General features: G+C 41.9%; 51 protein-coding genes and 4 pseudogenes (2 of these 55 cut by a window edge). 30 read left to right on the top strand and 25 right to left on the bottom strand.

The features are described from left to right. From V7L20_RS16600 to V7L20_RS16625, 7 genes and pseudogenes are all read left to right on the top strand, one after another. On the top strand, positions 1-797 hold the 3' portion of the coding sequence (locus V7L20_RS16600; RefSeq protein ID WP_334745133.1) for a glycosyltransferase family 4 protein. 493 nt of this gene lie to the left of the window's left edge; the window shows 797 of its 1,290 coding nt (coding positions 494-1,290); the start codon falls outside the window, past its left edge; its stop codon occupies positions 795-797. A 418-nt stretch (positions 798-1,215) separates the two neighbouring features. Further along, positions 1,216-1,458 (top strand): TetR/AcrR family transcriptional regulator, encoded by a 243-nt coding sequence (locus V7L20_RS16605; protein ID WP_334745134.1) that lies wholly within the window; start codon positions 1,216-1,218, stop codon positions 1,456-1,458. A gap of 45 nt (positions 1,459-1,503) precedes the next feature. Further along, positions 1,504-1,848 carry a TetR/AcrR family transcriptional regulator C-terminal domain-containing protein gene (locus V7L20_RS16610; protein ID WP_334745135.1) on the top strand — a complete coding sequence of 115 codons (345 nt, stop codon included), beginning with the start codon at positions 1,504-1,506 and terminating at the stop codon, positions 1,846-1,848. A gap of 290 nt (positions 1,849-2,138) precedes the next feature. Then, positions 2,139-3,755 (top strand): efflux RND transporter periplasmic adaptor subunit, encoded by a 1,617-nt coding sequence (locus V7L20_RS16615; protein WP_334745136.1) that lies wholly within the window; start codon positions 2,139-2,141, stop codon positions 3,753-3,755. A 145-nt stretch (positions 3,756-3,900) separates the two neighbouring features. After that, a pseudogene (locus tag V7L20_RS32675) lies at positions 3,901-4,050 on the top strand (efflux RND transporter permease subunit); the annotation flags it as partial. 199 nt (positions 4,051-4,249) lie between these two features. Next, positions 4,250-4,582 carry a hypothetical protein gene (locus V7L20_RS16620; protein WP_334745137.1) on the top strand — a complete coding sequence of 111 codons (333 nt, stop codon included), beginning with the start codon at positions 4,250-4,252 and terminating at the stop codon, positions 4,580-4,582. Between the two features lie 49 nt (positions 4,583-4,631). Next, entirely contained in the window at positions 4,632-5,900 is a 1,269-nt protein-coding gene (locus tag V7L20_RS16625; protein ID WP_334745138.1) for a DUF7453 family protein, read from the top strand. A 246-nt stretch (positions 5,901-6,146) separates the two neighbouring features. Here the strand turns inward: V7L20_RS16625 and V7L20_RS16630 are convergent, their stop codons facing one another. Beyond that, a complete protein-coding gene (locus V7L20_RS16630) occupies positions 6,147-8,063 on the bottom strand; it encodes a heavy metal translocating P-type ATPase (protein WP_334745139.1) in 1,917 nt (638 codons plus the stop codon). Positions 8,064-8,364: 301 nt separating this feature from the next. On the opposite strand from V7L20_RS16630, the gene V7L20_RS16635 reads away from it, so the two are divergent. The 4 genes from V7L20_RS16635 (at position 8,365) to V7L20_RS16650 (ending at position 11,507) form a co-directional block, all read left to right on the top strand. Next, positions 8,365-9,054 carry a hypothetical protein gene (locus V7L20_RS16635; RefSeq protein WP_334745140.1) on the top strand — a complete coding sequence of 230 codons (690 nt, stop codon included), beginning with the start codon at positions 8,365-8,367 and terminating at the stop codon, positions 9,052-9,054. A gap of 245 nt (positions 9,055-9,299) precedes the next feature. After that, positions 9,300-9,647: an STAS-like domain-containing protein gene (locus tag V7L20_RS16640; protein WP_334745141.1), complete on the top strand. Its 348-nt coding sequence runs from the start codon at positions 9,300-9,302 to the stop codon at positions 9,645-9,647. Positions 9,648-9,650: 3 nt separating this feature from the next. Then, complete coding sequence (locus tag V7L20_RS16645) at positions 9,651-10,274, top strand: hypothetical protein (protein ID WP_334745142.1); 624 nt, start codon at positions 9,651-9,653, stop codon at positions 10,272-10,274. Positions 10,275-10,388: 114 nt separating this feature from the next. Further along, entirely contained in the window at positions 10,389-11,507 is a 1,119-nt protein-coding gene (locus V7L20_RS16650; RefSeq protein WP_334745198.1) for a precorrin-8X methylmutase, read from the top strand. Positions 11,508-11,539: 32 nt separating this feature from the next. On the opposite strand, the gene V7L20_RS16655 is transcribed toward V7L20_RS16650, so the two are convergent. Then, a complete protein-coding gene (locus V7L20_RS16655) occupies positions 11,540-13,156 on the bottom strand; it encodes a DUF6798 domain-containing protein (protein ID WP_334745143.1) in 1,617 nt (538 codons plus the stop codon). Between the two features lie 971 nt (positions 13,157-14,127). Here V7L20_RS16655 and V7L20_RS16660 point away from each other — a divergent pair. Continuing rightward, complete coding sequence (locus V7L20_RS16660) at positions 14,128-17,847, top strand: DUF4912 domain-containing protein (protein WP_334745144.1); 3,720 nt, start codon at positions 14,128-14,130, stop codon at positions 17,845-17,847. 505 nt (positions 17,848-18,352) lie between these two features. On the opposite strand, the gene V7L20_RS16665 is transcribed toward V7L20_RS16660, so the two are convergent. The 3 genes and pseudogenes from V7L20_RS16665 to V7L20_RS32680 form a co-directional block, all read right to left on the bottom strand. Then, a complete protein-coding gene (locus V7L20_RS16665; protein WP_334745145.1) occupies positions 18,353-19,063 on the bottom strand; it encodes a TonB family protein in 711 nt (236 codons plus the stop codon). A gap of 81 nt (positions 19,064-19,144) precedes the next feature. Continuing rightward, complete coding sequence (locus V7L20_RS16670; RefSeq protein WP_334745146.1) at positions 19,145-19,294, bottom strand: transposase; 150 nt, start codon at positions 19,292-19,294, stop codon at positions 19,145-19,147. 143 nt (positions 19,295-19,437) lie between these two features. Further along, positions 19,438-19,657, bottom strand: a pseudogene (locus tag V7L20_RS32680) (IS701 family transposase); the annotation flags it as partial. A 114-nt stretch (positions 19,658-19,771) separates the two neighbouring features. Here V7L20_RS32680 and V7L20_RS16675 point away from each other — a divergent pair. The 3 genes from V7L20_RS16675 (at position 19,772) to V7L20_RS16685 (ending at position 21,968) form a co-directional block, all read left to right on the top strand. Beyond that, a complete protein-coding gene (locus V7L20_RS16675) occupies positions 19,772-20,821 on the top strand; it encodes a serine hydrolase domain-containing protein (RefSeq protein WP_334745147.1) in 1,050 nt (349 codons plus the stop codon). Between the two features lie 168 nt (positions 20,822-20,989). Then, positions 20,990-21,241 (top strand): helix-turn-helix domain-containing protein, encoded by a 252-nt coding sequence (locus tag V7L20_RS16680; RefSeq protein WP_334745148.1) that lies wholly within the window; start codon positions 20,990-20,992, stop codon positions 21,239-21,241. Continuing rightward, a complete protein-coding gene (locus tag V7L20_RS16685; RefSeq protein ID WP_334745149.1) occupies positions 21,219-21,968 on the top strand; it encodes a hypothetical protein in 750 nt (249 codons plus the stop codon). The genes V7L20_RS16680 and V7L20_RS16685 overlap by 23 nt, the downstream gene beginning before the upstream one ends. Here V7L20_RS16685 and V7L20_RS16690 read toward each other — a convergent pair. Together V7L20_RS16690 and V7L20_RS16695 are read right to left on the bottom strand one after the other, a co-directional pair. Further along, complete coding sequence (locus tag V7L20_RS16690; protein WP_334745150.1) at positions 21,931-23,088, bottom strand: DNA cytosine methyltransferase; 1,158 nt, start codon at positions 23,086-23,088, stop codon at positions 21,931-21,933. The genes V7L20_RS16685 and V7L20_RS16690 overlap by 38 nt on opposite strands. Before the next feature lie 75 nt (positions 23,089-23,163). Then, a complete protein-coding gene (locus tag V7L20_RS16695) occupies positions 23,164-23,967 on the bottom strand; it encodes a M15 family metallopeptidase (protein WP_334745151.1) in 804 nt (267 codons plus the stop codon). 102 nt (positions 23,968-24,069) lie between these two features. On the opposite strand from V7L20_RS16695, the gene V7L20_RS16700 reads away from it, so the two are divergent. After that, on the top strand, positions 24,070-24,987 hold the full coding sequence (locus V7L20_RS16700; RefSeq protein WP_334745152.1) for an AEC family transporter: 918 nt from the start codon (positions 24,070-24,072) through the stop codon (positions 24,985-24,987). Between the two features lie 139 nt (positions 24,988-25,126). Here the strand turns inward: V7L20_RS16700 and V7L20_RS16705 are convergent. From V7L20_RS16705 to V7L20_RS16735, 7 genes and pseudogenes are all read right to left on the bottom strand, one after another. Further along, positions 25,127-25,459: pseudogene (locus tag V7L20_RS16705) on the bottom strand (DUF1257 domain-containing protein); the annotation flags it as partial. A 256-nt stretch (positions 25,460-25,715) separates the two neighbouring features. Continuing rightward, positions 25,716-26,030: pseudogene (locus tag V7L20_RS16710) on the bottom strand (NACHT domain-containing protein); the annotation flags it as partial. A gap of 123 nt (positions 26,031-26,153) precedes the next feature. Further along, on the bottom strand, positions 26,154-26,624 hold the full coding sequence (locus V7L20_RS16715; protein WP_334745154.1) for a hypothetical protein: 471 nt from the start codon (positions 26,622-26,624) through the stop codon (positions 26,154-26,156). A gap of 375 nt (positions 26,625-26,999) precedes the next feature. Next, positions 27,000-27,659 carry a tRNA (adenosine(37)-N6)-threonylcarbamoyltransferase complex dimerization subunit type 1 TsaB gene (tsaB, locus tag V7L20_RS16720; protein ID WP_334745155.1) on the bottom strand — a complete coding sequence of 220 codons (660 nt, stop codon included), beginning with the start codon at positions 27,657-27,659 and terminating at the stop codon, positions 27,000-27,002. A 287-nt stretch (positions 27,660-27,946) separates the two neighbouring features. Further along, on the bottom strand, positions 27,947-28,564 hold the full coding sequence (locus tag V7L20_RS16725; RefSeq protein WP_334745156.1) for a 6-aminohexanoate hydrolase: 618 nt from the start codon (positions 28,562-28,564) through the stop codon (positions 27,947-27,949). Then, complete coding sequence (locus V7L20_RS16730) at positions 28,561-28,746, bottom strand: hypothetical protein (protein WP_334745157.1); 186 nt, start codon at positions 28,744-28,746, stop codon at positions 28,561-28,563. Before V7L20_RS16730 ends, V7L20_RS16725 begins: the two co-directional genes overlap by 4 nt. Positions 28,747-28,752: 6 nt before the next feature. Further along, positions 28,753-29,001: a Ycf34 family protein gene (locus tag V7L20_RS16735; protein ID WP_334745200.1), complete on the bottom strand. Its 249-nt coding sequence runs from the start codon at positions 28,999-29,001 to the stop codon at positions 28,753-28,755. Between the two features lie 306 nt (positions 29,002-29,307). Here V7L20_RS16735 and V7L20_RS16740 point away from each other — a divergent pair, with 306 nt between their 5' ends. Next, positions 29,308-30,594, top strand: coding sequence for a CCA tRNA nucleotidyltransferase (locus V7L20_RS16740; protein WP_334745158.1), 1,287 nt, complete (start codon positions 29,308-29,310; stop codon positions 30,592-30,594). A gap of 846 nt (positions 30,595-31,440) precedes the next feature. Beyond that, positions 31,441-31,968, top strand: coding sequence for a transposase (locus tag V7L20_RS16745; RefSeq protein ID WP_334745159.1), 528 nt, complete (start codon positions 31,441-31,443; stop codon positions 31,966-31,968). Here V7L20_RS16745 and V7L20_RS16750 read toward each other — a convergent pair. The 9 genes from V7L20_RS16750 to V7L20_RS16790 form a co-directional block, all read right to left on the bottom strand. Further along, a complete protein-coding gene (locus V7L20_RS16750; RefSeq protein WP_334745160.1) occupies positions 31,943-34,348 on the bottom strand; it encodes a CHAT domain-containing protein in 2,406 nt (801 codons plus the stop codon). The genes V7L20_RS16745 and V7L20_RS16750 overlap by 26 nt on opposite strands. 1,082 nt (positions 34,349-35,430) lie before the next feature. After that, the gene (locus V7L20_RS16755) at positions 35,431-35,562 is read right to left on the bottom strand and encodes a DUF6760 family protein (RefSeq protein WP_334745161.1); all 132 of its coding nucleotides are present in this window, start codon (positions 35,560-35,562) and stop codon (positions 35,431-35,433) included. An 8-nt stretch (positions 35,563-35,570) separates the two neighbouring features. Next, positions 35,571-35,951, bottom strand: a complete 381-nt coding sequence (locus V7L20_RS16760) for a phage tail assembly protein (RefSeq protein WP_334745162.1) — start codon at positions 35,949-35,951, stop codon at positions 35,571-35,573. A gap of 30 nt (positions 35,952-35,981) precedes the next feature. Further along, the gene (locus tag V7L20_RS16765; RefSeq protein ID WP_334745163.1) at positions 35,982-36,332 is read right to left on the bottom strand and encodes a hypothetical protein; all 351 of its coding nucleotides are present in this window, start codon (positions 36,330-36,332) and stop codon (positions 35,982-35,984) included. Beyond that, positions 36,332-36,820 carry a phage tail protein gene (locus V7L20_RS16770; RefSeq protein ID WP_334745164.1) on the bottom strand — a complete coding sequence of 163 codons (489 nt, stop codon included), beginning with the start codon at positions 36,818-36,820 and terminating at the stop codon, positions 36,332-36,334. The genes V7L20_RS16765 and V7L20_RS16770 overlap by 1 nt, the downstream gene beginning before the upstream one ends. Before the next feature lie 226 nt (positions 36,821-37,046). Continuing rightward, entirely contained in the window at positions 37,047-37,520 is a 474-nt protein-coding gene (locus V7L20_RS16775; protein WP_334745165.1) for a phage tail protein, read from the bottom strand. A 78-nt stretch (positions 37,521-37,598) separates the two neighbouring features. Further along, complete coding sequence (locus tag V7L20_RS16780) at positions 37,599-38,069, bottom strand: phage tail protein (RefSeq protein WP_334745166.1); 471 nt, start codon at positions 38,067-38,069, stop codon at positions 37,599-37,601. An 86-nt stretch (positions 38,070-38,155) separates the two neighbouring features. Next, complete coding sequence (locus V7L20_RS16785) at positions 38,156-39,859, bottom strand: phage tail sheath family protein (RefSeq protein ID WP_334745167.1); 1,704 nt, start codon at positions 39,857-39,859, stop codon at positions 38,156-38,158. Positions 39,860-40,156: 297 nt separating this feature from the next. Continuing rightward, positions 40,157-40,690 (bottom strand): Pvc16 family protein, encoded by a 534-nt coding sequence (locus tag V7L20_RS16790; protein ID WP_334745168.1) that lies wholly within the window; start codon positions 40,688-40,690, stop codon positions 40,157-40,159. 609 nt (positions 40,691-41,299) lie between these two features. Here V7L20_RS16790 and V7L20_RS16795 point away from each other — a divergent pair. The 4 genes from V7L20_RS16795 to V7L20_RS16810 all read left to right on the top strand — a co-directional run bounded on the left by V7L20_RS16795 (position 41,300) and on the right by V7L20_RS16810 (position 46,252). Then, positions 41,300-42,415, top strand: a complete 1,116-nt coding sequence (locus V7L20_RS16795; RefSeq protein WP_334745169.1) for a sensor histidine kinase — start codon at positions 41,300-41,302, stop codon at positions 42,413-42,415. A gap of 138 nt (positions 42,416-42,553) precedes the next feature. Next, positions 42,554-43,225: a response regulator transcription factor gene (locus V7L20_RS16800; RefSeq protein ID WP_334745170.1), complete on the top strand. Its 672-nt coding sequence runs from the start codon at positions 42,554-42,556 to the stop codon at positions 43,223-43,225. Positions 43,226-43,576: 351 nt separating this feature from the next. Further along, positions 43,577-44,854: a DUF4255 domain-containing protein gene (locus V7L20_RS16805; RefSeq protein WP_334745171.1), complete on the top strand. Its 1,278-nt coding sequence runs from the start codon at positions 43,577-43,579 to the stop codon at positions 44,852-44,854. Positions 44,855-45,352: 498 nt separating this feature from the next. Further along, complete coding sequence (locus V7L20_RS16810; RefSeq protein WP_334745201.1) at positions 45,353-46,252, top strand: reverse transcriptase/maturase family protein; 900 nt, start codon at positions 45,353-45,355, stop codon at positions 46,250-46,252. Positions 46,253-46,473: 221 nt separating this feature from the next. On the opposite strand, the gene V7L20_RS16815 is transcribed toward V7L20_RS16810, so the two are convergent. Continuing rightward, the gene (locus V7L20_RS16815) at positions 46,474-47,673 is read right to left on the bottom strand and encodes an eCIS core domain-containing protein (RefSeq protein WP_334745172.1); all 1,200 of its coding nucleotides are present in this window, start codon (positions 47,671-47,673) and stop codon (positions 46,474-46,476) included. A 1,371-nt stretch (positions 47,674-49,044) separates the two neighbouring features. Here V7L20_RS16815 and V7L20_RS16820 point away from each other — a divergent pair. Both V7L20_RS16820 and V7L20_RS16825 read left to right on the top strand, forming a co-directional pair. Then, positions 49,045-51,009 (top strand): ATP-binding protein, encoded by a 1,965-nt coding sequence (locus V7L20_RS16820; RefSeq protein WP_334745173.1) that lies wholly within the window; start codon positions 49,045-49,047, stop codon positions 51,007-51,009. Positions 51,010-51,142: 133 nt separating this feature from the next. Beyond that, positions 51,143-51,880, top strand: a complete 738-nt coding sequence (locus V7L20_RS16825; RefSeq protein ID WP_334745174.1) for a transposase — start codon at positions 51,143-51,145, stop codon at positions 51,878-51,880. A gap of 91 nt (positions 51,881-51,971) precedes the next feature. Here the strand turns inward: V7L20_RS16825 and V7L20_RS16830 are convergent, their stop codons facing one another. Then, positions 51,972-52,181, bottom strand: a complete 210-nt coding sequence (locus V7L20_RS16830; RefSeq protein ID WP_334745175.1) for a Nif11-like leader peptide family natural product precursor — start codon at positions 52,179-52,181, stop codon at positions 51,972-51,974. 352 nt (positions 52,182-52,533) lie between these two features. Here V7L20_RS16830 and V7L20_RS16835 point away from each other — a divergent pair, with 352 nt between their 5' ends. From V7L20_RS16835 to V7L20_RS16860, 6 genes are all read left to right on the top strand, one after another. Next, positions 52,534-54,876 (top strand): substrate-binding domain-containing protein, encoded by a 2,343-nt coding sequence (locus V7L20_RS16835; protein ID WP_334745176.1) that lies wholly within the window; start codon positions 52,534-52,536, stop codon positions 54,874-54,876. A 162-nt stretch (positions 54,877-55,038) separates the two neighbouring features. Beyond that, positions 55,039-55,224, top strand: coding sequence for a hypothetical protein (locus V7L20_RS16840; RefSeq protein WP_334745177.1), 186 nt, complete (start codon positions 55,039-55,041; stop codon positions 55,222-55,224). Between the two features lie 24 nt (positions 55,225-55,248). Further along, positions 55,249-55,824, top strand: a complete 576-nt coding sequence (locus V7L20_RS16845; protein ID WP_334745178.1) for a phage tail protein — start codon at positions 55,249-55,251, stop codon at positions 55,822-55,824. 3 nt (positions 55,825-55,827) lie between these two features. Further along, the gene (locus V7L20_RS16850) at positions 55,828-56,637 is read left to right on the top strand and encodes a hypothetical protein (protein WP_334745179.1); all 810 of its coding nucleotides are present in this window, start codon (positions 55,828-55,830) and stop codon (positions 56,635-56,637) included. A gap of 45 nt (positions 56,638-56,682) precedes the next feature. Beyond that, the gene (locus tag V7L20_RS16855) at positions 56,683-57,195 is read left to right on the top strand and encodes a CIS tube protein (protein ID WP_334745180.1); all 513 of its coding nucleotides are present in this window, start codon (positions 56,683-56,685) and stop codon (positions 57,193-57,195) included. Between the two features lie 53 nt (positions 57,196-57,248). Then, positions 57,249-57,671, top strand: partial view of a VgrG-related protein gene (locus V7L20_RS16860; protein WP_334745181.1) — the 5' portion only. 1,653 nt of this gene lie beyond the right edge of the window; only the first 423 of its 2,076 coding nucleotides appear in the window; the start codon lies at positions 57,249-57,251; its stop codon lies beyond the right edge, outside the window.

The raw sequence follows: 57,671 nt of genomic DNA on the forward strand, positions 1-57,671 counted from the left end.
TTGCATATCGAGCTGCACACAGTATTAGTGTGATTGCTGATGGGTTTCGTGATAATTTAGTGAATAAAGGAGTACCTGTTAATAAAATCGTTTGTATTCCCAATTGGGTGAATGAAAATTTCATCTACCCCTTACCAAAACAAAACAACTCCTGGATATCTAGCCATCAACTTGATGGAAAGTTTGTAGTACTTTATTCGGGCAACATTGCTCTAACACAAGGTTTAGAAACAGTAATAGAAGCAGCAGTTTGCTTGCGTCATATCAAGGAGATTGTCTTTGTCATCGTTGGTGAATCAATAGCATTGCAAAGGTTGCAGAAATATTGTCTTTTAAATGGAGCAGATAATGTTTTGCTGCTACCATTGCAGCCGCGAGAAAAACTACCTGAAATGCTAGCAGCATCTGATGTCGGGTTGATTGTGCAAAAACGCAATGTGATTTCGTTCAATATGCCTTCAAAAATACCGTTATTGTTGGCAAGTGGTCGCCCGATTGTGGGTTCAGTTCCCGCCACTGGTACTGCTGCAAAAGCGATTAAACTCAGTGGTGGTGGGATAATTGTTGAGCCAGAATCACCCGATGCAATGGCTGCTGCGGTGCATGATTTATATACTAATCCTACTCTTGGGGCGAGTCTAGGTAATGCAGGAAGACAGTTTGCTGAAGAAAACTATTCTTTAGAGCAAGCACTTAATCGATATGAAGGGCTGCTTTCTCATATTGTTGCTAACCGAAAATCAATTCTAGGTATCTTGCCTAAATTAAATTCTAAGAAATCAGTTGTGGATGGTTAATATGTCTGGATAATGGAAATTTTTGACAAAAATGGAATGCTTTCTTAATCAGCGAAGATTAAGCTACTAAGAAGACAAAACCGTAATTAGGAAAAATTAAATCACCCATTCGGGTGAGTTGAAAATCAACCGATCGGGTGACCTAAATGTAGGAAGTTGAGACTGCTCAAAAATAGGATTCTAGAGAACACTAATTGATTGCACGTCGTTCTTGGTGAGGATAACTCAATGAAACTTGCAACCTTGTTTAATAAAGCTAAGTTAACAGTGTAGGCAAGCCTGCCGTTATTACGTTTCATACTTTTCTCTTCCTTAAGATCAGTGTTCATTACTACTTAAGAGCGATAAACTCATTTTTAACTTATACTGGTGTCGTCTTTTATGTGGTTATAATGCAAGCAAGCACTTGCAAACGCTCATGGAAAACTTAGTATCAAGGACGGCACAAACTCATGCACGCTTGATCAAGGCAGCAACTCAGGTGTTTGCAACAGCAGGTTTAACTGGAGCGACAACGCGAGAAATTGCTCGTGTTGCTGCGGTCAATGAGGTAACTTTATTTCGTCATTTCCAGACCAAAGAGCAACTACTAGCTGCTGTGATTACCGAAGCGATCGCTTTACAAATAGAAGCTTTAGCTCATCACAACGACTGGACTTAAGACCTATACATTGACCTCAAGAATTATACAAAGCTTTGCAACTAGATGATAGAGGAGCATGAAGACTTGATTCGGACATTTATTGGGGAAGCGAAGCGACATCCCCAGACCGCCCGTCTGATTTTATCCGAAACTGACAAATCGCTGCACGAGCAGCTAGTTGTGTACTTGCAAAAAAGTCAAGAGAATGGCACGGTATCTTCAGATATAGATTTGAAAGCATCTGTGGATAGTTTCACGGGTATGTTGCTTCACGGTATCCTGCGTTTTAGCGATATCCCCACCGCACTAGAGTACAGTCGTGAATCATACATGGAAACTTGTGTGAATTTATTTGTGTGCGGTATTAGCACTTTGCCGTTGCAGAAGGTAGGAGGTTTAGTTGATTAGTCTGCAACAAGATTAACCCTGTTTTCTTTTTCAGCTAAGGCACTGCGTTGAGACTACCTAAAAAAGTTTTTATAAATTACACTTTGAAAATAATTTGACCTAAGTAATGTACAAAATAGCCATAATGTGCTGAACAATATTTATTTCAGGTGCTAGACAACGTGAGCGATCGCCTAAATACCCAAATATCCCAAATACCCAAATATATATTTGTGATCAACATCACAACAATGCTTTTTTAGCGACAAGTAGATTGCCCAAGTCTAAATCCACAAGACGAGAAACCGAATATGTCCCATTCTGAGTTCCCTGATTCTACCCTGCCTGTTGAAACAGAACAGCCTGTTGTTAATGATTCTAGTCAAGAGTCGCAACCTTTGCCAGAGCGATCGCCAAGGCCACCTAAAAAGCGGCGTTGGCCCCTGCTGTTGGGAATCGTCTTATTAGTTGCAGGTGTTGGTATTGGTTGGCGCTGGTGGCAAACTAGTAATGCTAAGAATACACCACCGGGCGGGCCTGCTGCTGGTCAACAGATGGCAATTCCCGTCAAGCTAGCGACTGTGCAAACTGAAACTGTGCAGGACAGCTCAGAGTTTATTGGCTCTTTAGAGGCTCCACGTTCAGTATTAATCAAGCCACAGATTGAAGGACGAATAACCCAGATTTTCATCAATGAGGGCAACCTTGTTCAAAAAGGGCAAGTCATTTTTAGCCTACAAAGTGATGATGCTGAAGCCCAGCTACGACAAAGACAAGCAGCATTAGAACAAGCACAAGCAAATCTTGCCGAACTTAAAGCAGGAACTCGAAGAGAAATAATTTTTCAAGCCAAAGCCCAACTAGATCAAGCCCAAGCAAAATATCAAGATGCTGTATCTGGATCGCTACCACAGCAAATTCAGCAGGCTGAAGCTCAAGTTAATTCTGCCCAATCCGATTTAGTACTAGCACAAGCACGAGCAAAGCGATACCAACAATTAACAAAAGAAGGGGCAACATCTCAAGATACCCTAGATGAATACCTGAAAAACAAAACTAGTGCTGAAGCGGCGCTGGTTGCAGCTCAGAAAAACTTAGAGCAACTCCGCAAAAGCAGAACTGCTAATATCCAACAACTGGCTGCTGCCTTAGAACAACAGAAACAATATTATAGAGAGCAGGTGAACGGCAACCGCCCAGAAGATATTGCCCAAGGGCGATCGCAAGTAAGTCAAGCAGCTGCCCAAGTCCAAGCTGCCCAAGTCCAACTGCAATATACAAAAGTCCTTGCACCTTTCACTGGCATTGTTGGTGATATTCCAACAAAGGTGGGAGATTATGTAGAAAAAGCAGATCAACTCACCACACTGACTAGAAACGACTCTTTAGAACTAAATATTTCCGTTCCCCTGGAAGATGCCAAAAAACTGCGCTTGGGATTACCAGTGCAAATGCTAAATGCCCAAGGCAAAACCACAGCAAGGGGTAAAGTGAGTTTCATCTCTCCAGATGCTAGTTCAGATTCCCAGACAGTTTTGGCTAAAGCCAACTTTGGTAATTTTAGAAATCAACTGGTCAATCGCCAGTCAGTCCAAACCAGAGTAATCTGGAACGAACGTCCAGGAATTTTAATTCCAGTTACAGCAGTATCTCGCCTGGGTGGAGAGACTTTTGTCTTTGTAGCTCAAGCGCCAGAACAAAAGCCGAAAGCTGAAGCCTCAGCACAAAAGCCGAAAACTCAAGCACCATCCCCATCTTTAGTAGCTCAACAAAAACCCGTGAAATTGGGAGTTATTGAGGGAAATAATTATCAAGTTATCGCAGGACTAAAAGCTGGGGACAAAATTGTTGTTTCCGGTATTCTCAGTCTAACCAATGGCGCTCCCATTACTCCTGCACCGCAAGAAGTGGGTAGTCGGAATCTTTAGGTGAAGAAGAGGTGAGGAGATGAAGAAGCACAAAGCAGAGGAAGAATAAAAAATTAGCTCTTTCCCCTCTGCTCCCTGCACTTTGCCCCTCTGCCTCTTTTCAATGCCTAATGCCAAATACCAATAATGCCCAATTTTTTAAACCATGTTTGTTGACTTCTTTATTAAGCGGTCAATCTTTGCATCGGTCTGTGCGATCGTCATTCTTTTAATTGGATTAATCAGCATTCCGTCACTACTGATCGCTAGGTTCCCAGAAATTACTCTCACTCAAATCAGTGTAACTTCCAACTATAACGCAATACGCTTGGGTTAAGGCTAAAACTCTTCGTCAAAGTCAACAGTTCGGCTTGGCTCGGCTTCTCTACTTCGACGCGCGAGAGTACAAGTCGGCACGAGTCGCTCACTGTTGACCCTTCGGCTTCGCTCAGAGTCAATTTTTTTAACGTAGACGCTTCGGCTTCCCGCAAGCTACCGTAAAGGACGCATTAGCATTGTCAGCCGATGCATTGGCATTGTCAGCTGATGCATTAGCTTTGTCAGCTGATGCATTAGCTTTGTCAGCCGATGCATTGGCATTGTTAGCCGATGCATTGGCATTGTTAGCTGATACATTAGCATTGTCAGCCGATGCATTAGCATTGCAGGGTATTGCTAAATTTAATTCGCTACAAATTAATGAAATGCTGTACCTAGTAAAGCTGGTGATAGGTTCATGTTATAAAGGTGATACCCAACTTCCTGAAGCATCTGTAACCCAAATCATGGTGCTGTGTTGCTGGACTCAATATTTTAAATCTCGCCTTTTTATTCCTATCAAAATATAGATTATATGTCTACTTTTCTGATAAAAGTAACTTGGACAAAAATAAAGTAATGCAATTAACAAATATTTACATGAATAGTTATCCTAAAATTTTAGCTGCAATAGCTGGTACTTTCCTAAGTTTAGTAACGATAGATGTTAACTCAGCACAAGCTGGCAACTTTACGTTTACATCAATCGTTAACGTCAGGGATAATTTTAAGGACTTATTTGGTGTCGGTGGTGGCTTCCCCGATACCAATTTCGATGTCGGTGGTGGCCCTATCAACGATAATGGTACAGTAGCTTTTGGTGTTAGCACCTTTCAAGAAGAGCAAGGCATCGTTGAAGGCATCTTTACTAGCAACGGTGGCGGAGCATTTACCACTGTCCTTAAACTATCACACTCATATTCTATAGATGGTCTTGAAATTAATAATAGTGGTACAGTAGCCTTCGGAAATATTAGTGAGCCTCAAAATGAACTGTTAATAAGTAACGGTGAGAATGTTACCACAGTTGTTACATCAAGCGACGGTTTGTTTGTCCCCAGTGTATCATCCGGTGCGTTCAACAATAGTGGCACATTAGTTTTCGGTCTTTCAAAGGACTTTGACTTTGATAATGGCGCTATTGCTACTGGCAATGGTGGCCCTTTGACAACTGTGGTGGATACTAACGGACTATTTAGATTTTTCGACCAACCCCCTGCAATTAATGACGCTAATGTAGTGGCTTTTCAAGCTTCATTAAAAGATGGAATATCAGGTCTTTTCACGATTAAAGATGGGACAATTACAACGATCGCTGATAATACTAGTTTCTTTTTGAATGCATTTTTTGATGTTAGCATTAATAATACAGGAACAGTGATATTTAGAGCTTTACTAAAGGACGGGGAAACAGGGATATTTACAGGCAATGGTGAAGAAATTACCACTATTGCTGACACTAGTAGCTCCTTTAGCAGCTTTCTTGGTAACGCAATTAATGACAACAATCAAGTAGCTTTCGGCGCAACATTACGTAATGGGGCAGAAAATGTTTTTAACGACGGTATTTTTACAGGATCAGACCCCGTTGCAGATAAAGTGATTGCCATTGGGGACTCCCTTTTAGGAGGTACTGTTACCAATCTTTTGTTCGGGGATCTAAATAATTCTGGTCAAATCTCGTTCTTGGCAGACTTTATAGATGACAGTGGTAAGACTTTCAGAGGTGTTTTCCGTGCCGATCCAGTTTCCAAATCAATTCCCGAATCTACTTCCACATTAGGTCTACTAGCTTTTGGCGCTTTAGGCACAGGTTTAACTCTCAAAAGAAAACTAAAACAGATATAACAATTCAAAATTCACGCATTCAAAATAAATAGTTAAATATAAAAAACGTAAACTAAGGGCAGTTAAAAAAAGAGGAATACTGCCCTCTACCTCCTTTCTCCTACCGAATTCAGCCAACCACAGAGGCGCAGAGAAGCCAGTGCGCCCTTGCGGTTCCCCGACTTGTTCGCTCTTAGCGTTCCCGTTCGCGCAGCGTCTCCGTCAGGAGAAGGGTAGCAACTGGCGCGACACAGAGAAAAGAGTGCTTTATTTCAGCAATCTTAGACCACTAAGGGTAACTAACACTGTAGAACCTTCATGCCCAATCACGGCGATGGGTAGGTTAATATTTCCCAGAAAGTTGCCCACCAAAAGCAACATAATCAAACACAATGCTACGAATATATTCTGTTTGAGTATGGATTGCGATCGCCTGCCTAAATGCATCGCTACAGCAATTTTTTCTAACCTGTCTGCCATCAGTACTATATCTGCGGTTTCTAATGCGACATCGCTACCAGATACACCCATTGCTATACCCACAGATGCTTGGGCTAGAGGTGGTGCATCATTAATCCCATCACCCACCATTGCCACAGTTTGATATTCTTGCTGTAGACGGCGAATAACATCAAGCTTATCTTCTGGTAAGAGTTGAGCATACACCCGATCAATTCCTACTGCTTTAGCGACACTGTGAGCAGTTTCTTGATTATCTCCGGTTAACATGACAATTTGTTCAACTCCCAATTTCTTTAATTGGGTAATGGTTGCGGCTACTTGCGATCTTACTTCATCTGCGATCGCAATTATACCCATTACCTCTGCTCCCCTGGTTCCCTGTGCTACCCAAACGACAGTTTTACCTTCTTGCTCTAAAGATTGAGCCATTTCTCGCAATTCTTTAGGTAAAATTGTGACATACTTTTGTACAAAAACGGCATTTCCTACAATTACCTGTTGTTCTTGGGCGATTCCGACAATTCCTTGTCCAGGTATGGCTTGCACTTGGATTGTACCAACCCAATCCAAATCACCAGCCGCCTGCACAATTGTCTTACCGATGGGATGTTCTGAATAAGATTCCACACTAGCGGCGGCTTTCAATACATCTGCTTGTATGTATGCACTAGCTGAAATTACTTGGAATATCTGCACCTGTCCTGTTGTGAGAGTACCAGTTTTATCAAATGCGATCGCTCGGACTTTGCCAATTTTCTCCAACTGCGCCCCATTTTTAAACAAAATCCCCTGTCTTGCACCATTGGCAATTCCCGACAGCAGGGTGGGCATAATTGCAGCCATCAGCGCACAGGGAGAAGCTACCACTAGGAAAGTAAGGGCGCGATAAATCGTCGTTTCCCAATCCCAACCCCAAAAAAATGGCGGTAAAGTTGCCAGTAATATCCCAGCTACTACAATGACTTTGGCATATCCTTTTTCAAAGCGATCAATAAACTCTTGCGAAGGTGGTGCTTGAGTCTTTGCCTGTTCTACCAAGCGAATCACACGCTGAATTAAACTACTTTGGGCTGGTTTGTGTACCCTAATCTGCAATGCACCATAGCCGTTGAGTGTGCCGGCAAATACTTCTTCGCCCACTGTTTTCTCTACAGGTAAAGACTCGCCTGTGATTGCAGCTTGATTGAGGGTGCTGTAACCAGATAAAATTATCCCATCGGTAGGAATTAACTCTCCAGGTTTGACGACAATTTGATCGTCCACTTTTAACTGACTGATAGGAATTTCCTCTTCCTTTCCCTGAAGCAAAACCCTGGCTGTATCTGGTGTCAAGCTCATTAAACTTTTGATACTTTGCTCAGTTCGCTGCATAGCATAACCTTCTATTGCGCCACTGATAGCAAAAATCAGAATCAAAATTGCCCCATCAATAATTAGATGATATTCTCCTCGCCATAAGCCCAGACTAGCAGCACCAATAGCCGCCACAATCATCAGCAAATCTACATCGAGTTCTTTTTCTTTGAAGAGAGTAGTCAATCCCTCCCGCGCACTTTCGTAACCACCAATTACATAAGCAGCAGGTAGTAGCAGGAATGCCAATCCCAACCAACCGAGATGCAAGGCGAACCATCCGAGAAATAATAGGAATCCACACAAAAGTGCAGCTACGGTATCTGCGTGTTCTCTGGTGAATTGGCCCAAACGTTGGGGATAAAGCATGAGAGGTGAATTAACAGGGACTCTCTTAGGCTAAACTTTGACATTAATGTTAATGTCAAGGGTTATAATTATTTTGAAACGCAGAGTAAGTAGGTTCGCAGAATGATTTTATCTGTAAGTGTGTATTTTATTCTGGGTATGGTGCGCTAATTTGTAAACCTTCAAATTTCTGATCAGAGGATGAAAGCAATTGCCTGTGGCACGCTCCACGATCGCAAAAAAAGTGCTAAATCTTGTTGATACCAGTGTTAAAGTTCAAGATATAAATGACTAATAAATATCTGTAATAGTCGGAGTTATCTTGCTGTTAGAGACTAAAAACCAACCAAATTTAATTCTTTATGTAACCAAGATTGATGACAATCCCCATCATTTTAATAAGTTATTTAAACTCAGGGATGAAATTGAGCAGCTACCCCAAGATTGCTTAAATATCAGGGTAGATTTTCACTACTGCGAGTTCTTGGGACACTACGGCGTTGCCTTTTTGGGGGGACTATTCCGTCTTATCGAAGCTCGTGGCGGCTCTGTCGCTTTCGATTGGAATACACTTCCAGACAAAATTCGGATGAACTTAGCTCAGAATGGCTTCTTGTATGATTTCGGCTTTGACAGGAAACCCTGGGATGGCAACTCCATACCTTACCGGAATGATCTTCAGCAGGATATGAGTGCTATTGCAGATTACCTGAAATATAATTGGTTCGGCAAAGATTGGGTCAACATTAGTCCAAGACTACAAGATGCAATTACAGGGCGAGTCTTAGAGATATATTTCAATGCATTTGATCATAGTCAATCTGCTATGGGGGTGTTCAGCTGCGGTCAGCACTACCCCAAACTTGGTTTTCTTCATCTGACGGTCATCGACTTTGGTATTGGTATCCCTACTAGTGTTCGCTCTCTACCTCAGAACTTAGACAAGACTGCTAATGAGGCTCTACAGTGGGCGTTCAAGCCGGGAAATAGCACTAAGCAAGATAGTATCTAGTATCTCTCGTGGTGCAGGCTTAAATTTATTGCAAGAGTTCATCGTAAAAAATCATGGAAACCTTACAATCTTTAGTAATGACGGATATGTCAATATAGGCGATAATATTATATATCAGAACAAATGTACTAAGTTTAAGGGAACCCTGATTAATATTGCACTTCGGTGTGATGAATCTTACTACTGCCTAGCAACTGAAGCTCATCAACTTAAGAAGCGGTTATTTTAAATAGGGACATAGAGGAATGACATACAAAATTTTTGATTTAGTCGGGAAATACGCCATCAGCGCTGAGAGTGGGCAGAAGGTATATGACCAGATTCATCCTGTTCTGCTTTCTGGCAACCCTGTAGAATTAGATTTTACTGGAGTTCAGGTCTTTGCGTCTCCCTTTTTCAACTTTGCGATCGGTCATCTCTTGAAGGATATTCCAGCAGATAACCTTAATCGGTTGGTTGAGTTCACTGCTATAAATTCTGAGGGGTGGAATGTTCTTGAACGTGTGATTGCCAATGCGAAGCATTACTATTCTGATGAGCAATTTCGTAATGCGGTTGATGCAGCGCTCGCAGAACAGGCTGCAACTTTTTAAAGCATGGTGGTCAATCTTAATATCCAAGCTGATATCATCGACATCAAAACTGATAATCCACAGCAGGGTGATATTTTTCTTGTAGATACTAACGTCTGGTTTTGGCAGACTTATACAAATGCTGGGTTTGGTACTCAAACTTCCAGATTCAGCAATTATCTCAAATATATCAATCAAGCTCTTTTAAATGGAGCCACACTGACATATTCTGGACTAATTTTGGCTGAACTTGCTCATATCATTGAGAAAACTAAATATAACATTTATACAAAATCAAATGGGTCTTTGCCACTTAAAGAATACCGTCATAATTACCCAAATGAACGGATGAATGTTGTTGCCGAAGTTCAGTCAGCTTGGAGTCAGGTTAAGGCGCTTGCTGTTCCTGTTGATCTGACAGTAGATGACGCAACAACCGATGCAGCACTAAACAGATTCCAAACCCAAGCTGTTGATGGCTATGACTTACTACTTCTTGAAGCTATTAGCAGAGCCGGAGCGGGGAAAATTAAAATTATTACAGATGATATGGATTATGCTGTTGTTCCCGATATTCAGGTATTTACGAGCAACAGCAACGTTATCCAAGAAGCTAATAGGCAGAAAAAATTATTGGTTAGCAGATAGTTTAACTAAGCTAGGTTAAAAGCGTAGACACGCAGTGGCTTGTCGTCAGACATCGCCTTTTCTAAAAGCCCCTTTGACAATAATTAATCTTTATTAAGACCATAATTCGTGGAAATCAAAAGTAACGAACTGACAATTAAGCAGTTAACGCACCTGGTAGGCGGCGGTTTAACTGCGCGGATGGTGCGACATTACCATCAATTGGGACTGCTACCGCAACCAGTGCGATCGCCTAGCAATTACCGTCTCTATACCAAAAAAGATGTTCTCCGGTTGCAAAGGATTGTAGCACTCAAGCAGCAAGGGTTTCAGCTAAACCATATCCGCAATATTTTGGAGGTGGAACCAGAAGCCGACACAACTGTTAACCTGATGGGACAACTCCAGCAGCAATATCGGGCGGTGATGCAACAAATTTCTCAACTGCGACAAACAGCATCAGCATTAGAAGGATTATTGGGGCGCGATCGCCATTGTCAAATTATGCAGGCGAAAGTTTTGGCACAACTGAAGTTACTTGATGTTGAAACTCAAGCCGGATTGGGAGGATTGGAAAATCTCTGGAGTGGCTTGGATGCTGAAATTCATACGCACTCGGAAGCTTTTTCAGAATCCCTACAACGCTTATTACCTGATTTATCTCACCGTTCGGAAATTGAACAACACTTAATTTCTCAGTTAGTTTTGGCTTGTGGTGATGTTAGTTTGGTGTCCTTTGTTAAATTGAGTCGAGATGCGATCGCAGCCAGTCGAGAAGCTTTATCTTCAAGCTGTCAAATTGTTGTCGATACCCAAACGGTTGCCGCTGCTTTGGATCAAACCCGATTACTTCACTTGGGATGCCAATTTGAAACCTTGATTGATAATCCGCATATTACCACCGCCACAGAGGCAGAAGTTGCCTTTTGGCAGCATCAAGAATGGCGAGAAAAATTGCAGCAAGTAAGTAAGGGTTGTGTGTTAGTAGTTGGTTATGCTCCCTCAGTACTTGTAGAAGTTTGTAAGGCGATTACCAACCAGAAAATTCAGCCTGCATTAGTAATTGGAATGCCCATTGGCTTTAGCCATGCTCCCGCAGCCAAGCGACAACTGATGCAACAAGAGATACCTTTTATTACAGTTGCAGGCACTTTAGGAGGTGGCGCTTTAGCTGCTACTGCCCTGAATACCTTGGTAGAGTCATTGATTGATAAACCAGATTGTCATTGTTATCTCAATCAAAATAATTCATAGTTATAAATTATCAATTTTTAGTAGCTCTAATCTTACTGTTTTTTATATAGAACATAAGATTTATTACAGTAAGCAACTGGCATATTTAAACGATGTTGAATGCGAGTTACTAAATACGAAGCATGATATTTTATGATTAGTGCCTTAGCCTGGTCAGTTGTCAAATTATTGTAGCCGTCTGTAAGTAGTTTTTCATTAAATTGAGTTAATGGATCAACCCCATTAAAGTTACCACTCAAGTCACGCATCCGTGAAAACCATTCTAATGTCCCAGTTTTAGTCTGAGCCATGAGCTTATATTTAGCAATGGTTGGACGCTCACTCAGCCAGATGAAGTTAGCAAATTCAACTGGTGAAGATATAAATATGGCATTTTTTGGGGTATTTTTTCGCACCCAAGCAGCCATATCTTTCCACTGTGGATCTACCTCCTGCACTTCGTTAGGAAAATTAAGTGTAGACTGAAAATCTTTCTGAAAGTTATGGAATCCTTTGACAATGCTTATACTTAGCGCCAGACTACATAGAAATAACAACGCTTTTTGTTGTTTTCTACTTGTGAAGATTTGATCCAAAGCACAGATAAACAAAAAACAGGCGTTGAGGTGCAACATTACATCACCTACGCGGAAAAGGTAATATTGTAGCAAGCTTCCTTGAGAGTCGAATGGAGCAATCACTACTCCCAGTAAATAGGGGATTAAACTGATCAGCGTGAACTCAAATAGTCCTATACGAGCTTCGTACTTTTCAAATTGTTCAGACAGCTCTTTAGTTGGACGATTGAACCAAAGGACGCCAGCACTGCTCACAAGCATTACAAGAAAAAATATCGGAATTATCCACCAATATGCAGGCCATGATAAGGGATTCAGATGGTGGGACATCCTAAGAAAGACATATATATAAGAAATCGATATGGGGCTTGTAGGGGTTGGACTGGACAGGTCTTCGATTATCGCTTTTAGACCAAATACACTTGTTATCAGGTATAACGGAACAATAAATCCCAATTCCCGCATACTAGGAAAACGGGTTTTTCGTCTTAAAATCACCCACCCTAGTACAAATAGAGTTGTATAACCGCCTACCAAAACATGGAATGAAGTTCCTAGCCCTAACAGAAAAGCCGTCAGCCGATAACGTTTCCTTAACATAAACGCTATAGCCAACAAAACCATAGCATAAGCAAATATCTTCGTTTCTAACGCTCCTATAATCCTTTCCCCAGCAGCAACACCTTGATCTCCTGAGAAAAACATTGCAACAGCCAACATCAGTAAAAGCAAATTCAATCCCAGTCTTCGACCTATTAGTACTAATCCCCAAGCGATCAAGCTATAGCAAAATAAACGTCCTATTATCGAACTAGCCAGAAACCCCCAGCTTCCTATGAGCCAGCCAAATAAAGTTTGAAACAAAACTCGATAAACAGGTGGTTGGTTAACAGACCAATCTCCCGGAACCCAGCTAGGATAAGCGAACTGTCTTGCTAAAGGTAAAGCATCAATATCATTTCTTGCCATGATATCAAACAACAATTCCTTCAGACAGATTAATGCCAAGACTGCAATGATTTCTAATACTAGCCAGACCGGATCTGCCAAAGCTGATTTTTTGTGTAGATTTTGTTGGCTTATTACTAGCAATTTAAACATCTTAGAAAGACCTAAATTGTCTAATTATTACACTATTTAAGTAAAGCTTAAACTAGTGATTAGTCAACAGTTATTAAGTGGATAGTAGGAATTTAAAACAGTTATAGTTAACTGTTTACTGATATATTGGGGCACTTAAACCTAATTATTTTAACTAGTAACTATTTAATTTGATGCCAAACAATATATTTAATCTGTTTATAGCGATATCTCATTTCAATGGGTATTGGGTAGAGACATGGCAATGCCGTGTCTTTATGAGTATGTGTGTTCATCTGTGGTTAATTATTTTTCTCAGGACTTACGCAGTACACTTATTCGTTGAGTTAGGCATAGCGCAGCGTGGAATGGGGCATCGGTGAATTTTCCATGCCCAATATTTCGACTACGCCCTTCGGCTACGCTCAGGACAAGCTCAGTACAAGTGCCTAATGACCAATGCCCAGCCCAAACCCTTGATTTTTCGTTGCTGATGTGTAAGTCCTATTTCTGTACCTTACTCATGCGAGAACCGCTATATACTATCTTTATTATTTATTTAGCTAATTTTTCAACCATGACTATCATTAGACATCTGGTGAAAAATAACATGTGAACCCAAGATTTATTTAACTAAATTTTGTCCAGCAAAGTAGAAACAGTTAAAGTCAGACCAGGTATATAGTGACCGAAGAGACAGGGGGGAAGAGGGAAGGGAGCAGGGGAGCAAGTCCTTCCCGCCTGCGGTGGAGCAAAGCAAAACAGGGGTATCAAGCCCCGTCATAAAGGACGCCTTGGGTTGGGCAAAGTACAAGCTCCGTCCAAGCCTCCCCCCTGCTCCCCTGCCTCCGGCAGTGACACAAATATTTACAATAACTGATAAGAAATATAACAGGGATGTATAATTAGCGCGTCTCCTGCATAATCCATAAAAAGATAAAGATTAAGGCAGGCTTTCTATTTTTTACTTTAATAAAGGGCTTATGTGGCAACAAGAAAAAAAAGATACTTCGATAGTCAGATTGGTATTATGGCTTACCTTAGCTACCACCCCTATGGCAGCAAGTTTACTGGTGTCAGAACCCATGCTGGCACAATCTAAACCTGAAGCTCCCTCTTTTACACTGCCGCAAACAGTGCAGAATGGGGCGACAGTGCGGATTGATGGTTCAAGTAGCTTGGGTGCAATCAACCAAAGCCTGAAAGAAAATTTTGAAAAACAGTTTTCTGGTGCAAAGGTTGAAGTTGCTGCTAACGGCACTGATACGGCATTGAAAGAATTGTTAGATGGCAAAATCGATATAGCAGCAATGGGGCGTGGGTTGACGCCAGCAGAAAAAGCCCAAGGACTAGAGCAACTTCGCTTGCACCGTGAGAAAATTGCGATCGTGGTTAGTGCAGATAATCCTTTCAAAGGAAACTTGACTAATAAGCAATTCGCCCGGATTTTCCGGGGACAAATTACAAACTGGTCACAATTAGGAGGTCCTTCAGGGAAGATTCGGTTAATCGATCACCCTAACACCAGTGAAACTCGCAATACTTTTCGCTCTTATCCAGCTTTCAAGACTGCTGAATTTGCCACAGGGCCCAATGCTACCCAACTAACTGAGGATAATACAGCAGAAATCATTAAACAACTGGGCAAAGACGGCATCAGTTATGTATTAGCTAATGACGTGTCAAAATTGAAAGGTGTGCGAGTTCTGCAATTAGATAAAGCCTTACCAGATGATGAGAAATATCCCTTCTCGCAACCTTTAGTTTACGTTTACAAAAAAAATCCGAGTTTAAGCACAGTAGATTTTCTCGGCTTTACCCTTGCAGACCCAGGAAAGAACGCTATAAAACAAGGTAGAACTACCGAAGCAGAGGCGATCGCAACCAACGCATTACAACCTGTCACGGCTTCCTCCGGTGTGCAGACGACACCTGCTGCTACACCTTCCCCTGGTGCAACTACTTCTGCATTTGCCGAACAGCCATTTGTGGCTCCCGCTACTGCACAGCCCAGTCCAATTGTCAATAGAGAAACACCATTTTGGTTGCTTTTACCTTTGTTTTTTGCTCCTGTAGCTGGAGCGTTTCTATGGTGGATTCTAGGAAAACGCCCATTGCCTACCGAGAAAACAGACAACTTACCAGAATCAGATCCTCGTCCACCCAGCACAGAAGATGGAGCAATGGCAGTCCTCAACGCCAGCACATCTCCCTCCATTAACAAAACGATGCTTGAGGAGCAGCCAGTGCCGCACTTGCAAGAGCCAGAAAGCCCTGATCGCACTCCTTTCAACATCTATGCTCAACAAACAGAATCTAACCTAACCCAGAATGCTACTCAAGGGACATCAAATTTAGTCCGAGAGGGAACTAATGGTACTTCTAATTCTTATGAAGACACAACATCAGGCGTAGCTAATGGCTCAGAAAATAACAACTTGGGAGCAGCAGCTTTAACTAATGGTGCAGCTCTAGCAACGGGTATCGGGGCAGCTAGTTGGTCTGCCTTTAACAACAAAGAAACAGAAACAGATGCAATTTATGAGACGGAAAATCTAAATAATTATACTGAGGAAAACAATCATGAGTCCGATTCTGATGAAATTGAATGGGATATAGAAGCCCCAGCAGCTGTAGTAAATACTTCATATCCTCACCTGCTTAATATTCCAGAATCTGATGCAAAACTGCCTTTATCTGAGGAGACAGCTCCACTTCCAGAATTACCAGATGTGCCAAAAGTAACATCTGATTTTGGATATTGGGACACAGAAATTAATGAAGATCAGATAGATGAGCAACTTCAAGCAGAATTGAATTGGTTAGAGAGTATTACTTCAACTGAAGATACAGACTCAGTAGATGAATTGCTCTCATCAGAGTCTGAGGAAGTGACAGCCGATGTAGAAGCATCAACAGCACAAACAGCTTCACTCCTCGACGATTTGCCAGAATTATCAGAAGAAGATGTATTCAATGTAGTAGCGGATGCAGCTGAACCCACTGTCAATTTGCCAGAAGAATCTCAAGCAGAGCCCATTGTTGAAGAAGGTATTGCTGAAAATGACTCCACAAATTTAGCGGGTGCTGCGGCTTTAGCAGCAGGTGTAGGAATTGCAGGCTGGACTACTATTTCTGGATTAGATGCCAAAGAACAAACTGATACTACGGTTGAAAATTTGCCGAACACAGCCCAAACAGCTGTTGATTTGCCAGATGCAGAAGAGAGCAGTATTTTGCTCACACCGCATACTTCTACATCGGCTCATGTCTCTTGGGAGATATCCGAAACCAAGAAGGCAATGCTACTTCAACAGGGTGGTTCTCAATTGGTAGTGCGGCTTTACGATGTAACTGGGATTGACTTGAGTTATGAAAGTCCTCACCTGATACAGCAGTATGAATGTGAGGAGACAACACACGATCGCTTGGTGGAAATTCCCATCAGCGATCGCGACTACATAGCTGAAATTGGCTATGTCGCTTATGGCGAGTACTGGTTGTTCATCGCCCGTTCAGCAATTGTTCGTGTCTTCAGTCCAGTGCATCCAGATCCCATAGTTGATCATGTGGCAATTGCGGATGAAACAGATATTCACTTAGGAGACACTCAAGAAGATATCAGTGAAGAAGAAAGCAGTATTGTCCTCACACCTCGCACTTACCAATGGGCTGATGTCTCTTGGGAGATTTCCGAAACCAAGAAAGCAGCGCTGCGCCAACAAGGTGGCTACCAATTGGTAGTGCGGCTGTATGATGTAACTGGGATTGACTTAAGTTATCAAAATCCCCAGTTTGTCCAGCAGTATGAATGTCACGAGACAAAACATGATCGCTATGTGGAAATTCCCATTAGCGATCGCGACTACATGGTTGAAATTGGCTATGTCGCTGATGGCGATCGCTGGTTGTTCATCGCCCGTTCAGCGATCATTCGTGTCTTCAGTCCAGTGCCTACAAATCCCACCGTTGAAGATGTCGCATTAGCAGGCGAAACAGCTATTGTTCATCCAGATTCCACTATTGAAGATGTAGCATTAGCAAGCCAAAGAGCTATTGTTCATCCAGATTCCACTATTGAAGATGTAGCATTAGCAAGCGAAACAGCTATTGGCTTGGCAGATATCCAAGAAGAGAGCAGTGAAGAAGAGAGCAGTATTTTGCTCACACCCCGCACTCCCAAATGGGCTTATGTCTCTTGGCACATTTCCAAGGCTCAGAACGAAGCATTGCGACAACAGGGCGGCTCTCAATTGGTAGTCCGGCTCTACGATGTGACTGGGATTGACTTGAGTTATCAAAGTCCCCAGCTTGTACAGCAGTATGAATGTGAAGAGGTAACACGCGATCGCTTTGTGGCTATTCCCGTTAGCGATCACGACTACATGGTTGAAATTGGCTATATTGCCGATGGCGATCGTTGGTTAGTCATAGCCCGTTCACCTAATATTCGGGTTTTCAGTCGTTCCCCCGAAGATTTTTGGTTTGTAACAGATGCTGAGTTGATTATTCACGGAGCAACCCAACCAAATACAAGCGTAAATATTGGTGGCCATTCCATCAAAATCAAACCCGATGGTACTTTCCACCTACGTCTTCCCTTTTCAGATGGTTTAATGGACTATCTCATAACGGTAGCTGCTGATGGGGAATCTACTAAAACTATCCATAAGAAGTTCTCCCAGGAAACTTCCGAAAGCTAGTAATTTCCTAAATTATCCCTTCGAACCCCTATTCTCCTTTTAGGGGGGAAGGGTAGTTTCATACGAAAAAAGAAAAATGCATAAGTCTTGATTTCTCATTTTGTGGCATGGCTTTTTCCCTCACTTCCATTCCTCTCCCCCACGGGGGGAGAGGCTTTGAAATCCAGTTTCAGTTTTTTTCTGCTTGTATGAAACCACCTGCTTATTAAGAATATAAATATTATTTAGGGTAGGTAAATAATCTCGCTACATAAACAATTAAAGTATTATTTTACTATCTTTTAAGAAACAGTAGTCAGTAATAACCTTTTTGTGACAGTTAGGGTGCAGAATGTGGGTTTATAAAGTAAATCTTAAGTAGGGTGTGTTACGCCATAGGCTAACGCACTCCTCATAACATGGTGCGTTAGGCGCTCATGTCATGTTTCTCGTGACACTTGTATCGAAATATCCGCCTAACACACCCTACAATAATTTTATTTTTACTTTATAAATGACCTCTAATTTACTTTTGTTCATTTCTGAAATTTTGTCTTCGCTCATCTTGACGTCTTCTTAGTTTATATTCTTCAACTGCTTGTTGATAAAGAGCTGAACCCTGGATAATAAAATTGGCACTAAGTCTAATATTTTTCTCTCCACAAGCATTATTAATAAATTTCATGTTTCTTACTTGAGCTAGAACAGTATTATCTAGTTGGGCATTACCGCTAGAACTATTTAAGTTTGCCTTAATAACATTACCCTGTTCATCAATATCTAAAACTACTGTTGCTCGTCCTTCAATGCCTTGATATCTTAACTCGTCTGTATATTTAAAATTACATTTTATACAATCAACTTTAGCTGGACTTACAGTTACAAAAACTTTTGGTAAGCTCTTGTCACCCGTTACTACAATACTAACGCGATCGCTATTCTCAGAACTCACACTAATAGATTGAATTCCTATTACTGGATTATCTCGACTGAATCTACTACCACAAGGTAAAGACAATTGAGCTTTAGCTATATTAAATATACGTGTATTATCTTGTATCATAGGAAAACTTAGCAAATTTGTCAGCGTAGGAGTAACTAAGATAACTTCCAGACCTTTTTCAGTTAATTTGTATTTAATTCCAGTAATTTGTGTAACTTGCGCTAATGCAGGTTGAGCAATCAATACTAAGAAGCTAGTACTCAGAGAAAGCAAATAAAATAGATAATATTTCATATACTTATTGTGATATTTTTACTAATCAGATAAACATATTAGTAAGCGTGACCGGAGGTTTTCAAAGTTTGCAAATCGAGATCATTGGCGTATAATTAGCTTAATTTTATTATTTATTCCTTCCATAACACCACTGGTTATTCTATTAATAAAATAGTCACAGATTCCGTCTAAATGAGTGTGAAGTGTGGCACAGCTTTTCTGTAAAAGACTTGAGCTTGAGTCAGCCACTTGGACAGAAATTATTCCACCAAAGTTAAGTTTTTTTGTAATTAAAAATCTTCAAAGCCTTATCCATCTTGATTTATACGATTTTATGTTGCTACCTTTACTCAATATATAAATATAACTTATCACAATAAGTAGAGGAGAACCTCAATTACTGTGTCATCAAAAACTAGATATGCGTAATCATTCATTTGAATCATATCTCTAACATTATCCCAAAGTAACCGTGGCGTTAATTTTTCATTCTTGAGATAGCGATTAATTTTATCATGACTAATCTGTTCTAAATGCTCTGCCGAATTTGTGAGAGTATAATTAATCTGACTAGTTAATAAGTACCTAATTGTTAAGTTTAGTAAATATCATAAAATAGCGATCGCACTGTGCCAGTTACATAAGTCCTGAAAATTAATCAGACAGACCACTAAAATTAGGCATAGGGCATGGGGCATTTTACACTTGTACTGAGCATTGCCGATTATGATTGACGAGTATATTCGAGCCGCAATGACTCAAAACCAGATTCCTGGACTTTCTGTTGCAGTGGTGCAGTCAGGTGAACCTGTTTTAGTTAAGGGCTATGGACTGGCAAATATTGAACACTCTGTTCTGGCTACTGAACATACAGTTTATGAAATTGCATCTGTTGGTAAAACTTTCACTGCTACAGCCATCATGATGCTAGTGGAACAAGGGATAATTTCGCTAGAAGATGCGATCGCAGATTATCTCGATGATCTACCCCGAACGTGGCAAAATGTCACAATTCAACATATTCTGTCTCATCAGTCTGGAATTCCTAGCTATACCGATGCCCCAAACTACTGGGAAATTACCCATCTTAATTTATCAAAATCTGAAATTTTGGCTCTAGTTACTCACCTACCCCTCAAGTTTCAACCGGGTGAGTTTAGCGCCTATGACAACACAGGCTACTATTTACTGGGTTTGATCCTAGAAAAGGTAACAGGACAATCTTATGGAGATTTGTTACAAAAGCGGATTTTTGCTCCTTTGGAAATGAAGGCAACTGTAATGAATGATCCCAAAGACATAGTGCCACACCGGGCTGCTGGCTATCGGTTGCCAAACAGCAAACTCGTTAACAAACCTTACTACAGTCCTTCTGTTACCTATTCTGCTGGAGGCCAACTTTCCAGTATAGAAGATATGGTGAAGTGGGAACAGGCGCTTTGTGGTGCAACTTTGTTAAAGCAATCAACCCTTGATTTAATGTGGACTCCTCATTTTCCCAATCAGGGCGATGATTGGGAAAAGTTGAGATATGTTGCAGGTTTAGGTTGGTGGGTATTCAATTATGGTGATCGCCGAGTAGTTGGTCATAATGGTTCGATTTTAGGATTCGCAAGTAACATTACCCGCTTTATTGATGACAAAATTACCGTAATTTTACTTTGCAATCTAGATAAAATTTCTCGACCAGATGCGATCGCTAAAAAAATTGCTGAATACTACTGTCCAGTTCTTACAGAACTAGTGCTTCAGCCTCCATTAGCAAAGAAGGAGTAAAACTAATTACTCTTGACTCTGCTAACCCTTAGAACTAATCACATAGATTACTAGTGTTCAAAATTCAAAAAGCCTTTGGGCAAGGCAATAAAAGAGATCAGTTTATGGTATCAATTGAATACTTTAGTCTGTAGAACTTTTGTATTCAAAATACTAGGCTTTTTCTTCATGCAGCCCAGTAAACTAGACCAAATTTTAGGACTAGAACTACAGCGTCATCGCACAAAAAAAGGTTGGTCACAGGAGTATCTTGCAGAAGTGACAGGTCTGCACAGGACTTACATTAGCCAGCTTGAGCGAGGGCTAAAAAGTCCATCTGTTAGAGTTCTCAGTCATATTACCAATGCTTTAAATATGACAATGAGCGAGTTTTTACAAGCTGTAGAGGAATGCCTCAGTGTTGACGGACAACGAGATTGAAAGATTAAGCCAAGCCATTATTGCTACCATTGCATCTCCAGTCATCGGCTCGATAGAAGATTATACGTGGGAAGCAATTTTTCATTATGTTAAAGATATTCCTTTATCAGATCCCGCTTTAGGACGTAGCAAGCTTCTCTACGATGCTGTTGACTTGGTGACTAAAACTGGTTGGTCACTCAAATCCCTCCAACTGAATAGCCTCAACTTTACAAATCCATTTTTGTTTGTAATTCAGAGAGCAGATGTCATAAAGAAGGCTGTTCAACTGGGTTTTCCTGGTCTGACTGAGCAATCCTTGCCTAATGAGCTTGGATCAGCCATTATCCAACATTGGAATCAGAAGATTATTTTGAGTCAGGCAACACAAAGCGTTGTAAATAGTTATAAAGGCATATTACTGAAAACTATCAAAGGCTACGAGTATATTTACTGTGAGTTTCCACTTAATCCTCTTGACCCAAATACTTTTTCTTGGGCTTGGACAGTAGATAGAACTACTGGGGTATCGGGGGCTGGATTACAGGGAAGCGTTGCAGGCAAAATAGAATTAGTTTGGTATAAAAATCAGAAACAACTTTTTCAAGCTAGAACTATTCCTACACAAGCGATTCGCATTACAGTTGAAAGAACTCGTCTCACGCTTGATCGATATGTGGAGACAGTTCTCTCTGCTTTGCAAGATCAAATCAATACCCAATTTTCTGAGGATAGGTCTGAAGAATAGATGAAGCTATGACTTTACCTAGTAGAGGAGGTACAGATTCACCAATTTGAGAAGCCATATCAGTATATGTTCCCAAAAAGTGGAAATCATCTGGATAAGAATGTAATCTTGCAGCTTCGCGTATTGTAATTGTTCGATCTTGAGTAGGATGAAAAAACCTACCTGATCCTGGATGAAAAACCCATCTGGTGATGGTTCTTGCTGGTTTATCCCAGTAAAGCCTCCCGTATGCACCACTGTAGTGTTTCTTGGGAGCTAATTCAGAAGGTAAGTCCCTAGCATCTTGTCCTTCACAAAGAGCACGAACTCTTGAAAATTGAATTGGACTCAAAGCACGAGCAACATGATTAACAATTTTTATGCTTTGATGACGCATCATCGCTTGATATGTAGTTTGTGGAGCGGAAGGATAAACTTCAGCCTCATAGTCTTGTCCTGCATCTAGTGGTGGTAAGTCTCCAATCGCATCTCTGACTGAGACAAGTGGAGAAATATTTACCTGTAATAAATTAAGCTGATTAGAAGATTTTGTAGTTCTATAGTCACTCCTAATATCACCAAAATGTGTTGGTTCAGGAAAATGAAGAGAGCGATCTAGACTAGCTAGAAAAAAAGCTCTGGTTCTCGTTTGTGGTACACCATAATATGCAGCATTCAATGATGAAGAGACGACTTTATAGCCCAATGATTCAAGTTTTTCTGTTATTTCTTCTCTAATTACACCATTGTAAGCTTTCAAGATTTCAGGCACGTTCTCCATTACAACATAAAGGGGTCTAAACTCCTCTACGAATTCCAAAAACGTTATATATAGCAGGTTACGGGAATCATTAAGGTATCGATAACCGGCAGGAATATTTCTAGAAAATCCCTGACATGGAGGGCCGCCAATCAACAGTATTGGTGCTTCTCGCCGTAAGCCCAACGCTAATCGTAATTCATTAGGACTAACCTGACGTATGTCTTGATGAATGATTTTAGTTTTTGGGTAGTTCTGTTTGTATGTCGCCAAGGCTTTTGCATCTACATCGATTGCACATAGAGATTCAAAGCCCGCCATGTGAAATCCTTTTGTCAAACCACCAGCACCAGCAAATAAGTCAATAATCTTGTGTTTCATTAATGAATACTATAGTATTCATTAACTATCGTCAAGCAACTCCTTTATAAAAGATAGTAATCCCTAGCTCAACTTTTATTGAGGTATCTTAGCGGGTTTTAAATTTCTGGCTTTATAGAACATTTCCAAACTATCGCGATCGCCTACAAAACGCCAGTGCCACGGCTCATAACTCACGCCTTGAGCATTATCTTTAGGAAATGACATTTCAAAGCCAAAACGCGCTGCATTAGCTTGCAGCCATCGATAAGCCTTGGTATGGTCAAAGTTAATTTGGGTATCAGTTGCTGGTACTGCTCCGTCTCCAACATCCACAGCATAACCTGTGTGATGTTCGCTATAACCAGGAGGAGCGCTGAGGGCAGCTCGTTCTGCTGGTGTTTGATTTCGCTGGGCGCCGACACCAAAAAACAACTGATCTTGGTTTTTGACTGGGCGAAAGCCAGAAATTGGTACTAAAATTACACCTGCACTCCGCGCTGCTGCTACCATCTCCTCAAACTTTTGGGCAGCAGCTTTTCGCATTCTAATGCCCCTATTTGGGGAGATGGTTACTAGTTCTGAATCAGGGGCTTCTGGGTATGGAAAATGCCCTAACACAGTATCGCTGGAATTATTAGATGCTGTTGGAGTTGTAGGAGTAGAAGTAGCTGGTAAAGGTTGAATATCGGCGGTTTTTTTGGGTACTGTGACGAAAAACAAAAAAACGCCAATTAATGCCAGCAAAACAAATCCTGCAACTCCCCCAATCAGCAAAATTCGGGGTTGCAACCAAATTTTAGGTGTTGCATCAGGGGTATCACGTACAGCCACTGGAATATCATCACCAAAGTCATTCGATGAATTTTGCGGTTTTCCAGAAAACCCTGCCTTATTCAAGGGTAAACTCCTGTTTTTGTGGGATAGCCATAACAGATTTTGCACTGGACAAAAGTAAACGTAACAGGTAGGATTTTACATCTGTGGTTCTTAGGCGCAATCTTGACAAACCTTTTAGAACTATACGTCAAGCTGGGAGGATTAGTCCTGGTAGGTTTTATTCTGGGACGCAAACTACCTGTAACAGTTCCTACACGTTTAGGACAGTTTCTTTTTTGGGTGGGAGTACCCATAAGCATAGTATCGTTTTTGCGTCAATCTAGTTTGTCGGGGCAAATTTGGATTGCACCTGCGATCGCTTACCTAGCCATTTTATTAGGAGCATTTTTAGCTTGGTTAGTGATTAAAGTACAAGCCTATTTTAAAAAGACTGTCCCCCAACCACCAACTCAGGCTAGCTTGATATTAGCAGCAATGTTGGGTAATACAGGATATCTTGGTTTTCCCATCTCCTTAGCAATACTAGGCAAGGAATACTTTGCTTGGGCGCTATTTTACGATTTGTTAGGTTCATTCCCAGGAGCTTATAGCTTGGGTGTTATAATAGCAGCCCGTTTTGGCGGCGGTGTCCAGAATCGTTGGCAGATTATTAAGGCCATCTTAATTAATCCTGCCCTATGGAGTTTCGGATTTGGTTTGCTGGTTCGAGAAGCGACAATTCCCACAGTAGTAGAATTCTGCTTGGAGAAATTTGCTTGGAGTAGTGTAGCTTTATCTCTAGTGTTAATAGGAATGCGACTAGGGCTACTCAAATCTTGGCGTAGCTTACCACAAGCAGGCATAAGCTTGGGAATCAAAATGCTATTAGTTCCCTTGATATTGGGCAGCATTTTACCACTGTTTGGATTAACTGGTTCCACAGCGAAGGTAATTATTTTACAAATGGCGATGCCTCCAGCTTTCGGCACACTGGTAATTGCTGAGACATTCAATCTTGATCGTGATTTGGCAGTTACAGCCCTAGCTGGTGGGGCTATACTATTGCTGCTTACTCTTCCACTTTGGCTGTGGCTATTTTGATTTTGGATTTATGGACTGTGATCAATCCTTAAAACTCCAGGAAAAACATATCTTATGAATAAATTGGGGCTGGCTACAGAATAAGAACTATGTGAGAGGTGTTCTAACCCAAGAAACGCTTGTATCCTTGAATCATCGCTGCATACCTCTGGTTAATACTATTAATAAATTCAGTCTGATTGTACTTCTTGGCAAGACTCCAGAAGTTAACAATCAAGTCAAAATTTCCATCGCTGTTGACTGACCAACCAACATCATAGTTGCCTTCAAGAACAGCAACAATGTCACTTCTGACTGTCTGTCCATTAGAGCCACGGACATCAGCATAAGTTTTGACTGCGATACCTAAACTATGCAGAGATGCCTTCAAGCATTCAGGATTGGTAATTCTGGTACGCAATGTACTAAAATGACCTGTCTCTATTTGTATTCCTCTTCTCTTCAATCTGATATTTCTGAGATCCTTTTTCATCAAGCTCATGTCTATTTCATTATTTAATATTAAACTCATGTCTTTTTCATTATTTAATAGTAATTGCAATTCTTTGAGATTTATAGTGCCTTTCAACTCCTCAATAACTCTATCAGAGTTGATAGCTTTTTTAAGAAAATCTAGAGTTTTAGCATCAATCTTATCGAGTAGTAACAACTCTATTGCTGCTCTTACATTGCCTGACCGAGCAAGAGTTTTAAGGATAGATAACGTGTCAACATCGTGTTGCCAATTCAAGTACTCGTGATGCTTGGTTATAGAGTTTTAGACGATCTCTAGGTAGTTCCTGATTACGGTTAAGAATCGCCATCATTGTCAGTAGCAGAGGATTTCCTGCTAGTTCCCGAATTGCAGACGAGGTATTGATGGCAGCTTGGAGGCGATCGCGCTTTCTGATTTTTTCAGCCTTATCATTGAAAGTCAATTCGTGCCATCGGTGAATAAAGTCATCAATTTGGTACTGCTCTATATCTTGCAGCATAAAGTGACGAAACCCAGCATTTCCGAACCGTTGTGGCTTATAACCAATTACCCGAGATGTTACGATTACGCCTTGATATTTATATAAGTCAAAACCTGGGTTGATAACAGCAGTTCTTTCTATGTTTTCATTGATTGTTTCCAGGATGTAAGAATTATAGATATCTCTAAAAGCATTGGATGCTAAGACAATTTATTTAACTTTTATAATATACTTATTACTTAGCCTCTTCCAGTTAAAATCATCCGGTAGAAGTAGCAATTTCAGTTCACTCCAGATTTTTTCTAATCTCTTCGTCTCTAAAACTTCAGATTGATGATTTAAAACACTAATAAAGACACTTCCTAATAATTTTTTAACAATTTCATGCTCTAGAAATTTCTTTAGTGGCTGGTTATACTGTTTAATCTGTTGTTCAGATAGTCCACTATCTTGTAAATCATTTTGCACCAACTCCAGAAATTCCCTCACTGTTTTACCAGCAGTAATTTGTATTTCTTCCTTTTTAAATCTCTGTGAAAACTGCGTAGGGATGCCCTTTAATACGTCTTTTAATACATCTTTTGCTAAATCTTTTCCTAAATTTTGGGCAAACTGTTGCATTACGGGTTGAAACAGAAAGCCGATAGCATTACTAACTCCCCAAACAACTAACCAATCCATAATACCCTTGCCTATCTAAATTTTCGATTCTTCCCTTAATCCCAGCAGTGCCTGAACATTTTATACATTTTACTGAAAGCTATGCTTTAGTGATCGCCTCCTGCTGGGTGGAACATCGTTACTCGTTTTTTGTCTAACTTCAGAAAATCGCGTTGCTCCCTCTTATCATTCTAATTTAACCTCTTCCTTCTCTTACTTTGCGTTCTTTGCGTCCTTGGCGGTAGCCTGCGGCAAGCCACTTTGCGTCTACGTAAAAAAATTGACTTTGACAAATAGTTTTAGCCTTAAACCAAGCGTATTATTCTATAGATAGGCTATTTGCGCGCGATTCATTAGGATTATTTAGAACGTGGCGAATAGATTGACGTATGTCAGTTAAAAAAATTCTACAGGATGCTGTCCATAATATGGCAAAGCCTCTGACCAATTAGGAAATTTGCCCTCTTGCCAATCGAGATTAGCTAGTTCTAAAATACTCGTCACCGTCGCTGCTAACCCAGATTGAGCTTGAATCAACTGATAATCATTGTTCCAATTCGCTAAAGTTTCCTGCCATGCTTCTGGTGTCAACACTCTATCTGACAAACACACTTTTAATTTAGAAGTATCTGGTTCAAACTGATAAATAGCAGCAAAAATTTGACCTCGTTGTGCTGGCATTTCCACAGCAATAGTTTTTATATTTTGATTTTTGCCTGCTTGTGACCAAGCTACCGCAGCTAAAGTTGAAATCGCAAATACAGGAATATCTAACTGTTGCCCCAAAGTGCGAGCAGTGACAACGCCAATTCGAGTCCCAGTAAAGCCGCCAGGACCTTTTGCAACTGCGATCAAGGAAAAATCTGCCCAAGTTTGCGGTTTGATAAATTCAATTAAATATTGATGCACTAAGCTAGATAAATCACGCCCCAAATTCCAAACTTTAGAGCGAGTATCGCCTGCAAAATTACTAATTCCCAAACCTAATTCTGGTGTGGTGGTATGTAGTGCTAAAGCGTATTTATTTATGGCAAGGTCGTCTAGTTCCGTTATCAAAGTTATTTAAAATAGCTATTTTTTAGAAAGTTAACATGAATTATTCAAGCATATAACATAGCGGTTCTTAATTGAATAGACTACATTTCTTTTCTTCTGCTTTAGACAGTAGTCTTAGGGCAAACATTTTCCTGTTTCTACAAAATTAGAACGCGTAGGCGTAGCCCGCACTTCTCTACGAGACGCTCTTGCTAGCTTGCTTCCCCGTAGGGGTACGACAAAGCTCAGTGATCACCACAGGCATCGCAAATGTTCGCTTGCTGTTCACTCTCTAATAGCGATCGCGGCTAAGATGGGGGATTTTGATTACCGCCTTGTTGTCTCAGTAGATAGTCTAAAACTCGGTCAATTCGCTCCAAGGCAGCACCAGTAGTAAGTTGAAACTCCCGAAACTGAGATTTTTGTTCCTCAAAGCTTCGGTCAAGCTTTAGCATGAGTGCTTCTAATCGCTCAGTTCGTGCTTTTGTTTCCTCGATCTCACTGCCTGCCTTTATAAATAGGCGTTGCGTGTGAGTGATAAAACTATCAACTTTATCAGAAAGTTGGTCAACCTTTGCCCCTACCCGGTCAATACCTACCTCTAGTTGATCGAGGTGAGATTGGGTACGGTCTTGTTTTATCGTCAACTCATCAAGGTGAAATTGAGTACGGTCTTGTTTTATCGTCAACTCATCAAGGTGAAATTGAGTACGGTCTTGTTTTATCGTCAACTCATCAAGGTGAAATTGAGTACGGTCTTGTTTTATCGTCAACTCATCAAGGTGAGATTGGGTACGGTCTTGTTTTATCGTCAACTCATCAAGCCGCCTGCCTGCTGATTCTGCGTAGCTAGCAGTAGACACTAACAATCGCTTAACAGTTTGGAGTTCATCTTCTACATGGTCTAGTCGCTGTGCGTTGGTCATGCTGGTTTCTCTTGGCTGGCTTCTTTATTTTCTGCGATCGCTTTGGTGACATCTCCTCCCCATACCAAATCATTACAGCAGAAATCATGTATTTGAAGCACATCTGTGGTAAGGGCACAGTAATGCTGTACCCCTACGCCTGATCTATTTACCTGAAAATAGCTGTAAGATACACCAATCATTTTCTCTCAAGTGGGCACTAATTCACCCGGACGCAATTTCGACCACTTACCTGTTTCCCGCTTAAAGCTTAGACAACCAACAACATCCCATTCCATTTCAATTACATCATCTTTAGTCCGAATGTTGACATTGATAGAAGGTTCATTCGGATCAAAATTTGGTATTTCGGTCAAGTGAGGCTGTTGGTGCTGCCCTTCTACGGCATGATAGGTAACACATCGGTCTACATAGTGGCAATTCACGCAAATACACATAATAGAACCAACTCCAGGGGCCTTTATTGTTAATCTAACGTAAGCCCAACTCTTATTCATGAGTTGCTGGGTTGATTTTTATTACAATGCTTGAAGAAGAATTCAGAAGCAAAGCCGGAGACGTTTGTGTTGCTTTGGTCAGAATTTAGGAGCAGAGCAAGGAAAGTCCGTGTTCAGTCAAAATCAATAATAGCGTAGGGGATTCAGACCCGCCACTGACAGCGTAGCCTCTACTCTTTCTCTACAAGATGCTACTCGTAGCTTGCTTCACCGTAGGAGTACACAATCTAAAATCTAAAATCCAAAATGGTATTAGCTCCCAAAAATTGGCCTTTCAGCTTGGAATTCTTGCCACAACCCGCTTACATGGTAGGTGGCGCTGTTCGAGATGCTATCCTTGGCAGAACTCGCGGATATCTGGATCTAGATTTTGTTATACCATCTAAGGCGGTAAAGGTAGCAAGAGCGATCGCTCATCATTACAAAGCTGGTTTTGTGTTACTCGATGCAGAACGACAAATTGCGCGTGTGGTTTTTCCCCACGCCACAGCTGACTTTGCCCAACAGGAAGGAGATAGTTTAGAAGTTGATTTGCACAGACGGGATTTTACAGTAAATGCGATCGCTTATAATCCCCATACCCAAGAAATCATTGATCCTCTGCAAGGTTATGCAGACTTACAACAGGGCATTTTGCGAATGGTATCACCTGCAAACCTAGAAGATGACCCTTTGCGGTTAATGCGAGGTTATCGCCAAGCTGCCCAACTAGGTTTTACTATTGAGCCAGCTACCCAAGCTGCAATTCGTTCTTTGGCATCACATATCAGCAAAGTTGCAGCCGAACGAGTTAGGGTAGAAATTGGCTATCTACTGGCAAATTCTCAGGGTACTCCCTGGATTACAAGTGCTTGGGAAGATGGTTTACTTGCGCCTTTCTTCAAAAATGCCACCCGTGAAAGCTTGATAAAATTAGCAGCAGTTGATGAAGCCGCCGCCTTACTCAGCCAAAATTGGCAACAATTAGGAGAAAAACTGCAAGAATATGTCCGCGATAGTATCAAAACCACTTGGTTAGGTATTGCCAAACTTGCTTGTCTTGTCAACCCAGATCCAGAATTAGCAGAAATAGAACTACAGGAACTAACTTATAGTCGTGCCGAAATCCGGGGTGTAACCACTGCCTTGAAACTGTTACCGCAGCTTCAAGTAGTCGATATGTCTTTGCGAGAACAATACTTTTTCTTTCATGACGCAGATATTGTCTTTCCCGCGATGACAGTCTTAGCTGTAGCACTTGATATTTTGGTAGAGGCGATGTCTAATGACAAGCCACTACACATAGCAATGGAAACTAAAGCAAAATGCTGCCTTCTTTGGACACCTTTGATTAACCGCTACCTGAACCCTGATGATCTGCTCGCTCATCCCACTCCACTAGTGAGCGGGAAGGAGTTGATTATAGCATTAGATATTCCAGCTTCGCCAATTATCGGGCAACTGTTGAGAGAAATTGGTGTAGCCCAAGCTGAGGGGAAAGTTTTAACAAGAATAGAAGCGATCGCTTATGCACGTCAACTACTTGAAGGTTAGATATTAAAATAATTCGTAATTCGTAATTAAGTTTTGCAACGGGGATTTAGATCGCACCACAAAACTTGCCGCTTGTTAAGTAGAACGACTTAAATAATTCACGCTATGTCATTGCGAATGAAACAAAGTGTAATGAAGCAATCACAGGGGTTTCACTGATTTTACATTATGTTACATAGTTTGATTTATTTTCACCGACTTACTTAGTTGCGGGGGACTTAATCAGAATTAATTCTGTTAGCGGTAGCGGGGCGTTTAGCCCATTCTTACTCCTGATACCAATTCCAGAAAAAGAAGAAAGCTGCTCAAAAAATTGGTTGCAATTTAATCGTTAACCCCACAGCACAAGAAGTTTCTTAAAATAAATCAGGGGATAGCGTAGCAAGCTTTCCGGTCAATGATATACCAAAATGAATGCGTGAATTACTCAAATGAGAAAGCAAACTGGGGTTTGAGAAAGTAAAAGCTGATTTTGCTTGCGGAAAACACCAAAATGAGAAAGTAAAAGCTGATTTTGAGAAAGTAAAAGCTAATTTTACTTGCGGAAAACACTAAAATGAGAAAGTAAAAGCTGCTTTTGAGAAAGTAAAAGCTGATTTTGCTTGCGGAAAACACCAAAATGAGAAAGTAAAAGCTGCTTTTGAGAAAGTAAAAGCTGATTTTGAGTAAGTCAAATGGCATTTTGAGTAAATAATCAGGCATTTTTCCTAACTGGAGTTTAGACTAAATAGAGAAAAAAGCGGTCAGTCTTGTTGAACTGACCACATTTTGGTCAATGCTGAGATTTAAAGAAAAAATACAGCTTGACCATGACATTTGATAAGCGTAAAACTTTTCCGTACCAAAGTGTACACCCTGTTAGGTAATGCCAAAGATGCGTTATTTGACCTGATGGATGCAGTGTTAGTAACACGTAGTGCGTACTCGTTCGTCGAGTTATCAACATCACCAGTGTTTCGACGGCAATGGTCGAGCATTTATGAAGCCATAGAAGATGGCTTACCACCAAGATTTGAATTGATGCAGTTGTACATTGCACAGTTACCGCAAACAAGACAACTGGTTTTAGCAGGAGATCATACGGCTTGGTCAAGACCACATGCTAAAACACTAAAAGACCGTACCTACGAACATCAAGCTCAACCCATGTCTGGAGCAAAACCAGTGACAGTAGGGCAAGGTTACAGCACAATAGCCTGGATTCCAGAACAATACGGAAGTTGGGCATTACCATTGTTACACGAACGCATCACTAGTTTTGACAATCCTATTAGCAAAGCCGCGGCTCAACTCAAACTTGTGTGTGAAAATCTGCCACAGCGACCAATATCATTGTGGGATGTCTCGTTTATTTACCCTCACCAATTAGCATAAATCCTGCCCAATCTCTAGGATTCGGATATTGTTCCTTTGTTTTGAGCATTGCTTGGCGTAAAGCTTGTGCTTTGTCGTGTGTCTGATTCAACTGGTTGTAAAACTCTGTCATGAAAGAGGCGGTGGGCACTTCAGGTGATGACCACAAGGGTATAATTACACTTGGTACTCCAGCAGAAATCAGGGACAAGGATAAACCACTAATTCCGTCACTGCTAATCTGACTCTTGCCTGTTTCTGTGGCACTGATCACAAATAGTGTCGTTTTGAGTTTTAAGTCTAAAATTTCTGCGGCACTGAGCACTCCACCATCGCTGTCACTTGGAGCAAGGGCGATCGCACCTGGGATACCTTGCCGCTTTATCCCATCTATTATCCCATAAGTTCCTAGATGAACTGTCTTAGCTTTGTTTAATTGTTGTAAAACAGTCTTCTTCGTTGCAAGATTTGCAATCAAAGGTTTAGTCTTGAGCAATTCGGCAACTTCTAAGGCTTCTCGTTCTGCATTTACAAGGGTTGGTAAAGGTTGCGGCGGTTGCCCAATAAAGAGCGGAATTCTTGGCATACTAGGATTGCCTACTACTAGCGCATTATCTCTGGAAAAACGCCGTTGTTGTTTATGAGTTAAAGCTAACACTTGAATAGCAGGAACCGTGACAATTGTGTACTTTTCTATTAGATATTTGCCAAATATATCAACTAGGGCTGGAAAAGGAACCAAAGAAAGTTCTTGTTGGGGAATAAATATGAGACGGTTAGCAGTTTCTTTTGGCAGCAAATCAGCAATTGGTTTAATTAGTAACTGATAAAGTTGCAATAATGGCTTGATTTCAATATTCACTTTTGCAGCAGCTTCAGTTTTACCTTTGATTCCCATAGATTCGCCAACATTAGCAACAACATTGGCTAAGGAAGAAACAGGATAGATTGTATGTTGAGATTTGATATCAATGCGGCGAAACTTTACTTGGCCTGATGGCTGCACAACCCAAACATACAGCCCTTCATCAGGAATAATCGAATACTCAATTAATGTGGCATTTTGCTGTTTAGCGATTTGGCGAATTTGGGCAATTGTGGGAGGATTGATTTCGCGAGGAGCAGTTTTGGCAGCAGCCCATACTGGTTCAGAAGACAAGCGCATTCCTAGTAGCTGGGCAATAGACCAAGATTTACCACGTTCTGCCATTTCTAAGGCGGCTTCCGGTTGATTTTGGGCAATCAAAAGTTGTTGCCAAATTTGATAAGTAGCGGCTTGGTCTTGAGTATAGTTAATACTGTTGCTTCCTACTTTTGACCGGATTTTTTCCCAAACATTTGTAGCATTAAGCAGTGTTTTTTCAGCTTCCGATAGTTTGCGAGCTTTCAGCAGAGTTAATCCGATATGATTGAATACTGTTCCTATCTGTAATTGTTTGCCTTGGTTGCGAGCGATCGCTAACTGCTGTTTATATACTTCCAGGGCCTGTTCATATTCTCCACTCTGACAATAAATGTCTCCCAAATTGCTCAGAGACTTCATTTCTCCCAGGGAGTCTTTGATATTTCTTGTTACTAACAACTGCTGCTGATATATTTTTATCGCTAGCTGATATTGTCCTTGTGTTTTGTATGCTGCTGCTAGTTGACTAAGTAAATCAGCAACGCTTACCGCGTCTTTATTTTGCTGGGCGATCGCCAATTGCTGCTGATATAGTTCAATTAACTGTGGATATTTTCCCTGCGACTGGTAAACCTGTACCAATTTGTTTAAGGAATTATCTATTGCAGCAGTATCATAATTTTTTTGAGTGATTGCTAACTGCTGCTGATAAAGTTCAATTGCTTGAGGAAATTGTTCGTGGGATTCGTAAGCTAACCCGATGTTGCCTAAAAAAGCAGCTTCTCCTTGAGGAGTGCCAATTTCTTTTCTAATTTTTTGGGCTAAATCATGCAGTATTTTCGCTTGTTTGATATCTCCTTGATAAATATAAGTATTACTCAAGTCCTCTAAAGCTTGAGCTTCCCCTTCGCGATCGCCAAGCATGTGAAAAAGGGTTCTCTGCTGTTGATAATGCTTAATTGTTTGCCCGTACTGCCCTAAAGTAAAATAGATTTCCCCCAAAATTCCTAAAGTATTAGCTTCTCCAACAGCATTATTTTTCTGCTGATAAAGCTGCAACGCTTCCTGCAAAGACTCTAAAGCCGCTGCAAATTGAGCAGTCTGATGCTGCCTAATTCCTAACTGTAGCAGTAAATCGGCTCGATATAGACGATTATCTACAGCTTGAGCCAAACCAACTGGTGATAAAAAAAGTGCTGCTAAATGCAATGAAATTAAAGAATGTAAAACAAATAAAATGAAAGTATATTTTTTCTTATTAACTGATAAAATTTGCATAATTTTTGGAGATAGTCATAACCTTTTGCCTCTACCTTTGTGAATAACAAGCTAGGAGTGAAGTTAATTTCCCTTTTATGAGGCTACCTTGTCAATTAGCTAAAAGTCGGGTTTTTGCATTAAAAGGGAACAAGGAACGGGCAACAGGCAACAGGGAAATCCTTATAATTAAAATTAAGGGATTTTTGTCTACAAACAGCTAACTTGAGAAACCAGAAAGAAAAACTTATTATGCTGTGGTGCGTAATAAGCGGACAGGTTAAGGAGCAGCAAGAAATTGGAAAACGCTTGAACGTTACGATACCTCTACTGTGACAAGATGGTTGCAAAAGTATAGAGCAGGTGGGCTATATGAATTACTGGAAATAAAAAAAGCTCTTATTGTGCAAAATGCAAAATTCATGAAGTAGCGATCGCACAGGGCGAACCCATCTTATTTACTAATAAAAACTAATAAAAAATTCCACAGAATATAAATAATTGTAAAGCTTCAGGGAATTATAAACTAAACAAATCAAATATTTACTCAAATGTAAATTAGCTTATTTTTAAATTAATGGCTATTAATTAATACTAAAATAATTTATTTATGGATACATAAAAATATATTTTTATAGAAAATAATTAAACCTTTAATGTTAACCATTCAACTCAAGTGCCGCAATCGCCTCAAGGCGACTTAGATGACTCAGGGGGACATCAACCCAGCCGCTAAATCGGTTGGCTGCATTCCAAGTACTTTTGTACAGTGACTTTTTATTTGTCGCTGTGCCAAATTAATGTCATCGAGGGTATGAAGCTTGAACTCTCTAGCGTTCAGCCCAGAAGCAGCACAGGGAACTTATAGGCTATATCAACACAAATTGTTGCAAGCCTAAAGTGGGTAAGGCTTAGTTTGATGACACGAATTTGCCTCAACATCATTTAATTTGTCACTGTACAATCCTGTCTCTTCCTTAGCCAATGTTGTTGCTAATATTGGCGAATCTATGGGAATCAAAGGTAAAACTGAAGCTGCTGCAAAAGTGAACATTGAAATTAAGCCATTATTGCAACTTCATTCAAATCGAATGGGCTGTATCTCATTGCTGTTTAATCTTGGCGATTTCTGACACCCAAAGCCGCCGATTTGCATGAGGTAGTGTCAATATCTTCTCTAAAGACCAATGAAAATAAAAGGCAATAAATGCTACCTCTTCGTGCAGTTGCTCCAAGGGGTAGCTTATGATTCCCCCGACAGAGAAAACTCCACTTGAAAATTACTATTACAATGGGGACACTCAACCGGAATATAAACATCGCCGTCTTGATTAATCCGATTGTAAAACTCCCGTAAATATGCCAAATCTCGCGTAAAAAGACCTTCCAATAATTCAGGCGTGACTAAAGATAAATTTCCCAACCGCGTAATTACCTGAGATAGCATTACCAAGACACCATAGGCTGAACTTTCTTTAGTGCGACGATGTTTCTGCACATATATTTCATCCTTTGCCGTTGCCAAGCGCATCACCCCAAGGCGATGAACCATCCCTTCGGTTTCTACCAAACCTCTAGGCAAGATAAATTCAAATTCTGTGTCTGTGATCTCGTGACTGTCCATGAAAATTCCAATTTAAAAACAAAATTTAGCTTAACTAATATCTATCTGCTCTGATGGCAGTTTCGCAGTATTTGGCGACGCTTCATCTTCCCCATCAAGTTCGTTAATCTGACGATAAAATCGTTGCAAATAATTGAGATCGCAGGCAAATAACCCTTCTATAACAGAAGGAGTTATTTCATCTATTGCTCCCAATCGTCCAATAACGCGAGCCAGAATCACGACCGTAGCATAGGCTGGATTTGATTTTACACGGGGATCTCGCAGAGGAACTATTTCATCAATCGCTTTAGACAAACGCATTACACCTTTGCGGTGCAGATTGCCATCCGTATCTAGGTATCCCTTGGGCAAGGTAAATTCAAACTCTGTTTGAAACATTACTTACTTACGTTTGTTCGCTTAAATTCTTCAACGATTAATTCAATCTCTTCAATTTCTAGCTCATTAGCAGAGGCTTTGACATCAGTAATTGTATAGCTAGTCGGCCATGCACCCTTGAATTCAAATGTTGCCTGTGCTTCGGCTGCTTGGTTATAGATAGTTAAAATACCATCTCGCCGCTGTTGCGCCCAATTTCCCTCTTCTACTGCCTTCAACCAGTTCCACAAGGTCATAGATGATGTCATACCCCGACGTAGCACTAAATTACTACTTTTGAGATTACCGGGAATGTGGGTACTGACAATCCGACCAGTTTTGGCTTTACTCCAAACTTGTGGCGTTACTTCGGAAATAGGAATTACTTCCTGCGTGCGCTTAAAACCCTGACACTCCATAAAGTAGCCATCTGCACTATCGATGCTACCGTCAAGTTTGAGTTCCAGGTAAAAACGGCAACTTGTGAGAAATTCGGGTTGTTTTAGCACAGTTATTGCAATTGAGTTAATTAGCTTTATTACTACACCACTCGAATTACGCTCGGTGGCTAGGGAATTTAGTAGAAGACAAAAAAGACATGAAATGCCGATTAGCTTCGCATTTTGCAACGATAGAGAGATTATTGTGCGGGCAAAGCCACGTCTTTTGAAGTAGCACGTCAAATGCGATCGCAATTTGTGCATCTGACGTGGCAATAGATACCCAACCAACTATTTATTTTGTGCGTTGCACATAGGTATAGGAAAAAGATACGGTTTCTGTGAGCGCTTGGTTGCCAGCAACATCCAGGTTTGACATTTTATATGATAGGGGCATCACACCCTGGAAGTGCCAGTTAGCTGATTCGCTGCCATCTTGTTTAAAGACTTTAATATCAGCAGTTTTTAGCTCACCTCTAGTCTGAGTCCCTCCGCCTGAATCTCTATTGGAGTGAGAATTGTAAAACCAATCTGATACTGCTTTGGGTTTATCGCTATTGGTGACAAATGTGATGGTTATATTTTCGTTTTTGACTGCGGAAGCAGCTTGTTGTGCAGTCACTTTGCTGCCCGCAGTAACCCCTAATGGCCCATCGGTAGCAGTAACTTGAATAGACATTTTTAAACCAGAAACTTTCTGAACAAATAACTTGTCATCGAGTCCATCGGCGTTAAATTCAAACCTAGCCGATGCTAAATATTCTGCCATTTATTTACTCCTAGTTATATGCATACAAACTCTCTGGCATCTGTCTCACTTAAAAGACTTTTACTCAAACGCTTTTATTTATTTTGATCGCTGGATAGTTTGACAATTAAATTCAAATGATTCCATCAAAATATTGCTGCTAGCAACATCAAAATCTGACACTGAGTAACTGACAATTTGACATTGTTTGAGATCGTAACTCACTACGTCATTACCGCTAGCATCTAAGATGGTTATTTTGCCATCAGTATAACCATCATTCCATTTGCCACCGCCGCCGGAATATGTTGTAGGTAGAGCTTTAGCCCAAATGTCGAATAGTTTCTTGTTGCCATCTTCCAGAGCTGCCTCGATAGTAAAGTTTTTATTATCGGTGTAACCACTAGAAGTTGTCTGGTAAATTACCTGTCCGTTGGCACCTACTGCTATAGGAAGATCAGCAGCAGCGATTTTTGCCTCCACATCTATACCACTGAAGCTCTTGATTGGATAAACTGTGCCACCAAATTCAAAGGCAAAATTACTAGAAGAAATTACTTCTACTGCCATATTTTACTCCTTGCAAACTGTTTAGTATTCCTAATTAGCAGTAAGTAATTGGTAATTAGTATTTGTAATTACCAATTACTAATTAACTATTGCCCTGGAGCCCACTGACTAATGCGGAAGATCACAAATTCCGCAGGGCGTACAGGAGCAACGCCGATTTCGATGTACAAGCGGCCGAGCATCATAGTATCTGGAGTATTGAGTTCTCCATCGCACTTGACATAGAAAGCGTCAGCAGCACTTGCTCCCACTAGCGCTCCCTCGCGCCACAGGCGTTCCAAGAAACTGGAGACAGTAGCGTTAACGCGACCCCAGAGTCTAGAATCGTTCGGCTCAAACACCACCCATTGGGTACCAATTTCAATCGATTTTTCGATGTAGCTCATCAGGCGGCGAACAGGAATGTAACGCCACTGAATGTTATCCGGCTCAACCAGGGTGCGAGCGCCCCAAATCTTAATGCCTCGATTGAAGTTAGCAAAGTTGCGGATGCAGTTGATACCTAACGGGTTCAACAATTCCTGTTCGCGGAAGTTGGTTTCGTATGCTAAACCGATGACACCGCGAGGAGTGTCGTTAGCGGGTGCTTTGTAAAGTCCTCTAGTTTCATCGGTACGGCACCAGACACCCATCATGTGACCACAGGGAGGAATAGCAATCGGTCTACCGCCATTGCGGGGGTTAGCAACTTTGATCCAGGGATAGTAGAGAGCGGCAAACTGGGAGCGGCGGTTAAAAGCGCTCAACCACTGCGCTACATGCTGCGGCTTAACTTGTTCAGCTGGTACTGCTGCACCATTTTTGCAAGGAGGCGAATCGAGAACTACCATGCGGAAAGGGGGACTGGGCGAGGAGTTCTCACACCTGCTGATCATCATTTCCATGATCCCGTGTACCTGATCAAGGTCTATTAGTCCCTCTTGGTAGACCCGCATCAGGTCTGGGCAGGCAATCATAGCAACGTCGTCAATTTCAAAAATCCCCTGGACGCCACTGCGATCCTCGCGTGTCCCTTGCAAATCGCGGGGGAAGCGGTCTGGAGTAGAAATATGAGGAGGTGGGCTGACCTCGTACATACCATTTACAGGACGGCGGGATAGAGATTGCCCGCTTTGGGCGATATCCTCAATAGTCAGGAATTCAGATGTTTCCAGAACCGTAACTACATAGTCTGCTACCTGTGTATCGATCGCCGAGTTCATTGTCAGGTGCTCGTACCGTTCAAGCTCCTGCTCACCCCGCTTGACTACGACAGTGAAGAATTCGCCTGAGTCTAGTGGCGGTTCTGTACCTTCGGGTGCGTCTTCAGGGAGAGGTTTAGGCGTACTGGATTGAATTTGCACGGTCAACCGGGGGGTAGATCCTGGCAGAGCGAGTGCGCTTTCTTCTTGTTCAGATGGCTTAATAGAGAACCGCAAAGATGGACGACCGCCTGAGTTTAACAGCTTTGTAGCACTTTCTTCAGCAGGTGGTGCTTCCGAACCAGGCAGCTTGATACCGATGCTAGAAACCCAACAGCGACCACCGCCATTCAGAAACCAGCCGTAAACCGCAAAAGGCAGATAAGCATTGAAGTCTGTAAAGCCATCAGACCCTTGCTTGCCAAAGTATTCCAGGTATTGATCCCAACTGGTGACCATCATCGGTTGGAACAGTTCGGCCTCACCACGTACATCTTCGGTAAAGCCAATAAAACCAGCAACACTCAGGCTGACACCTTCTATCGGGCGACTGCCACGGTCTACTTCTTCGACGTAGACTCCAGGAGCAAAGTAATCTAATCTGGGCATAAGCGCTCTTTTTATATTTGCTACGAAGTTGGTAATGAATAGGCACTAGTACCGCAAGGCGGAAGTCAAAAGTCAAAAGAATTGTATTACAGGCTTTTGCGCTATTTTAAATGGTGAACCAGCGCTCTTGGTAGGGTTTCCCTCCGCAGGCGACTGGTGTTAGCGCAGCGTAAAGCCTACGGCATAGCTTCTCTACGAGACGCTACGCGAACGCTTAGAGCGACGAAGGAGCGTCACCCGAAGGGTATGTTTATTTACGCCGTGTGTACTAGACTTGCGTTTAATTAGTCTTTTAAGTTAATTAAATCTACTTGGATGTATTTGTTCTGCTTTTAGGTGCAAGGGTATTGTTACAGTCACATATAAAGCTGGACGTAACCTGACACCCAAAGCACTCCACAAAGCTAATGCATCTAGAGGCTTAATGGCACAAACAAGCAATTGTAAGTTGCCATAACCACGCAGTGTAGGATCTAGCATCTCTTCTGGCAGCAAGCGGTGACCCAATAATAGCCTTAATGCCTCTGACAGCAGACGTTGCTCCCCCAGCGCTGTAAACCCCCAGACACTTACCAAAAAAGATACATCAATCCAAACAGTTGAGTATTTCTCAGAGGTTATATCCTTTGTGTCATAACTATTTCTGTTCTTTAGTTGCCAAACTGAGTGTTGCCCTTTGTTATGTTCCCGTATGTCATAGCAGTATAGGTTCAGCAATGGCTCTATACCCTGTTGTAGACCAGGGTGGTTAAAATCTATTTGCTCTGTACTGATTAGAGAAGTTCCACTAGCCAGGATCTTTGCCAACGTCTGAGTAACAGCAGGGAGCATAGAACATACTGGGCACTTAGTTTGTATAAATCTAGATTAAGGATATATATACCTGCTGGTTATTAGACTTTGGTCGAAAGTTTAAAAATTGTGTCCTAATTAACTAAGCAGCAGAAAACACTACTAATCTTAAAAATAAGTATTCATAGCTTGCGGTGAATCACATATTTTACGTATTAGAAGATGTTTGAAAAGTGTTTGGCTGTGATTTTAGGCACTTATTGTCCCCCTAGCCCACGCCAGTCGCTCCACTTGGGGAGACCCCAAGACCGCGCTGGCTCCCCTTAAAAAGGGGAGCCAGCGCGGTCTTGCGGCTCTGCCGACTTGAAGCACGTGGTGTGGATTTAGAGGGATATAGAACGTTTTGATACCCACAAGAAGACTTTTCAAATATCCTCTCAGACCTATTGCAAAATTATTTTGTGGTAGATTGAGGGTTTTGTATAAAATGCACCTTTAAATCGGTGCAGACAACTTTTATTACCTTGTTGAAATGTCTGATTCAAATGAGCCGCAAGCTTTAAAGTTATCAATTATACCATTTATTTATTTTAGATATCTATTGCCATAGCGTATGTAATCTTCCCAGTGAGGAATTACTAATTTAGTATGCAAAAATCACTATCCCAGATGTATGCAGCTTCTTCAACTATACCTTTGTCTCATCTATTAAGCTATCCAGATATGAGAAGTATCTGTCAGCTACAAGTTGAACAGTTAGCAACACAACTACCAAGCATTGCTGTCTGGAGTGTTTACAATGACCTAGATCGAGGAAAGAGTCGGATAGTGGCAGACTACAGACAAGAACAATTAAGTTCTTATTCAGAAATTTCTTACCTAGAGTCAGAATTGTGGTGGGTAGATTCTTTACCTGCTTTGCAGTTGAGCAAACTGGCGATCGCAGCAACCCCCTACAATGCCTACGTCTTCCCTCTGTGTCAACAAGGATCTCATCCTGAGTATCTTTTGGTGTTAAGCTATCAGCCTCTTTCTGTGTTCCAACAACAGTGTGTAGAGCAATCGGCTCAACTATTGAGCCATTATCTAGCCCTTTATAAAGAATATTCTCGGCAAAAGGCAGAGATTCAACTACTTGAGCAAGCTGTACAGCGTTGTGAACATCAAATACGCAATCCTCTGGCTTTGATCGCTCTCTATGCCGAAAATCTTCGGCTTTCTTTACCCACAGGTGCAGGGCAAGAACAAGCAAAAGTAATTGGGGAAACTGTACAGAAGTTAAGTAGTAACTTGAAGAGTTTGGTTTACTGTGGGCAGCAGGCCAAATTGCAAATTACTAGTTGCGATTTGAGGCTGGTATTGGCTGAGAGTATTCAAGATTTGCAACCTTGGCTGGAGCAAAAACAACTGCATATATTGTATCCGAATACGCCAATTATTTTAGCAGTGGATCGGTGGCAGTTAAAGCAAGTTTTCGACAATTTGTTGAGCAATGCTATTAGTTTTAGCCCTGAGGGGGGAACAATTAGCTGTCACTGGCAAATATTTAGAAATGAAGCAATTTTTCAAGTGCGCGATCGCGGCCCTGGAGTTCCCCTAGAGGCTCTAGAACAAGTATTTGCGCCTTTTTATACTCAAAGACTAGGAGGAACAGGGTTAGGATTAGCGATCGCTAAAAAAATTATCCTCGACCATCGCGGCAGTCTTTGGGTAGACAATCTCCTTGAGGGAGGGGCACAGTTTTCCTTTACATTACCTTGCTAATCAAAAATAGCAATTACAGAAATTAGACCATTTATTCTAACAACTGAGTCGCATCAATTTAAAAAATGATTGCGATACATGAATTTATAGAACCTAGACATAGAAAGCTAATTCCCAATCCAAAATCTAAAATCCAAAATGGTATCACCTGTTTCAATTGTCCTGGTAGAGGATGAACCGCTCTTTCGAGCAGGTTTGCTAACTCTGCTGAATTTCTACAGCAATAGTGGCAATGCACAGTTTCAGGTTGTCGGCGAAGCAGATTCGATGGATACAGCCTTAAACTTAATCGCACAGCAACAGCCAAATTTGTTGTTGTTAGACTTGGAATTAGCTCAAGGGGATGGGATTACTACCCTGACCCGCTTGAGAGATTTATCTTACAAGGGTAAAGTGTTAGTCTTATCTGGACATAGCGAGGAAGAATGGATATTTCGGGCAATGCAAGCTGGGGCTTATGGGTACGTTTTGAAAAACCATGTGGCTACACAACTTTGTGATGCGATCGCTACTGTCCTGAATAATCAGATATATCTTTCCCCAGAAGTATCAACTCAGTTTTTCTGCTTATTTCACTCTTATACGCAAGCTACCTGGGAGGCAGCGCAAGGCATTCACTTAACTGAGCGGGAGAAAGAAGTTTTACAATGGCTAGTCAAAGGTGCAGCTAACGAGGAGATTGCCCGCGAACTTTATATTACAGTAGCTACGGTTAAAGCACATTTGACGGCTATCTTTGAAAAATTAAAAGTTAACAGCCGCACTCAGGCGATCGTTAAAGCTTTAAAACTTAACTTAGTTTCTGCTTAAAAGTAGGGGCGCAAGGCCTTGCGCCCCTACTTTCGTCGGTAGCAAAACGTTATCGATCCCCCCAACCCCCCGATAAATTGGGGAGCTTTACAGCGATTTTCAGGTAAATAGACCACGCGGTAGGGGCGCAAGGCCTTGCGCCCCTACAACAGATGTGGTTCAAATACATGAATTCTGGTGTAATATCGGTTTTGCCTTTTTAATGGGGGTTTTAATTCCGGTTCTTTCCTTCTGCCTCCTGCCTTTCTCGATAATCAGAAGGAACGATTTTTTCTGAGCTTTCAGGAGTTTACTTGAATTGTAAAAAATAAATTTATTTACACTGAACACAAAATAAATAATAGATAACAAATGAGTAATTATTTAGCGATTGCCACTGTAACAGCAGTGCTACAAAGAACTTTGCAGGCAAGCATTCAACTAGATGTGGATAACGCTAGGGTAACAACAGTTAAGCCTAGTAATTTGGGAAGCGGTACGCCAGAAACAGGGATTAATTTATTTCTTTACCATGTCACGCTTAATCATCTCTGGAGTAAAAATAATGGACATGCCTATGGAGAGCGGAATCGACAGTCAACCAAACGTAGCCAAAGAGGTTTAGACCTTTACTACTTGCTGAGTTTCTATGGTAATGAAATCGAGTTGGAACCGCAACGTCTGCTAGGTAGCGTTGTACGGACGCTGCAAGACTATTCGATAATCAATCAGCAGATGATTCAGGATACGCTGGTTGATTCAAGCTTTAGCTTTTTGGCTGATTCTGACCTCGCTAATCAAGTAGAAACAATCAAAATTGAGCCACTTGATTTGTCATTAGAAGATTTATCTAAGGTCTGGTCTGTACTTTTCCAGACTCCCTATAATTTATCAATTGCCTACCAAACCAGCGTTGTTTTAATTGATGGGGCGGAGTCGGCTCAAAAAGCATTGCCTGTGCGGGAATATAAACCTTTACTCGTGCCTTTTATGGCTCAACCAATGGTAGAAAAAGTTGTGTCGCAAGCAGGTGTATATCAGCCGATTTTAGCAGACAGTTCTTTGATGATTCGAGGTCAACGGTTAAAGGGCGATGTCACCCATGTGCGGATAGGTGATGTGGTGGTGACTCCAGAACAGGTAAGTGAAAAGCAGATATTATTGCCTTTGTCAAGTGTATCTGCTGATGATTTGCGGGCTGGTGTGCAGAGGTTGCAAGTAGTTCATCAAGTAATGACAGGGATACCGCCAGCGCTTAGAGGCAGAGTGGAGTCAAACGCAGTCGCTGTTGTAGTGCGCCCAACGATTTTACAAGTTAAAGTATCTAAGATTCAAGGGAGTGGAGATGAACTGCGATCGCTTGAGGTAAGTATCAAAGTTAATCTTAAAATTGCTAAAGGGCAGCAGGTAGTTTTGTTGTTAAATGAGCGTTCGTCAAATGATCCTGTAGGTTATATGTTTGAAGCTTCTAAGCGACGGCAGGAATATACTAATTTGATTAAATTTGTTATCTCTGGAGTCAAGACAGGAGAATATTTAGCGCGTGTACAAGTGGACGGTGCGGAAAGTATTTTGAGCGTGGATACAAATCCTGATAGTCAAACTTTTAATCAGTATATTAGTCCTAAAATAACGATTAGAAATAGGTAATGATGTTATTTGTAATTACCGCAATTCTATATGACACATCTGTCGTAGGGGCGCAAGGCCTTGCGCCCCTACCGCGTGGTATATTTACCAGAAAATAGCTGTAAACGTCAATGCAGTTAATCGAACGAGTCACCGATGATCGCATTCTCGCACAAGCTTTTCGTAATTACCACAATTCTATATGACACATCTGTTGTAGGGGCGCAAGGCCTTGCGCCCCTACCGCGTGGTATATTTACCTGAAAATAGCTGTAAACGTCAATGCAGTTAATCGAACGAGTCACCGATGATCGCATTCTCGCACAAGCTTATGAGTGGGTGTGCGAACGTCGGCTGCACTATCACTACAATAATGATGTCTGGCAGTTGCGGCGGTGGTGGGATGAGAAAAAACCGCTGATTGTGGCGCAACTGCGGGCGGGAAATTATCGGTTTCGGGAACAACGGCTGGTGACGGGGCAAGGAGAGGTCAAGGAAATTTTGGCGGCGCAAGATGCAATGGTATTGAAGGCTTTGGCGATCGCACTGCATGAGGAGTTGCAACCCCATTTGTCACCCCGCTGCTTTCATCTGGCTGGGACGGGGGGACTGAAAAGGGCGGTGCGGGAAGTGGCTACCCAGTTGCACGAGAATGAGTTTGTGTTTCGCACGGATGTCAAAGGCTACTATGCCAGTATTAACCACGAGATTTTATTTAATTTGGTGAGTCTGTATGTACTTGATGAAGTGGTGTTGGATTTGGTGGGGCAGTACCTCAAGCGGTTTGTGTCCGATGGCGGGGAATATACGGATATCGAACAGGGGATCTCCTTGGGGTGTCCGCTGTCGCCGCTGATGGGGGCACTGTACCTGAAGCCGTTGGATGACCGGATGGCAGAATTGGGTTGCTTTTACGTGCGGTATATGGATGATTGGGTGATATTGGCCCCGACGCGCTGGAAGTTGCGAAAGGCGATTAAGGCGGTGAATGCGGTAATGGCGGATTTGCGGGTGGAAAAGCACTTGGATAAGACGTTTATCGGGCGGATATCACGGGGCTTTGATTTTTTGGGTTTTTGGTTTTCAGCGTCGGGTTTGGGGGTTGCCCAGAAGACGGTGGATAGGTGTTTGGAGAAGGTTTCCCGGCTTTATGAGCTAGGTGCGTCGGTTGGGCGCATTGGGGAATATTTGGGGCGGTGGTGGCAGTGGGTGAGGAGTGGGGTTGATGGGGTTTTGACACTGGGAGAGAGAGTCGAAGGGTGTTGGGTTTCGTTGCCTCTACCCAACCTACTACAGGCGATCGCACTACGTACACACTACCTTCCGAGACTGGCGATCGCACTGTCGCTCGTAGGGTGCGTTAGCATCTGCTTTTCGCACCGGAAATCAACTTTGACTTGCTGCGTTACATTTCATTAACACTCCCATCCCATGCTGCGTACGCTCTTTTGCTCGTTCCGTGCACATAACCTTCCCATCCCTCTCCGTATCTAACCTCTTCTTCTATCGTCGGCTTTCCTTGTTTTTCGCTGACAAACTCTCCCTGCCTCCAATATCGCCTGCCGCACTCCCCCGCTTCCATTTTCACTCTCTCCATTCTGACTCCACCTCTATCTCTCGTTTTTTTTCGGAGTTTTGCCTCACTTTCGTTTCCCTTTTTTCTTTTTTTCTGTCGCTTTATTTGGGTTGCAATGATAGTTTACATCGATTCTCTTCTCCCTATTTTTATACACTCCATTCACCTCGAAATCAATCTCACCTGGTGCTATATCATACTTGCCTGCCGATACACTCCTTCCCTGTGCATTAATTATTCTTTCCGCATTTTCTCTTCCCCACTCTATTACCATCGGGACAAAATATTTTTTGTGGTGATCTAAATCTACATTCTCGGGAAAATAACTGCCGCTCGTACCGTCCATCATACCGATTTCCCGTATCTTGGTACTCTGGTGTTTATTTTGATGCGAATCAATGGTTACCCGGATTGTTACTCCGTCTCTCCATTCCACACCATCTATTGCTATATAAACCTCCCCTCCGCGCGCTTCCGGACGTTCCTCTGTTTCTGCCACCTTTCCTTTTCCTTTATCCCCCTTTTTTACCCTTTGGATTTTCTCTCCTCCTATCCCTTCACTCTTCCTTTTTACCTTATCTCCATTCTGCTGCACTACATGAGTCAACTCATGTGCCAACAACTCCATTCCTTCCCGACTCTCCGGATTATATTCCCCCTTGCTAAATAACACTTCTTCTCCCGTCGTGAAAGCACGCGCCTGAATCGACCTTGCCAACATATCTGCCTGCGCCCCTGTATGCACGCGCACGCCGCCAAAATCCGCCCCAAATCCACGTTCCATCTGCTCTCGAACCGTCTGCGACAACGGCTGTCCCCCGCCTTTGGCACGCTCCAACTCCCCTTCCCACTCGCTTGAAATTTCTCCCCCTGCATCGCTCGCCGCCCGCACAGTTATCTGCCGTTGCACCCGTCCCGCTTCGCCGCCGTTGGCTATTCTCTCCCCTTCCGACGTTGTATTCCTTGCTCGGAATGCGGAACTGGGAATTTCATCTACCACTTGCCGCGCCACCCTGTCTGCCTCTTGCTCGTACACATCGCCCACTGTGCCGAGGGTCAGCTTTGCTTGCACTCCTCCCAGTCCCAATATCTGTGCATGTGCGGGCGGGCTGGCTGATGCGAGTGAGCGGTTGATATTATCAATCATCCCTCCCGGCGGACTATCTTTCTTCTCGGTGCGGTCAAGGCGCGCTTCGTGTCCCTCTTCCTTTCTCGCAATCTCAGGAAATGGTCTGGTGGAGAATCCAAAACTTGCTGTTTGCACTGCGGGGGGCTGCCACCATTTCGCTTGTACCTTACCAGTGTGTTCGGACATAATTTTTCCTCACTTCGCTATATATATATGTGAGATAATTTTCGGGGAATTGCAGAATTCCTACTATAGCTGAAAGTATAATCTTGCACTCTTCTATAATAATTAATTAGTGTTTTGGCGAGGCTTCTGGATACAAGCTTTATCGTTTTGTTACAAAGGTTATTGCCCAATTGTTCGGTGAAAGTTTTAATCTTTATTTTGTGGAGGTGTGGGTTGAGCAATGCGAAACCCTACAAATAGCGCTTCTTGTTTGGATGCAATACTTTTTCTCCCTATCCTAACCTCTCTCCTAAAAGGAGAGAGGCTTTGAGGCTTACTTCCCTAGCCACTCATCGAGACGTTGCGCGAACGCGAGGGTTGGGGCTGGAGGTTTGGTCTGTATCTCGCCCAATTGAGAACCGCTATGATTCGTGTTGGGTCTCCTTAGGTAAACCATACCTACAATTTTTTTGCTTTTTTTACAGCAGTTTCTTGTCTTTGAACCACATCTGTCGTAGGGGCGCAAGGCCTTGCGCCCCTACCGCGTGGTCTATTTCCCTGTATTGAGCTGTAAGTCTAGACTCTCTGGGGTGCGTTTTGGACACGCCAAATCAACAAATGAGTTCGCCGAATCAACAAATGAGTTCGCAAAAGTAACAAATGTGATCTCCGAATCAACAAATTGATTCGCAAAAGTAACAAATGTGATCACCGAATCAACAAATTGGTTCGCCAAATTAACAAATGGCTTCGCAAAAGTTACAAATAAGTTTACGAAAGTTACAAATGGGTTCGCCAAAGTAACAAATGGGTTCGCGAAAGTAACGAATGAGTTCGCAAAAGTAACAAATTCGCCATGATTGCAAGAATTTCGCTTTCTCCCGCCAACGTAACGCACCCCAAATCTATGCTAGATGGTGTTTTTCCGACTTGTGTAACCACCATCGCTTACAGCAGTTTTCTCGTGTTTGTTCCACATCTGTTGTAGGGGCGCAAGGCCTTGCGCCCCTACCGCGTGGTCTATTTACCTGAAAATAGCTGTAAAATGCAATACGGTTCGGTTAAGATCCCCCCGCCTGCGGCGACCCCCTTAAAAAGGGGGTAAAGCAAGAAAATAGCCCACCAATTTATCGGGGGTTGGGGGATCTTCGCTCGAAAAACAAGCTAACCTCGCCGTATTGGCTTAAAATTGGTGGCTCTCAATTCTCTTTTACCCCCTTTTAAGGCGATCGCCCCAGGCACGAGTATCTTAGTATTGGATTGCCGCAAAAATGCTTCTCCCCTACAGAATTTCAAACAATCTGCGCCCACATTTACCAACCGCATCTTTTATACCAAGCTATGACAAATACCGGACTACCAAACTGGTATCAAACCAACTGGCAAATCATTCAGCAAGAAATCTTTCGCATTCGTCAGTGGTTACAAACATATATAGAATCCAAACCCCAGGACGCAATACCTGATACAATCTCCCCAACCAGTGCCTTAGCTCAAATCTGCTCAAAATTTAATCTCTCTGCCTTTGCACGGGATATTCTCTTGCTGTGCGTGGCTATGGAAATCGACCCCACATTTGCCAACCTTTGCGCCGAAGCCAATGGCAACAGCGATCGCAATTATCCCACCCTCAGTTTAGCCCTTTCCGTTTTTCCAAGAGCCAGTTTCTCTGTCCTCTCTCCCCAAAATCCCTTACAACGATGGCAATTAATTGAATTCGCCCCTGGCTTTTCCCTCACCCAAACGGCGATTAGAATCGACAAACGCATTCTCTGTTATCTGTTAGGGGAAGTTGCCGTTGACGAACAACTCTTAGGAATTGTCACTTTCCCGGAATCAGTTCCCCAAACCCTACCTTTGCCTCCTTCCCATGCCGGAATTTGCGATCGCGCGATCGCCACTTGGTCGCAAGCCCCCCACTATTATCCGCTTCTGCAATTATGCGGTTCCGAATCTACCACCAAATATCAAATCGTCAGCAATATTTGCGACACTCTCGGCTTTAACCTCGGCATAATTTCCGCCGCCGTCCTTCCCAGTCTCCCCCAGGAACTGCATCAACTCAAGCAAAAGTGGGAAAGAGAAGCGATATTAGGAAATCGGGTATTGTTACTCGACTGTGACTCCATCTCCACTGCCGATCCTGTTAAAACAACAGCGATTTCTCTATTTATTGAAAATCTCCAAACCCCGGCAATTATCAGCACCCTAGAACGTCTCCCGACTCGACAACAAACTTTCGTCAGCTTTGATGCTCCTCCCCTCAGCTTCCACGAACAAAAAACCCTCTGGGAAATTCATCTTGGTACAGCAGCAAACCAACTCAACGGACAACTGAACAAGCTGGTATCCCAATTTAACCTCAGCCCAGCCACCATTAAAGCCGCCTGCCTTCAAGTTACCAGTTCTTCAGATATTTCCCCCCCAATTGAAGAAGGGCTAGGGGGAATCTCCTCCCAACTTTGGGATTTTTGCCGCACTCAAGCCCGCCCTCGCCTCGATGACTTAGCCCAACGCATCAACGCTACATCTACTTGGGATGACTTAGTGCTACCAGAAGCCCAACGTCAGGTACTTTCCGATATCGCCACTCATCTGCAACAGCGGTCTAAAGTATACCAAGACTGGGGCTTTGCTGGCAAAAGCAATCGCGGTTTTGGGATTACCTCCTTGTTTCACGGCGAAAGCGGTACAGGTAAAACAATGGCTGCGGATGTATTAGCACAGCAATTTCGCCTCGACCTTTACCGCATCGACCTCAGCGCCGTTGTCAGCAAATATATCGGCGAAACGGAAAAGAATTTAGCGCGGATTTTCGATGCCGCCGAAGCCGGAGGAGTAATCTTACTTTTCGATGAAGCCGATGCTTTGTTTGGCAAGCGTTCGGAAGTTAAAGATAGCCGCGATCGCCATGCTAATGTAGAAGTAAGTTACTTGCTTCAGCGCATGGAAGCCTACGGCGGTTTAGCAATCTTGACCACTAACTTAAAAAACGCCCTTGATACCGCTTTTTTGCGCCGCATCCGCTTTATGGTAGATTTTCCCTTCCCAGCCGCCCAATATCGCGCCCAAATTTGGCAGCGCATTTTCCCACCGCAGACACCAACCAAAGGACTAGACTATCAGAAACTCGCACAGTTACAAGTCGCTGGAGGCAATATTCGCAACATTGCCATGAATGCCGCTTTTATCGCTGCTGATGCCGATGAACCAGTAATGATGAAACATATTCTCACAGCAACGCAACGAGATTATCTGAAGTTGCAAAGACTTCTGACAAAAGAAGAAGTCAAAGGCTGGGTATAAGTCAATAGACCACGCGGTAGGGGCGCAAGTAGGGGCGCAAGGCCTTGCGCCCCTACTTGCGCCCCTACTGGTAGGAATTAATTGGGATTATCGGGGAACAATACAAAAATATCGATATTAATCTTTATAACCTGTGAAATACGATCGCAAGAAACATCATCGTCAATCGATCCGTCTTAAAGAATACGATTATACGTCTGCTGGTCGTTATTTTATCACCATTTGCAGCCACCAACGAGAATGTTTGTTTGGTGAGGTAGTTGATGGGATAATGCAATTAAATGATTTCGGGCAAATTGTCGCAGAAGAATGGGAGCGATCGCCTAATCTCCGTCAAGAGATTAAATTGGATGCCTGGATTGTCATGCCCAACCATTTTCATGGGATTGTTTTTATTGAACCTGTCGCATACCTTGGGGCAAACAATCATGACGTTGGGATCAATGACCACGCGGTAGGGGCGCAAGGCCTTGCGCCCCTACAATCCAATGGGTTGGCACAATCCGATGCGCCCCTACAATCCAATGGGTTGCCACAATCCGATGCGCCCCTACAATCCAATGGGTTGGCACAATCCGATGCGCCCCTACAATCCAATGGGTTGGCACAATCCGATGCGCCTTTACCAACCAATATGCCGAACCGAAAACCGCGATCGCTTGGCTCTTTCATTGCTGGGTTTAAAATGGCCGTCACAAAGCGAATTAATTTATTGCGAGGGACACCAAGAGTCCCGATCTGGCAACGCAATTACTACGAACACATCATTCGCAATGAGGCAGCATTATACAAAATTCGTGAATACGTGGAGACAAATCCAATATCTTGGAATATAGATCAATTACATCCCCATAATGCTTCAAAATGGTAACGTCAGTAGGGGCGCAAGGCCTTGCGCCCCTACTACAATCCAATGCGCTTATAGCCAACCACTTTTCAAACAACCTGTTAAATAATCAAAATTAAATTCCCGGAATTTCAGATACTTTAGACTTCAACTCTTCAACACTGAAGCTAGTAACTTCTTTCCATTCTTCAACTGTGAAGTTATAGCCAAGGTCTTGAGCTAGCTGAACAAATGTTTCTATATTTGGTGCTGAGTTGAGCTTTTCCCGTAAAGATACATTAGCTTGAGCATATCTGAATAGTCTGGTTACTTCTTCTTTCGCCATAATTCTTAATTTTAATTCCTAGTTATTCAGCCGTTACAAATGCACAATATTTTGCAGCTATTTTGATAATATATGTAGATTAAATTATTAGCAATTAAAAATCTTTAAATTTTGATTTAATCTAGCATATACTATCCTAAAGGCTAAGGCGATCGCTCTTTATGTGCGTAAATTAAGGATAATTTATCAAAAAAATTCGACTATAGTCTAGTCGCTAAGATAAATAGTAAATGCGAAAATAAAAAATTAAATATACATGCTCCCCTACACATATTTAGATTTTTTCATAAATCAAATCGGATTCCTATATTTCCCCTATTATCTCTAATCTTTAGCACCTTATTTCTTCTCTGTGCCGACAAAAATTCCCCAAAATTTACTTAAAGCCTACTTGCTGAGGCACAATCCGCCTGTAAGGCTGAATCGCTATAACTTGCTAGGGCGATTTTTATGGCTTAAACCCATTTTGGAAGAAATCAAACCAGAACTATTTCCCCTAAATGTTGAAGAAGAAACTGCAATAACAGAAGCTGTCGTTCCATACGAACTGCTTTACATCCAGTATCATTGCCAAACTCGCAACCCATTAAACTGCCCTTTCCCTCAACAAGCAGTGCAGTCAGATGCAACAGCTACGTACTGCCTAAAATGCAGTTTCCCAGCCACCTTAGCAGAAAAAACCAAACTCAAAGGTAATCGAGGAACTTACACAGTTGAAAATTTACTCGGCAGGCGGGGAATGGGGCGTTTATACCGAGGCACTCAACTCGATGACAACCAGCTAGTAACGATTAAAGAATATCTACTGCCGCAAAAAGTTTTCAACAACGAGGAATTAATTCAGCGCAAAGCCGCTTTTATCAGCTTGGCCGGATTAAATTTAGCTGACGGCAGAATCCAAGACTTTCGCTTGATCTTACCTTGGGAAGCGATCGCCGATCCTACCAATCTAGTTGAAGAACGCTGCTACCTGATAAGCAAAACCAAATTAGATACTTATCCAACTCTTAGCAGTTACCTTGGCTTAAATGGTCCCATGACTCCTGTCCAAGTACAGCAAGTTCTCAACCAAATTTTACAAACACTGGAATTTCTTCACGAACAGAAATTTTCTCTGCCTTCAGGCCAAATCCAACAAAGATTAGCCCACGGCAATCTCAATGTCCACAGCCTACTCATAAATGAAGAATCATTTTTTATCTATCTTTGCGACCTTGCTCTCTGGGAAAATCTATTTAATTCACCAAATACTCTAGTAACCAAACCAATACCAGCAGATGACTTATCAGCATTGGGGCACGTTGCTTTCAATTTACTTATAGGCAAACTAGTAGACCCTGTTTCTGGAGAACCTCTTAACCCCAAAAATTACCTCCAGTGGCCGCCAATCAGCCCTGAACTCAAAGAATTTATCCTGCGCTTGATTGGGATGGGTATTCCTTTTGAAAGTGCCAGCGCTGCCCGCCAAGCCTTATTGAAACTGTCACCAGAAAAGCAAATTGCAATTAATTCTTTGATAGTAGAAGAGGAAAAGCCAGAACAAGTTAGATTTTATCGTACTCCCTTAATCATTTTTGGTGCTACTCTTAGCTTGCTCTTGTTCGGAGGACTAATTTGGTTTTTAGCCTCGAAATTATCCGCTAAGGAGACAACTGAAAGCGACTTTCTTGTTTGCTGTATTAAGGACGCGCCGCCACTGCCTAATGGCAGATTTAATTATACAGGTGAAGCAGACGGAACCTGGACTTATGTACTGCAAAATTCAAATCTAATTGCTAAAGACGAAACTTTAGAAAGAGAACTGCAAAAACGTCTGCGAAAATCGCAACTGATTTATGAACCTATTGATCATATAGCCAATTCATCTGCCACTAAGGATGCAGTTATTAAACAAGTCCGTGCAGGAAAAACTGACTTTGCTATCACAACCTTAGTCGATAAGCAAAGTGATGACTTAACTTATAAAGAATTTGCTTACGATGGCTTAGTAGTGTTCGTTAACTTCAGCTATTCCAAAAGGCAAGAAAGTCTTCCTAACGCCTTGAAGGGAAAAATTACATTTGAGCAATTACGTAAATTATATACAGGACAAATCGAAAATTGGCGAGAACTTGGAGGCCCGGATTTACCAGTTAAACTATATATCCCAACTGAAACTGAAGCATTGCAAATATTTGAGCAGCGCGTACTCAAAGACCAAGCATCTATTGATACTTTTAAAAGTTTGTGGCAAAACAGTAAGAAAGAAACTAATTCATCTAAAAATATACTAGCTTCACCAATTACTCAATTGTCTACTTTTGCTACTTTAACAAGGGTGATTAAAGATTTTGAGGATGATGGAGTTGGTGGAATTGCATTTGGGACACTCAGCAAAGTTTTTGGTCAATGTTCTGCTTATCCTCTAGCTATAGTAAATCAAGGAGAGCCTATTCAATCTATTGTCCAAAATAACGGCTTACCAATAAATCCAACTACAGACTTGTGCAATAACAAAGGTAGCTATTATCCTAATTTACAGCTTTTTAGTACAGGAAAATATCTCTTGGCGTATCCGATTACTGTAGTCTATGCACGAGATAATAGACGTTCTGCTGTTGGTGCCAAGTTTGCTAATATCCTTAAGACTAGAGAAAGCCAGGAACTTCTTAGCAAAACAGGACTGATACCGTTGCAACCTTTAGCTAAAAATTGATTTCTCTAGAAATGAAACGTGTGCTATCTATAACTCAATACGCTTGGGTTAAGGAAGATTGTAGTAGCCTTTCCCTGTTCCCTTTGTAATAACTTCGACCTTTGTCTAATATCAAAAACGAACCTATCTTTCTATACTAACAGTCAATCTAAGTGTTTCTTTATGGTCAAGAATTCTTCCCAAGGCAGCGATCGCCAAGATGACCTAACTATTCTGTCTGAGTTAGCAGATCAAGTACTCCGCGATCCACAGTTACTGCGGCAGATCAGCCAACGGGTTTATCAACTGATGCAGTCAGATATGCACAGCCAAAGCGAAACCACCAAAAACTACACAAGATTGTTTTAATGTTTGCATCATTTTCAGCTAACAATGCCAGCCAACAACAAATCTGAAAAAAATGGCAATAACACCCGCGAACTTAACTACGTTACAGCGAATCGCTTTTATGTAGAAATAGAAAGTAGTATTACTGCCTGTTTTATTGAGTGTTCCGGTTTGGGTGTGGACTTGGAATACAAAACTCAATATGAAGGTGGTGTTAACGATCAGCAACGGGTTTTTTTAGGTCAAGCCAAATTTTCGCCCGTTACACTCAAACGCGGCATTACTAACGATCTGGTTTTTTGGTATTGGCTAGAGCAAATATTAACCCAAAAAGATCCCAGTCGCAACAATGTTAGCAGCACTAAAAACCGCCGCAATGTCAATATTTTGCTCTTCAATCAAGCGGGGGAAACTATGCAGCGTTGGACACTTATTGGTGCAGTTCCTGTTGGGTGGAAAGCCCCGTCCTTAAATGTAGATAGCAGCACTGGAGCAATTGAAGAATTAACTTTAATCTATGAAGGATTAAAGATCAGTAATCAGCAATCAAATTCTAGCGGCAGTGGTGCTTCTATTCTTACGGACGGACGCGACGATAAGGGATATTTCACTAGTTACTAAAATATGAGAGAAGCATTCAATTATAAACCCATAGGTGGTAAGTCTGAAGGAGAGACGAAATTATTAGAACCTCTGGGTATCAAAGCTCCCTTACTGCCAGCTAGCATACTAGGCCAAAATTGGCTGCAAATACAAATCGTTCCTATAGAATTGGTTTGTGGTGAAATCCTGGAAAATATCACGATCGCCGCATCCACATCGAAATCTCAATCCTCAGAGAGGATAATCCCGGCAGTTGCACAATCTCAAGAAAGAGCAATTGAAGTCAAACTAGAGTTAGAACTACCACAATTACCTCAAGTTTTGCAAAATTTAGCCCTCCTCAGTCCTTTGGTTATGGAATCTGACTTTCTCCAGATGCAACCTGCTACTAAAAAAAATTTAGCGCAGACTGACCAGAAGACGGTTAAGATTGTACCGGGCGATCGCTTACCTTATTCTCCCATACCTGTTTTTAGCAGTCGGCAGGAAACCAAGCCCAACTTAAAATTATCCACTTATACCACAGCACCAGAAGCTTGGTCAAGCATTACTGACTTATTAGGCAAGGTTGATAGCGCAGATATCGGAAATCAAGGTCACATCTCAGCAAATCCCTATTTGTTAAATCAGCCACCAACTAAAACTGTAATAACTCCTCAACAGCAAACGGAAACTTTTACTCAGCAAATTACTTCTTTACATCGCTCTTCGCAAAAACCAGACCAACGTAATTTAGAGCTTCTAGCTAAAGAAGTTTATGCCTTTATTCAACAGCAATTACTGATAGAGCCATTTCACAGTCAATTCTCTTCAGGCCGACTGCCTTGGTAAAGACTTTCTTACAAATGCTGCAAAAGTTTTCTAAAGGAAAATTGTATGTCACCTTCTAGTCTGGTTAAAGCCAAACTGATCGCCTGCGATCAAGGGATCGAAGATATCGAATTTATGTTCAACCCCATCCAGCTAGATTTTGGGCAAACGATTAGTTTAAACAAGAATCCCGGAGCAAGAACTGGTAGAGGATTGCCAAAAGTGACTTTTGCCCATCCAGAACCTTGTACACTTAACATCAGAGATATATTTTTCGATACGTATGAAGATGGCACCAGCGTATTAACTTACATCAGCAAATTTCAAAAAGCCATTGACTTCGCTCAAGCCGGAGACGGCAACGAGAAACGCCCACCTATATATGTATTTACTTGGGGAGATCAAAAGTACATACGTTGCTTTGTCACCAACATTAGCTACAGCTTAATGATGTTTCTGCCTGACGGTACACCAGTACGAGCCAAGCTAGATTTGACTTTAGAAGAAGTAGATGAATCAATTTCTCAACCTGGTATGGGTACTCCGGCAAATGTGAATCGTGGAGATAGCCGAAGATAGAGGCAGCTATTAAAAATTAACATCAAATAAAAACTAGGTTAAAAGAGATTGTAATGGGAACTTATATTGCAGAACCAATGTTGCAGATTGATGACAGCGATGCTTCCTCGGAATTACTTGAGGATATTCTCCAAATATCTGTTGAAGAAAGCCTGCATCAACCTGGAATGTTTACTTTAGTCATTCGCAACGATTACTTTCCTGGTCGAGAAGAGGATTCAGCTTGGCGTTACCAAGACTTATTTGCAATTGGGAAATCAGTAAAAATTGGTTTTAAATCTAGCATTACACAAGCACAAGAATTTTCGCAGCAGGAGCAAGGCTACATTCTCCAAGGGGAAATCACAGCTATAGAAACTCAGTTCAATAGTGAATCCCAAGCACCCCTAATTATTCGCGGTTATGATACATCTCACCGCTTGCATCGGGGGCGCTTGAATCGCTCTTTTCAGAATGCTAAAGACAGCGATATTGCC

The organism is Nostoc sp. (assembly GCF_036916735.1).
In the GTDB taxonomy this organism is placed as follows: Bacteria; Cyanobacteriota; Cyanobacteriia; order Cyanobacteriales; family Nostocaceae; genus Nostoc.

Excerpts from the sequence above, each read along its gene's own strand:
- V7L20_RS16765 (WP_334745163.1), bottom strand. The coding sequence starts at position 36,332 with ATGTTTCAAACAGAGTTTGAATTTACCTTGCCCAAGGGATACCTAGAT.
- V7L20_RS16615 (WP_334745136.1), top strand. The coding sequence starts at position 2,139 with ATGTCCCATTCTGAGTTCCCTGATTCTACCCTGCCTGTTGAAACAGAA.
- V7L20_RS16775 (WP_334745165.1), bottom strand. The coding sequence starts at position 37,520 with ATGGCAGAATATTTAGCATCGGCTAGGTTTGAATTTAACGCCGATGGA.
- V7L20_RS16830 (WP_334745175.1), bottom strand. The coding sequence starts at position 52,181 with ATGGCGAAAGAAGAAGTAACCAGACTATTCAGATATGCTCAAGCTAAT.
- V7L20_RS16845 (WP_334745178.1), top strand. The coding sequence starts at position 55,249 with ATGCCAGCCAACAACAAATCTGAAAAAAATGGCAATAACACCCGCGAA.
- V7L20_RS16645 (WP_334745142.1), top strand. The coding sequence starts at position 9,651 with ATGGTGGTCAATCTTAATATCCAAGCTGATATCATCGACATCAAAACT.
- V7L20_RS16790 (WP_334745168.1), bottom strand. The coding sequence starts at position 40,690 with ATGCTCCCTGCTGTTACTCAGACGTTGGCAAAGATCCTGGCTAGTGGA.
- V7L20_RS16625 (WP_334745138.1), top strand. The coding sequence starts at position 4,632 with ATGCAATTAACAAATATTTACATGAATAGTTATCCTAAAATTTTAGCT.
- V7L20_RS16725 (WP_334745156.1), bottom strand. The coding sequence starts at position 28,564 with ATGACCAACGCACAGCGACTAGACCATGTAGAAGATGAACTCCAAACT.
- V7L20_RS16795 (WP_334745169.1), top strand. The coding sequence starts at position 41,300 with ATGCAAAAATCACTATCCCAGATGTATGCAGCTTCTTCAACTATACCT.
- V7L20_RS16730 (WP_334745157.1), bottom strand. The coding sequence starts at position 28,746 with ATGATTGGTGTATCTTACAGCTATTTTCAGGTAAATAGATCAGGCGTA.
- V7L20_RS16800 (WP_334745170.1), top strand. The coding sequence starts at position 42,554 with ATGGTATCACCTGTTTCAATTGTCCTGGTAGAGGATGAACCGCTCTTT.
- V7L20_RS16750 (WP_334745160.1), bottom strand. The coding sequence starts at position 34,348 with ATGCAAATTTTATCAGTTAATAAGAAAAAATATACTTTCATTTTATTT.
- V7L20_RS16760 (WP_334745162.1), bottom strand. The coding sequence starts at position 35,951 with ATGGACAGTCACGAGATCACAGACACAGAATTTGAATTTATCTTGCCT.
- V7L20_RS16840 (WP_334745177.1), top strand. The coding sequence starts at position 55,039 with ATGGTCAAGAATTCTTCCCAAGGCAGCGATCGCCAAGATGACCTAACT.
- V7L20_RS16640 (WP_334745141.1), top strand. The coding sequence starts at position 9,300 with ATGACATACAAAATTTTTGATTTAGTCGGGAAATACGCCATCAGCGCT.
- V7L20_RS16855 (WP_334745180.1), top strand. The coding sequence starts at position 56,683 with ATGTCACCTTCTAGTCTGGTTAAAGCCAAACTGATCGCCTGCGATCAA.
- V7L20_RS16805 (WP_334745171.1), top strand. The coding sequence starts at position 43,577 with ATGAGTAATTATTTAGCGATTGCCACTGTAACAGCAGTGCTACAAAGA.
- V7L20_RS16665 (WP_334745145.1), bottom strand. The coding sequence starts at position 19,063 with ATGAAATATTATCTATTTTATTTGCTTTCTCTGAGTACTAGCTTCTTA.
- V7L20_RS16605 (WP_334745134.1), top strand. The coding sequence starts at position 1,216 with ATGGAAAACTTAGTATCAAGGACGGCACAAACTCATGCACGCTTGATC.
- V7L20_RS16785 (WP_334745167.1), bottom strand. The coding sequence starts at position 39,859 with ATGCCCAGATTAGATTACTTTGCTCCTGGAGTCTACGTCGAAGAAGTA.
- V7L20_RS16780 (WP_334745166.1), bottom strand. The coding sequence starts at position 38,069 with ATGGCAGTAGAAGTAATTTCTTCTAGTAATTTTGCCTTTGAATTTGGT.
- V7L20_RS16715 (WP_334745154.1), bottom strand. The coding sequence starts at position 26,624 with ATGGATTGGTTAGTTGTTTGGGGAGTTAGTAATGCTATCGGCTTTCTG.
- V7L20_RS16680 (WP_334745148.1), top strand. The coding sequence starts at position 20,990 with ATGCAGCCCAGTAAACTAGACCAAATTTTAGGACTAGAACTACAGCGT.
- V7L20_RS16810 (WP_334745201.1), top strand. The coding sequence starts at position 45,353 with ATGGTATTGAAGGCTTTGGCGATCGCACTGCATGAGGAGTTGCAACCC.
- V7L20_RS16735 (WP_334745200.1), bottom strand. The coding sequence starts at position 29,001 with ATGTGTATTTGCGTGAATTGCCACTATGTAGACCGATGTGTTACCTAT.
- V7L20_RS16850 (WP_334745179.1), top strand. The coding sequence starts at position 55,828 with ATGAGAGAAGCATTCAATTATAAACCCATAGGTGGTAAGTCTGAAGGA.
- V7L20_RS16740 (WP_334745158.1), top strand. The coding sequence starts at position 29,308 with ATGGTATTAGCTCCCAAAAATTGGCCTTTCAGCTTGGAATTCTTGCCA.
- V7L20_RS16630 (WP_334745139.1), bottom strand. The coding sequence starts at position 8,063 with ATGCTTTATCCCCAACGTTTGGGCCAATTCACCAGAGAACACGCAGAT.
- V7L20_RS16690 (WP_334745150.1), bottom strand. The coding sequence starts at position 23,088 with ATGAAACACAAGATTATTGACTTATTTGCTGGTGCTGGTGGTTTGACA.
- V7L20_RS16610 (WP_334745135.1), top strand. The coding sequence starts at position 1,504 with ATGATAGAGGAGCATGAAGACTTGATTCGGACATTTATTGGGGAAGCG.
- V7L20_RS16660 (WP_334745144.1), top strand. The coding sequence starts at position 14,128 with ATGTGGCAACAAGAAAAAAAAGATACTTCGATAGTCAGATTGGTATTA.
- V7L20_RS16675 (WP_334745147.1), top strand. The coding sequence starts at position 19,772 with ATGATTGACGAGTATATTCGAGCCGCAATGACTCAAAACCAGATTCCT.
- V7L20_RS16820 (WP_334745173.1), top strand. The coding sequence starts at position 49,045 with ATGACAAATACCGGACTACCAAACTGGTATCAAACCAACTGGCAAATC.